Source organism: Burkholderia sp. HI2761 (assembly GCF_002223355.1).
Lineage (GTDB): Bacteria > Pseudomonadota > Gammaproteobacteria > Burkholderiales > Burkholderiaceae > Burkholderia.
The window spans coordinates 573,341-631,011 of record NZ_NKFN01000007.1; the positions used below are offsets into that span (position 1 = coordinate 573,341).

Here is a 57,671-nt window from a genome sequence, read left to right on the forward strand (position 1 = left end):
CGCGGAACCTGGGTTTGGGTGGAATGGCGATCCTGACCGGCGCGATGCCGATGGGCGCCCATGCGGCATGCTCGGCCACCGCGCCGGGCAGCGGCACGACGGTCACGTGTTCCGGCGCCAGTGCGCCGTCGGTCGTGGCCGCGGCCGGCAGCACCAACGTGACGATCAACCTCGATTCGACCGCGACCGGCAGCTATGTGCTGACGTCCACACCCACGCCGTTCTCCGTCGACACGTCGAGCGCGATCACCAACAACGGCAACCTGTCGATGTCCGGCAACGGCACGGGCGTCGCGAACCGCGGCGCGGTGCTGCTCGGCGTGAACAACGGCAATACGCTCACCAATACCGCCACCGGCGTGATTTCGACGACCGGCACCTACAACGACGGGATGGCCGCGAACGGCAACAACAACACGCTCGTCAACAACGGCACGATCACGACCACCGGCAACAATTCATACGGGATGACGGCCGCGTGGGGGCAGAGCAATCCCGGTGCGTCTGGCAACCGGATCGTCAACACCGGCACCGTGACGACGTCCGGCAACAACGCGCGCGCGGCGTCGTTGCTCGGCGGCAACGGCACGATCACCAACAGCGGCACGCTGACGTCGAACGGCCGCGATGCGCCGGCCGTGTACATGCAGGGCAACAACGACACGCTGGTCAACAGCGGCACGATCCAGACGACCGGCACGGCGACGAGCGGTGGCAGCGTCGATGCGGTCGTGTCGAACACGCTCGGCAGCTCGTTTACCGCGACGATCACGAACCAGGCCGGCGGCAGGATCATCAGCAACAACGGGATCGGCGTGCGCTCGACCAACGGCGCGACGACGATCACCAACGCGGGGCTGATCCAGGGCGGCGGCGGCACCGCGATCCAGGGCGGCAGCGGCAACGTGACGCTGATCCTGCAGACTGGCTCGCAGATCGTCGGCACCGCGAACGGCGGCGGCGGCACCAACACCGTGACGCTGCAGGGCACGGGCACCGCGTCGAATGCGTTCACGAACTTCCAGAGCCTGACGATGGCCGGCACCGACTGGACCTGGGCCGGCACCGGCGCGTTCTCGACCGCGCTGGTGCAGAGCGGCACGCTGAACCTCACGGGCACGCTCGGCACGACGACGGCTTCGGTCGTCGCGACCGTGAACGCGGGCGCGACGCTGCAGGCGAATGCGTCGAACCTGCCGCTTTCCGTGACCGACAACGGGCTCGTGCGCTTCCAGCAGGACAGCGCCGGCACGTACACGGGCACGATCGGCGGCTCGGGCGCGGTGGAGAAAACCGGCGCGGGCATGCTGACGGTCGCGCCAACGGCGGCCGGCGGCAATACGTATTCGGGCGGCACGATGATCACGCAGGGCACGCTGTCGATCGCGGCCGATAATGCGCTCGGTGCTTCGGCAGGAAGCCTGACGTTCAACGGCGGCACGCTGCAGCTCGGCAGCGCATTCAACGTCGCAGCGGGCCGCGCGGCGTCGATCACGTCGAACAACGGCACGATCGATACGCAGGGTTTCAACTCGACGTTGACGCAAGGGATCACGGGTGCGGGTTCGCTGACGAAGCTCGGCAGCGGCACATTGACGCTGAATGGCGCGAACAGCTACGCGGGCGGCACGAACGTGAACGCGGGCACCGTGATCGTCGGCGACGGCACGAGCGCGTCGGCCGCGTTGAGTGGCGGCGGCCCCGTTTCAGTTGCATCGGGCGCGACGCTCGGCGGCTACGGCAGCGTGACGGGCAACGTGACGAACAACGGCACGATCTCGGTCGCGAATGCGCTCGCGAGCCTCGCCGGTGGCGCTACCGGCAACTTCCAGATCAGCGGCAACCTGACGAACGCGGGGCTCGTGCAGCTCGGCGGCAGCGGCGTGGGCAACACGCTGACAGTGGTCGGCAACTACGTCGGCCAGAACGCGACGATCGCATTGAACACGACGCTCGCCGGCGACGGCGCACCTTCCGACAAGCTGATCGTCAGCGGCGGCGCGGCGAGCGGTGCGAGCACGCTGAAGGTGACGAACGTCGGCGGCGCCGGCGCGCAAACGGTGGCCGATGGCATCCAGGTCGTGCAGGCGACCAACGGTGGGACGACCAGTGCCGGTGCGTTCTCGCTGTCGGGCGGCACGGTGAGCGCCGGCGCGTATTCGTACTTTCTCGCGAAGGGCGGCGCGGCGAACGGCACCGGCGAAAGCTGGTATCTGCGCAACACGGTGCCGCCGAAGCCGGTGCCGCCGGTCGTCCAGCCGGGACAACCGACGCCGCCGCCCCAGTCGCCGATCACGCCGGCCGAAGGCACGCCGGAGTCGATCGTCGAAGCCGTCGACAATGCCGGGACGGGCGGCGCGTCCGAACCCGTCTACCGCCCCGAAGTGCCGCTGTATGCGGAAGCGCCGGCCGTCGCGCGCCAGCTCGGCCTGCTGCAGATCGACACGTTCCATGACCGTCAGGGCGAACAGGGCCTGTTGAGCGAGAACGGCCCGATGCCCGCGTCGTGGGCGCGCGTGTGGGGCGGCAACAGCAATATCAAGCAGAAGGGCGACGTGACGCCGTCGTTCGACGGCACGGTGTGGGGGATGCAGGTCGGCCAGGATCTGTATGCGGACACCAGCCCGAGCGGACACCGCAATCACTACGGTTTCTTCCTCGGATTCGCGCGCGCGGTGGGCGACGTGAACGGTTTCGCACTCGCGCAGCAGGACCTGGGCGTCGGCACGCTGCAGGTCAATGCGTACAACCTCGGCGGCTACTGGACGCATATCGGCCCGGGCGGCTGGTACACGGATGCGGTGCTGATGGGCAGCGCGCTGACCGTTCGCACGCATTCGAACGACAACGTGAACGGCTCGACGAACGGCAACGCGTTCACGGGTTCGGTCGAGGCGGGCTTCCCGGTCGCGCTGGGCAACGGTCTGACGCTCGAGCCGCAGGCGCAGCTCGTGTGGCAATGGCTGTCGCTCGATCACCTCAACGATGGCGTGTCGAGCGTGATGTGGAACAACGGCAACACGTTCCTCGGCCGGCTCGGCGCGCGGCTGCAATGGGCGTTCGATGCGAACGGCGTGAGCTGGAAGCCGTACTTGCGCGTGAACGTGTTGCGCTCGTTCGGCGCCGACGACAAGACGACGTTCGGCGGCACGACGACGATCGGCACGCAGGTTGGGCAGACGGCCGGGCAGATCGGCGCGGGGCTGGTGGCGCAACTGACGAAGCGCGGCAGCGTGTATGCGACGCTCAGCTACCTGACGAATCTCGGCGGCGAGCATCAACGCACGATTACCGGGAATGCAGGCGTGCGGTGGGCGTGGTGATTTCGATCGGGTGGTGATGGGTCGATCGATCGGCCGTCGCGCGCGTCGTCGCGGCCGATCGGCGCAGACCACTCACGCGGATTTTTCTACGGGCAACCAGATTTCAAGCACGCCTGTACCCGCGACCGGATCGTAGTCCTCGCTATAGCGTTCGAACTCGGGCGCTTCCGCCGCCTTGAATCCCGACGTCGGCAGCCATCCGTTCCAGATGCTGTAGACGGTCTGGTGAATCGTCGAGACGTGCCCGCTGTGTTCGAAGACCGCATACCGCTGCGGTTCAAGCTCGATGCAGCGGAACGGGGCAGGCAACCGGTCGCGACGCTTCACCTCCACGCCTGCGATGTATTCGAAGCTGCCGTCCGCACCCGGGTTGCAGCACACGCCGTAAGTCACGCCGCCGACCTGGCCGGGTATGTTGCCGATGTACGGGATAAAGGTTTGCCAAAGCGCCGGAATCCCGTCATTGGTTTCGAAGGTATACCGGTCGCTCATGCCCGCGATCAACCGCCTTTCGCCGTCTTCGAAACGTGGCGAGGCAAGGTCGATGATTTTCAGTTCTTTCATGCGTAGCGGCTCCACAAGAGATAGCCCGTCGAGCGCGCGACGTGCCCGCACTTCTTCGGGTGTCACGCCGAATAGATCGCGGAAGGCGCGCGTAAATGCCTCATGGGAGCCATATCCGGCTTCGAGTGCCACGTGAAGGATATCCGGGGCGCCTTGCGCCAACGCCTGCGCTGCACGCGTCAGCCGACTCGACCGGACGTAGCGCATCACCGGCCAGCCGGTATTCATCGAGAAGAGGCGCGAAAAACCGAAGCGCGCCATGCCGCAATCCGCGGAAATCCTGTCGAGCGTCAATTCCCTGTCCAGCTCGGTTTCGATGAACCAGAGCGCTTTTCCAACCGGATTCATGGTGTGCCAATGAGGGTGTCGGGCAGACTATATGTTATCGGCGGGGGGCGATTTGATCGTTCTTGCGAGGTGGTGCCAGGCGTGGAGGATGCATTGAAGCACATCGCCACGCCGGGCGGCGTGGCGATGGTCGGCAGGATTCCGTGACTTAACCCAGCGGCCAGTTCAGGATCGCGATGCCGTCGTTGTAGTCGCCGTCGCCGCCATCCTGCGATCCGACCAGCCCGAAGTAAGTCTTCTTGAAGATGTCGACCTGACGCGAGCCGATCTTCGACGGCTTGCCGTTCGCCGTCACGACTACGCGCACCTTCCCCTTGCCCGAATTCAGCACTTGCGTGTTCAGGTTCGCGTCCTGCGTGCCGGCGCCCTGGAACGTCGCGGCCGGTTTCGGGTTGTCGTCGACGAACACCTCGATCGTCTGCTGCGCCGACGAGTTGACGAGCGCCGTCACGCCGAACGCGATGTTCGGCGGCAGGTTGAAGATGCCGTCGCGTTCGCCGCCGGCGTTCGTCACCGGGTCCGGCTGCGCGGGTTGCGGTTGCGCCGTCGCTTTCGCGAAGTACGTGACCACCGCACCGATGCCGAACTTCGCGGCAGCACCCGGCAGTACGCCGGGCGCACCGGCCCACGTCACCGTGCAGGCGTCGATCTTCCCGGTCGTGTCGGTCTTGACCTTGTTCATCCAGCTGGAGATGTCGAAGCTGTACGGCACGGTCGAGAGGTGGACGAACACATCGAATTGCGGCAGCTTCTCGGTGAGCTGCGTGGTCATGAACTGACGCATCCGGTCGAGCACCGCCTGATCGCCGCCGGATTGCGCGGCAGTCGCGTCGTTGCCGGCGAGTTGCAGCAGCGCGTACAGATCGTCATGGGTAAAGGGTTGTTGCATGTCATCCTCGTCTTGATGGAATGTCTGCCGTCGTGCGGCCGGCGAATGGATTTCACCGTGCAGCGCGCGGCGCAGAGTGCGGGGCAGCACAGCGCTGCCCCGACTCATTCGCAATGTGTGGTTGGCCCCGTCGCCATTGCGATCCCGACAGCGGCGCGCAATCCGTGCCGCGCCGCGCATCTCGGTTATCGACGCCTGTCGATCAGCCCAGCGGCCAGTTCAGGAACACGATGCCGTCGTTGTAGTCGTCGTCCGCACCGTCCTCCGACCCGACGATCCCGAAGAACGACTTCTTGAAGATGTCGACCTGCCGCGAGCCGAGCCGCGACGGCTTGCCGTTCACCGTCACGATCACGCGCACGCGGCCCTTGCCGGAGTCGAGCACCTTCGTGCCGAGGTTCTGGTCCTGCACGCCCGCGCCCTTGAACGTGGCGACCGGTTTCGGGTTGTCGTCGACGTAGATGTCGATCGTCTGGTCGTTCGACGCGTTGGTGAGCGCGGTGACGCCGAACTTGATGTTCGCCGGAAGATTGAACAGGCCGTCGCGTTCGCCGCCGCCGCCGATGGTGCCGGTGCCACTACCGGTGCCACTACCGGTGCCGGTTCCAGTGCCGCTGCCGGTTTCGGCGCCTTGATTCCCGCCGCCCTGCGACGACGACTGTGCGGCCGGTTCACCGATCGCGGAAATGCTCGCGTACGAATCGATGTGCATCGCGCTGCCGCGCACGCTTTTCCACTGGCCTTTCACGAACGTGACGCCGCTGCCGACGTCGATCGTCGCGACGAGCGTAAATGGCATGCGCCCGGTGCTTTCGGGCACCTTCGACGAGTAAGTGAAGCAGCCGTCCGCGACGACACCCTTGTCGGTCGCGATCGCGAAATAGATGCCGGGGAAGTTGTTGCCGGTGGCGTATGGCGTCGGCACGTTGAGCGTGACCAGCAGCTTGCCGTCGCGAATGTTTGCTTTCGCGACGTCGATATGCAGGCCCGGAATGTCGACGTAAGTCTCGGAGGTGACGACGGGAGCGCTATTGATTGAAGCCGAAAGAATGGGCATGGCGGTCTCCTGAAGGCGAAACAGGTTTCGATTGGGTCGCTTCGCGTTTTCGATGCGGAACCGCCGGGCCGCCTTGCAGTCGGCAGCCCGGCGGTCGTCGGTCAATCGGCATTCGGCCGATCAGCCAATCGGCCACTGCAGCACGACGATGCCGTCGTTGTAGTCGCTGTCGTGGCCGTCTTCCGACACGACGATCCCGAAATTGACCGTGAACGGCGAGCCGTCCGACTTCTTGCCGTTGATCGGCGCGAGGCGCGCGTCGGTGGCCGACGTCTTGCCGTTCACCGTCACTTCGAAGCGGAGCTTGCCGTTGCCGGAATTCAGCGTGGCTTCACGCGGGCCGTCGCGCGTCGTCAGCTTGTAATAGGCGGCAGGTTCCTTGCTGTCGCCGATAAACAATTTGATGTGCTGTTGCTCGGCGGCATTCGCGAAGAAAATCGCGCGGAAATCCGTATTCGGCGGAATCGAAAACTCGCCGGCGCGATTGGATGACGTTTGATTGTCGGCCATGCTTTCCTCCTGAGGAGTGTTGGGTAATGCTTCAAACCGTGTCGCGCAAACGTTTGCTGTTTGAAACACGGCTTAGCGAGCATGCCGAAAAATAAATGAAAAAATATTCGATTGAGAATGATTATTGTTCAGTAAATCGAAAATGAAGGCGCGCTGATTTAATGAGATGATTTTAATGGGAGGTATTTCGATATATTCGAGAAATTATATCGATGCACGTATCGTTTTTATGAATGATGCGCGGCCGTGCAGGCCGTGCAGGCCGTGCAGGCCGTGCGGGAGGTAGGGCAATCAGGCTTCGGCGCAGACGCTCGGCGTTCGCATATGGCAGCGTTTCGTTTCAACATCAACATCTCTGTCGTGGCCGCGCCCACCGGCCACCACCGAACGCCCACGCCGAAGCCTGGTCGCGCAGGAAAGGGGTGCGGCAACCGGCGAAGATTGTTGACCGACTCACTCCGAACATGAATAGGGCTTCACCGGCGCCGCACCCGTGAAGCATAGCGACGAGGCCCGTCGTCGCCTATCGGACTGGACTGATTTTGGCGGCCGTGCCGCCGAGCGATTCGTGTCCGTCCGGCGTGCGGCCTGTTGACAGCTTCCCGCGCCTGTGATTTGATGCCACTCATGCACGCCGCCCAAATCGTCTTCTCGCTACGACTACTAGCCCGCTTCTCCGGGCTGGGTCTGCGGCTGCGCGCTTTCCATCTGCTTCTTTCCTGAAGCGCCAGATTTTCCCCGCATCACCGACCTGGCCCCGGTTGTCGACCGGCGCCTGAGTTCGTCTTTCTTCCGTCATTACTCTGCTCCGTCCCGGTCGCTCAACCGCCAAGCCGTCGTTTGCCGTACCGCTTTGCCGCTTCGCCGTTGTGCCGCTTTCTTGCCGTTTTCACCGCTGCGCGCGTAGCCGGCCCCTGATGCCGATGGCCGCCGCGCTGCGCTTCATCGACAAACAGACCGAGGACCGAACATCATGATGCTGAAGAACCCCGCGACGAAATACCGACCGTTCACGCCCGTCAACCTGCCTGACCGCACATGGCCGTCGCGCACGATTACGCAGGCGCCGATCTGGATGAGCACCGACTTGCGCGACGGCAACCAGGCGCTGTTCGAACCGATGGACGCCGCGCGCAAGATGCGGATGTTCAAGACGCTGGTCGCGATCGGCTTCAAGGAGATCGAGGTCGCGTTCCCGTCGGCGTCCGAAACCGATTTCAACTTCGTGCGCGAACTGATCGAAGGCGGCCACATTCCCGCCGACGTGACGATCGAGGTGCTGACGCAGGCGCGCGATGACCTCATCGAGCGCACCTTCGCATCGCTGCGCGGCGCGAAGCGCGCGATCGTGCACCTGTACAACGCGACCGCACCGGAATTCCGCAAGATCGTGTTCGGCCTCGATCGCGACGGCGTGAAGCAACTCGCGGTGAACGCGGCGCGCACGATCAAGCGCTGCGCCGATGCAGCGACTGACACGCAGTTCACGCTTCAGTACAGCCCGGAAACGTTTACGGCGACCGAGCTCGATTTCGCGAAGGAAGTTTGCGACGCGGTGTTCGACGTGTGGCAGCCGACGCCCGAGCGCAAATCGATCGTGAACCTGCCGGCCACAGTGGAAATCGGCACGCCGAATTACTATGCGGACCAGATCGAATGGATGCACCGGAATCTCGCGCGCCGCGATTCGCTGATTCTGTCCGTGCATCCGCACAATGACCGCGGCACCGCGGTCGCGGCGGCCGAACTCGCGGTGATGGCCGGCGCCGACCGGATCGAGGGCTGCCTGTTCGGCAACGGTGAACGCACCGGTAACGTCGATCTCGTGACGCTCGCGCTGAACCTGTATACGCAGGGCGTCGATCCGGGCCTCGATTTCTCGCAGATCAACGAAGTCGCGCGCACGGCCGAGGAATGCACGCAGTTGCCGGTCCACCCGCGCCATCCGTATGTCGGTGACCTCGTGTTCACCGCATTTTCCGGCTCGCACCAGGACGCGATCAAGAAGGGCTTTGCCGTGCAGCGCGCCGACGCCATGTGGGAAGTCCCGTACCTGCCGATCGACCCGAACGATCTCGGCCGTACGTACGATTCGATCATTCGCGTGAACAGTCAGTCGGGCAAGGGCGGTATCGCGTATCTGCTCGAACAGGGCTACGGCGTCGCGCTGCCGCGCCGCATGCAGGTTGATTTCAGCGCGGCAGTGCAGCGCCTGACCGACGAGAGCGGACACGAGGTGACGAGCGCGCAGATCTGGGCGCTGTTCCAGCAGGAGTACGTCGAAAGCGACACGCCGCTGCGTTATGTCAGCCATGAACTGACCGAACGCGACGGCCGCGAAACGATCGTGCTGACCGTCGACGTGCACGGTGAGCGCCGCGTGCTGCATGGCGAAGGCAACGGGCCGCTCGATGCGCTGATGCATGCGCTGCGCACGCCGCTGCGGATTCAGCATTACGAGGAGCGCGCACTGTCGCAGGGCGCCGATGCGAAGGCGATTGCAATCGCCGAGCTGGCCGGCACGGGCGTGCGCGGCAGCGCGTTCGGCGTCGGCGTCGATGCGAACCTGACGACTGCGTCGCTTCGTGCGGTGATCAGCGGCGTGAATCGCGCGTATGCCCGTTCGGATGAGGTTGTGCAAGCAACCTTCTTTGCCGAACAGCCGGCGGTGCAGGCCGTCGCATAACCGGGTCGAAACCCGGGCGGCATGGCCCGCCCGGGTTTCTTTTTCGGATCACGGCGTGCGCGTTCGCGCCGTCACGGCAGCAGCCCGAGCATCGCGGCCTTGGTGGCCGCATGCGTCTTGTTCATCGCGTCGAGCTTCACGACGGCGTTCTGCAGGTGGAACTTCACCGTCCGCTCCGCGATCCCGAAGATCATCCCGATCTCGTAGGCCGTCTTGCCGTCGGCCGTCCACGCCAGCACTTCACGCTCGCGCAGCGTCAGTCCGCTACCTGCCGGCGCAATCGGATCAGCAAGGCGCGGCATCAGGTACGCGTGCGCCGCATGCGCGAGGCTCGCGCAGGGTGCACGCAGCAGCGAAACTTCGTCCGCGTCGAGCGGCGTCGTGTCGCGCACGAGCGTTAGCACGCCGAGGTTGCCGGCCCGGTCGTAGCCGCCGTGCGACCAGCCGTAACGCATCCCGAAGCACGCCGCGTCGTGCCAGAACGCGGTGTCGCCCGGTTCGTCGAACGCATTCCAGACGACCGGCCGCGGCTGGCTCGCCACCCGCTTGATGATCGGATCGATGGTGACGTAGCCGAATTTCACATAACGGTGTTCCCATTCGCGTGGATGATTGCCGACGATCTGCATGTCGGGCCGGGCGAGCGGCAGCGTGCGGCGCAAACCGTACACGCAATACTGAAACCCGAGCGCGGCCGCGGCGGCGGCAATCGGTAGGAGCGCGGCTTCCGCCGTGGGTGCGCGCTGTAGTGCGTCGAAACAGTCGTGCAGTATTGTCAGGTCCATCGGTGTTCCTCGTCGGTGTGGGCGGGCCGTGCATTGCGGCCCGCGCGTATCCTGTTCAAAAGGACAGTTTTGAGGCGAAGCCGACGCCGGTTTAATGGCGGCTGTTCGCACGACGGCCCCGCTTGTGCGGGCACCTGTCCCCCCGTCGTTTCACGTGTTGCGGTACCCCTCCGGTTTCGTATCAGGACGATCGACCATGACCAGCGTTCAAGACGTGCCTCTCCTCGCGCGCGCCGGCGCGCGCGCGTTCGCCTTCGGCGGAATCCGCGCGATCGAACCGCCCTGCGCGTCGGCCCCCGCCCGCGCGCTTGCTCACGAGTATGCGCCGCACGCGCATCAGGCCGGGCAACTATTATTTACGACACGCGGCGTATTAGTGCTCGACGTTGAAGACCAGCGCTGGATTACCCCGCCGCTGCGCGCGATCTGGATTCCGGCGCGCACCGTCCATGCGATGCGCGTGGCCGCCGACGTGCAGCTCTGCTCGCTCTATCTCGGCGACGCGCTCAGCGCGCGGCTACCGGCCAGGTTGTGCGCGATGACGGTATCGCCGCTGCTGCGCGAACTCGCCACGCGCGTTTCGCATCCGTTCGATTGCGGCGTTGACCGCGATCCGCTCGCGCGCCTGTTCGCCGACGAACTGAGCGAACTCGCGCAGACGCCGCTCACGCTACCGCTGCCGCGCGACCGGCGCCTGCTGAAACTGTGCGAGCGGCTGCAGCGCGAGCCGCACTGCGAATTGCCGCTCGAAACACTCGCGCGCGACGCCGCGCTGAGCGCGCGCCACCTGGCGCGCCTTTTTCGCAGCGAGACCGGCATGAGCGTGGCCGCGTGGCGCCAGCAACTGCGGCTGTCGATGTCGCTCGCGCTGCTCGCGAGCGGCATGCCCGTCACGCAGGCCGCGCATCAGGTCGGCTATCGCAGCCCGACCACCTATGCGGCCACCTTCAAGCGCGCGTTCGGCGTCACGCCGAGCCAGTACCTCGCGGCGGCGGAAGCGGCAGCGCGCTGACCGCCACCGCTGTCGCTGTCGCGCTCAGCGTGCGGTCCAGCGCGGCACCACTTCGAACGCATGCACGAGCGCGTCCACGATCCGGTCGACGTCCTCACGGCCGATCACGAGAGGCGGCGCGATCGCGAGCCGGTTACCGAGCGAGCGGATCAGCACGCCCGCATCGCGCGCCGCGTCGGCGAGCGCGGCCGCATAGCCATCCGACGGATCGATCGATTCGCGCGTCGCCTTGTCCTTCACGAGGTCGATGCCGACTAGCAGCCCCTTGCCGCGCACGTCGCCGACAACCGGATAGCGGTCGACGAGTGGCTGCAGCCGCTCCAGCAGGTACGCGCCTTCGCGCGCCGCGTTGCCAGCGAGATCCTCGTCGACGATAATCTGCAGATTCGCGAGTGCGGCCGCGCAGACGATCGGGTGGCCGGAGTAGGTGTAGCCGTGCATCAGCGTGCCGATGCCGCCCGGATTGGACGCGAACGCGTTCTCGATACGGCGATTGACGACGGTCGCGCCGAGCGGCAGATAGCCCGACGACACGCCTTTTGCCAGACACATGATGTCCGGCGCGACGCCCCAGCCGCGGCTGCCGAATGCCGCGCCGGTTCGGCCGAAGCCCGTCACGACCTCGTCGGCGATCAGCAGCACGCCGTGGCGGTCGCATACTTCGCGCACCAGCGGCCAGTAGTTCGCGGGCGGCACGATGATGCCGCCCGTCGCCTGTACCGGTTCGGCGATGAAGGCGGCCACGGTATCGGGCCCCTGGAACAGGATCTCACGCTCGACGAGCGACGCGCATAGCCGGCCGAGCTCCTCAGGGTCATGCGTGAACGGGTTGCGATAGATCCACGGCGTTTCGACGTGGAAGCAGCCGGCGAGCGTCGGCTCGTAGTTGCGCCGGTAGACGGTGTTGCCGGTGACGGAGCTGCCGCCGAAGTGTGAGCCGTGATAGGCCTGACGCAACGCGATGAACTTGGTGCGCTCGGGCTGCCCGGACACCTTCCAGTACTGTCGCGCGATCATCAGCGCGGCCTCGACGGCGTCCGAGCCGCCGGAGCCGAAGATCACGCGGCTCATGTCTTCGGGCTGCAGCATGCCGACCAGTCGCGCCGACAGCTCCTCCGCGCGGGGATGGCTGAACCCGGCGAATACCGGGTGATATTCGAGCTCGTCGAGCTGGCGGACGATCGCCTCCTTGATCTCCCGTCGGCCGTGACCGACGTACACGTTGAACAGCGACGCAACCGCGTCGAGATACGGGCGGCTGGTATCGTCGTACAGGTAGCAGCCTTCGCCGCGCGTGATGCGGATCGGCGGGCGCGACGCAGCGAGCGGATGTTGCCGGGGATGCCAGAAGCGTGATTCAGAATAGGACATGACAGGACTCCGTAGTGAATCGGTTGGACGGGGCAACAGGGTGAAGCAGATGACGCTCAGCCGGCGAGCGCCGCTGATTGAGCGTCGAGCCGGCTTTCGAGTGCGCCGAGCGTTGCGAACGGTTCGTCGAGCGCCACGCGCATGAAACTCAGGAACTGTCCGACGTGGGCGTTCAGCGCGTCGCGGCTGTAGTACTGTGGGCTCGCGTCGAAGTCAAAGCGCAGCGGCTCGCCGTTGCGGCGATCGGTCAGGTTCACCATCAGGTCGTCGGTCGTGCCGACGGACAGGTTGTGCGACGTCGTCACGCAGTTGCCGAACCGCAGGTCGTAGTCGAACGCCATGATGTTGATCTCGGGGCCGAACACGCCCTGGCCGTTGTCGAGCGACGTCAGCTCACGGTGCAGGTCGCCCATCCGGTAGCGCTGGTGCTGGCGCAGCGCGGTCATCTCGCGATTTGCCTGGCGGCACAGGTCATCGAGCGTGTGGCCCGGCTCGACGTGCAGGCGCAGCGGCAGCATGTTCGCGCACTGCGTCGGCGTGCGGCGCTCGCGCGCCGACGTGCGGGCCATCGCGGCGACCGACAGCACGATGTCGTGCGCGCCGGTGTTCAGGTACAGGTACGCGGCGGTCAGCGCGGTGACGAGCCGCGGTACTGTCGACGTGAACAGCTGCTTGGCGACCGCCTCGATGCGCGCGCTCTCGTTCGCGCTCGCGATGCGCGTCTCGCGCAGGTTGGGTCCGTCGTCGCGCTCGGGAAAGCGTGCGGGGCCGGCGAGCGTGACGGTGCGCGGCTGGTCCGCGAAGCGTTCGAGCCAGTAGCGGCGGTCGTGCGCGAACTGCTCGGAGGAGCGGTACGCGTCTTCGTCGAGTTGCAGCTCGGCGAGCGACGCGAAGCGGGCGGGCGGTGCCTTGGCGCCCGCCGCGAATGCGCTGTACAGCTCGGCGGCGCGCGTGGCGATCAGGCTGCCCGAATAGCCGTCGACCAGGATGTGCGCGTAGCCGTGATACCAGTAGTAGTGATCCGGCGCGATGCGGTACAGCGTGTGGCGGAAGAACGGCCCGCGCGCCAGCTCGATCGCGCCCGTGCAATGCGCGCGCATGCCGGCGAGCGCGATGGCGTGCGCGTCTTTGGTGCCGGCGAGATCGACGCGTTCGAGCCTCCAGTCGTCGGCGAGCGCGGCATCGAGCACGCGCACGGGCGTGTCCCCATCCAGCACGATCCGCGTCGTGTGCAGCGTCTGCGCCTCGCGAATCACCTGCCGCAGCGCGCGTTCGAATGCATCGGTGTCGAGGGCGCCGCGAATCTCGAAATACTCGGCCGCGTAGATATGCGTCGACGGGACGCGATACGCGAGCGCTGCCTCCCAGAAATCGCGCTGCGGCGCGGACAGCGGCAATTGAAGCGTCGAATTGGTCACGTCGTTTCTCCTGGAAAGCTTATTCCGGTGGATGAATTAAATGCGTGCATTTGTTTAATAAAAAATACATATTCGCATCATGCATTTCATTTCTGATGCATCGCAATTGTTATCCTAGACAGTCCGATTTGTGGCTGTCAATTCCGTGAGTTTTTGTTGTCAATTCGTCAAAGCCTTGTCGGTAAAGGATTCGATGGGGTTGTGAGTGGTCTGGTCCGGAAAGAATATGAGAATGTCCGTTTTGAATAGGCGGCAAATTGTCAGCTTATTTAGCATCGACGCCTGAAATTGCTCCGCAAGCCGAAAACGGCATGCAGGCAATTCGCCGGAAACGGTTTCCGGCGCCGGAAGCCGGCGCAGTGGGCTGGCGCGAGCGGACATTACTAGGAGAGTGCCGTGAATCAACTGGAAGGGCTGGAGCGAAAAATCGGCGAGCAGCACGAGCGGCTCGCGCATCATCCGGTGTTCGGATCGATCCGTACCATCGACGAGCTGCGCGTGTTCATGGAATGGCACGTGTTCGCCGTGTGGGATTTCATGTCGCTCGTGAAGCGGCTGCAGCAGGATCTGACGACCGTCGCGGTGCCGTGGGTCGCGCCGCGCAACGCGAACGCGTCGCGCCTCATCAACGAGATCGTGCTCGGAGAGGAATCGGACGAAACGCCGAACGGCCACATGAGCCACTACGACCTGTACCTGCATGCGATGCGCGATGTCGGCGCCTCGACGTCGCGCATCGAGGAAATGGTGTCACTGGTGCGCTCGGGCTTCTCCGTGTCGGCCGCGCTGAAGGCCGTCGATGCGCCGGAGCCGGTGATCCGTTTCGTCGAGGCGACGATGGCCGCGTGCACGTCGGGCGCGACACACCAGGTGCTGGGCAACTTCTTCTACGGCCGCGAGAACGTGATTCCCGACATGTTCCGCACGCTGCTCGACGAATGGAAAATCGAGCGCTCGTCGATTCCGCTGCTTGTGTACTACCTCGACCGCCATATCGAAGTGGATTCGGGCGAACACGGGCCGGCGGCGCGCGCGATGATCCGGGAAGCGGCCGACGGCGACGCGGCGAAGCTCGAGGAAGCGCTGCAGGCCGGGCTCGACGCGATCGACGAGCGAATGCGCCTGTGGGACGGGCTGCTCGCGCATCTCGGCCAGACCCGCAACGTGGTGCCGGCATGAACGCGCGCGGTCTGTCGGAGCGCATCGTCGATTTCGCGGCGCTCGACTGGGAGCACCCGGCGGCGTTCGACGACGGCATCGACCAGGTCGTGCTCGTCGATACGCTGGACGAGCATGCGAAGCGCGGCATCCGGACACGGATCGTGCGGTTCGATCCCGGTGCGGGCACGCGCGTGCCGTTCCTGCACGACTACCACGAGGAGGTGCACCTGATTGACGGCGACCAGAGTCTGGTCGACGTCACGACGCGCGAGTATCGCGCGACGTATCGGGAAGGCAGCTACTTCGTGCGTCCGGCTGGCACGCCGCATGGCCCGTTTCGCAGCGACGCGGGCTGCCTGCTGCTTGAAATCCATTACTACGGTTTCCCGGAGGACACGCGATGACGACCGCCGTCACATACGTGAGCCACGTCGACCGCTGGGAGGCGCGCGCGACCGTGCGATCGCGCCCACGGCGGATCGTCGAGGACGACGAACTGCGCTACTACCCGCTCGAACGCCAGCCGTTGTGCGCGCACCCGGCGATCGTCGACGCGGGCGACGCGGTGCGCGACTTCGTCCTGCTGCAGAGCTTCTACAAGTACATCCAGGACGTGATCATCTTCGAGACGGAGATCGTCAACGCCACCGCGTTGCGCATTGCGCGCGGCCGGTTCGCGCACCCGTTTCCGTTCGCGTGCCGGCAGGACGCGATGACTGTGGTGATCGATGAGGATTATCACGCGTACGTCGCGATGGACTACCTACGGCAGGTTGAGGAGGCCACCGGCATCGCGCCGCTGCCGCCGAACAGCGAGATCGAGCTGTCGCGTGCGATTCCGCGCGCGGTCGAGCGGGTCGGCGCGCAGTATCGCGACGGCATGGAGCTGCTGTGCGTCGCGATCTCGGAGAACACGGTCACGGCGGAAGTCGCGGCGTTCTCGCGCGACGCGACGCTCAAGCGCTCGGTGAAGGGCGTGATGGCCGATCACCTCGCGGACGAAGGCCGTCACTCGGCGTTCTGGATCAATCTCGTGAAGCTGTACTGGTCGCAGATCGACGGACCCGCGCGGCTCGCGCTCGGCGAAGGGCTGCCGTGCTTCCTGCGCGAATACCTGAGCGCCGATCTGCAACTGCAGTTCGATCGCCGCCTGATCGACGCACTCGATCTGCCGGCCGCCGAGCGTACGCGCATCGCGGACGACATGGTCGGTGCGTATCCGATCACGAGCCAGCATCCGATGATCGTCAACATCCGGCAGTTCTTCCGGATGAGCGGCCTGCTCGATCACGCGCCGACCCGCGCGGCCTTGTCCGACTACCTGTGAGTCACGTCGATGAAAGCGATCATCATTGCGATCGGCGGCCAGACCCGTCTTGCTGCACGGCTGGCGGCTGAACTCGAGGCGACCGGCCATACCGTGTGCATCGCCGACGGACGCGACGGCCCGTTACGTGACGCGGCCGACGCGCTGCTGTTGCCGGCGCCGGCACCCGACACGTTGCGCAACGCGGCCGAGTGGTCGATCGTCTGCGGCGCGCCGGACCCGGCCGTACACTGCGCGCACGCTCGGCCGCTGCGGTGCGAGATCGTCGCCGATGCTTTTCCGCCGCGCGAGGTACGCGTCGCGTGGCTCACGGACGTGGCGCCGGGCGACACGCGCGAGCTGGCCGACGCGACGCTCGCGTTCGGCGCGGCGCTCAACGGCGCCGATCTCGCGAACGAGATTGCCGCGTGCGCGGTCGATCTGATGCACGAAGTCGCGAGCGCAATCGCACGCGAGCTAAGCGACCCGCACGACGCGCCGCGCGCGACACCGCCCGGGCCGGACGACATTCTGATCGATCTCGAACGGCTGGCCGGCTGGCACGCATCGAACGACACGGCCGCTGCGTGGCCGTGCGAGCTGTCGTTGCCGGAACTCGTCTCGCGTGCGGCGGCCGCAGCGCCGGACGCCTGCGCGCTCGTCGCGGCCGACGGTCGGTTGACCTATCGTGAGCTGCTCGCGCGTGCCCGCCGTGTCGCCGCGCGTATCGCCGCTTGGCGTGCCGCGCCACGCGTGGTCGCCGTGCGACTCGACAAGGGCGTCGCGCTGTATCCGGCGATCGTCGGCGTGCTGGGCGCCGGCGCGACTTGCGTGCCGCTCGATCCGGCGTTTCCGCCCGAGCGCGCTCGCACGATCCTGCGCGAATCGGGCGCGCAGGCGCTCGTCGTCGGTGGTGCGGTCGAGCCGGTGCTGCTCGACGGGCTCGATCTCGACGTAATCGACTGCGGCACCCACGCGGAAGCGGACGCTGCGCCCGACGCGCTGGCCGGCCAGTGGCCGCTCGAGCGGGATGCCGATCGCGATGCGCGCTGCGCGGTCGCGATCTACACGTCGGGTTCGACCGGCGTGCCGAAGGGTGTGATGCTGTCGCACCGGAACATCGTGCAGTTCTGCCACTGGTATCGCGCGCACGTGTCGCTTAATGCGTCCTCGCGCGTGCTGCAGTTCTCGACGATCGCTTTCGATGCGTCGCTGCTCGACATGTTTCCGACCTGGCTCGCCGGTGCGACGCTGGTCGCGCCGAGCGAAGCGCAGCGCCGCGAACTCGACGCGCTCGCGGCGCTCGTCGCCGACGCGGGTATCACACACGCGTTCCTGCCGCCCGCGCTGCTCGCGGCGCTGCCGGATTGCGACTGGCCCGCACTCGCGCATCTCGTCACGGGCGGCGACGTGTGCGATCCCGATACGATCGCGCGCTGGAGCGCGAACCGGCGACTGCACAACATCTACGGGCCGACCGAATGCACCGTGCTCGCGACGACGGGCGAACTGCGCGCCGGCGACAGCAACCGGCGCATCGGCCGGCCGATCGCGAACACGCGCTGCCATGTGCTCGCGGTCGACGGCCGTCCGGCGCTCACCGGCGAGGAAGGCGAGCTGTGCATCGCCGGCGCGGGCGTCGGGCTCGGCTATCTCGGCCGGCCCGACCTGAGCGCCGAGCGCTTTGTCGCCGATCCGTACGGCACGCCGGGCGAGACGATGTACCGGACCGGTGACATCGCGAGCTGGGAGCCGGACGGCACGCTGCGCTACGTTGGCCGCCGCGACGCGCAACTGAAGATTCGCGGCTTTCGTGTCGAGCCGGGCGAGATCGAGACGGCCGCACTGGCGGCGGGGCTGTACCACCAGTGCGCGGTGGTACCTGACGAGCGCAAGCGCATCCGGCTGTTCGCCGCGAAGCCGGTCGACGCGGCAGCGACGCCCGACGCGCTGCGCGCCGTGCTGGCCGGCACGCTGCCCGACTACATGGTGCCGTACGACATCACGGCGCTCGACGTATTGCCCGCGACGCCGAACGGCAAGATTGACCGTGCCGCGCTGGCGCGCCTGCCGGTCTCGCGTGCGGCGAGCCACACGCGCGATGTACCGCGCGGCGCGTTGGAGACGCGTCTTGCCGCGTTGTGGGCGACGCTGCTCGAACTCGCACCGGAAGAGATCGGCCGCGACGCGTCGTTCTTCGAACTGGGCGGCCATTCGCTGCTGGTGTCGCGGCTGATGCTGGCCGTCAAGCGCGAGCTGGGCGGCAACGCGGCGCTCGCGCGTTTCATGGAACGGCCGACGGTGGCCGCGCTCGCGGCACTACTGAGCGATGAGTCGGTCGAGCGCGGCGCGAACGTGCCGGCTCGCGTGCACGACGACCGCCGCTTGCCCGACGACGTGCGACTGCCGGCCAGCCAGCCGGCGGGCGACGGGCCCGGCGCGGTGCTGTTGACCGGCGCGAACGGCTTTCTGGGCAGCTTCATCCTCAGCGAGCTGATCAGCCGCACGAACCAGACCGTCTACTGCGTCGTGCGCGGCGACGACGATGCGAGCGCGCGCCGGCGGCTCGACGAAGCGGCGTTCGTCAACGGGCTCGGCCATCTGTGCGGGCACCCGCGCGTGCGGGTGCTGCGCGGCGATCTCGGCGCGCCGCACCTCGGGCTGTCGAACGCGCAGTGGCAGACGCTCGCGGCCGAGGTCGGCGTGATTCATCACAACGGCGCGCACGTGAACCACGTGTACGACTACCCGTACCTGCACGCGGAGAACGTCGGCTCGACGCTCGAACTGCTCCGCCTGTGCTGCAGCGGCCGCCGCAAGGCGCTGCATTTCGTATCGACGCTATCCGCGGCGAGCGCGACGGGCCCGACGGGCCGCCTGATCGAGGCGGCCCCGTCGGAGGCCGGCCCTGCCTTCGTCAACAACGGCTACAACCTGACGAAGTGGGTGTCCGAGCATCTCGTTGCCGAAGCGGCCGCGCGCGGGATCGACACGACGATCCTGCGGCCCGGCAACATCACGGGCCATTCGCGCACGGGGCTGTGCCAGCCGGGACGCAACCGGATCCTGCTGCTGCTCAAGGGAGCGGTGCAGCTCGGCTGCGCACCGCTCGCGAGCGAGGGCGGGCTGTTCGACCTGAGCCCGGTCGACTACCTGGCGCGGGCGATTGTCGCGTGCACGCTCGACGGTGCGCGCACCGAGCGCGTGTTTCATCTGCACAACCCGCGCCCGCTCGATTGGGCCGGGTACCTGCGCGCACTCGCTCGGCGCGGCTACCCGCTGCGCTTCGAGGCGCCCGAGGTCTGGCGCGAGCGACTGTTGTCGATCGACGAATCGAATGCGCTGTTCGACGTCGTCGCGTTCTATCTGGACGACCGGCAGGACGATATCGGCGACATGGCCGTGATCGACCACGCGCGCACCGAGGCGACGCTGCGCCGGCTCGGCGTCACGTATCCGGACAAGGACGATGCGTTGCTCGATGCGCATTTCGGCTATCTCGCCGAATGCGGCTTCATGCCGCCGCCGGCCGAGCCGGCTGCGCGCGCGAACGACGCCCGCCGCGACGCCGAGCCCGAACCCGCGTGGTGAAGACGTATCCGTTTGATTAATCGCTGTCATCGCATCATTCATCAAGGAGGCATCATGCTGCAACGTACTGCAACGCAACCCCGTCCGTCCACGCTCGTCTACGCGCCGCAAACGCCGATCCTGTCCGGCTCGGCCGATCTCGACGTGCCGGCGCGCGACGCGTGGCGCGTGGTCGGTGATTTCGCCGGCTTCTCGCGCTTCATCACGGGGCTCGACCATACCGACATGATCGGCGACGGCGTGCGCTCGCTGCGCATCAAGCATTTCGCGGACGGCAACGTCGTCGTCGAACAGCTCAACAGCCACGATGACGAAGCGATGGTGATGACGTGGAGCCTGATCCATACGTCGTTCGACATCGGCAATCTGTGGGCGCTCATGCGCGTCGAGCCGCGCGGTGAGCGGGCCTGCACGGTGACGTGGGACATCGCTGGTGAACCGTCGCACGGGGGTGCCGCGCGCCAGCCGGAATTCGACGCGTTCGTCACCGGTTTTCTCGACATGGCGATGACGAACCTGCGCGCGCTGTTCAAGCCGCAGTAACCGTGCATTGCGCCGCCGGCGCCGTGCCGCTACGCGGCGGCGCCGGCCCACGCGCCGGTCTTGCCCGGCGCGTGGCTTTTTTCCCGACCGGTTGTGCGCATACGTCGTCGAGCATCTGCGCGAATGCGTCGCGCAGCGCGGCTTTCATGAAGTCGACCCACGCGCGCGTTTTTGCATCGAGATGCTGGCGCGACGCGTACACCAGGAACACGCCGATTTCTTCCGCCTGGTAGTCGGGCAGCACACGCACGAGCGCGCCGGAGCGCAGGTCCGCCGCGGCGACGAAGTCCGGCAGCAACCCGATTCCCGCGCCCTCGCGCACCGCGATCGCGAGCGACGCGGCGACGTCGGCCGTCATCGACGGATCGACGTCGACCGTCTGCGCTTGCGCGCCGCTCCACAGCGTCCAGATGCGCTCGTGATACGCGGGCGCGACCAGTTGTACGCAGCGATGGTGGACGAGCGCGCCGGGCGAATCGGGCATGCCATGCGCCTCGAGATACGCGGGCGATGCGCACAGCACGCTGCGGATCCGGCCAACATCGATCGCGACCTCTTCGGAACTCGGCAGGCTTGGCATCGCGATCACCGCGACGTCGTAGCTGTCGCGCACTAGTTTCGGCAGGTGCGGCGCGAGCGTCAGGTCGACGCTGACGTCCGGGTAACGCGCCTGGAATTGCCCGATCAACGGAATGATGAAATGGTTCGCGATGCTGGCACTGCAATGCGCGCGCAGCCGGCCGTGCGGATGCACGCGCGCGTCGCGCGCCTCGCGCTCGCTCGCGTCGACGGCGAGCGTGATGTCGCGCGCGCGTGCGAGATAGCGCTCACCCGCTTCGGTCAGGCACATCGAACGCGTCGTGCGGTTCAGCAACCGGATGCCGAGACGATGCTCGAGCGACGCGACGAGCCGACTGACGTGCGCGGTCGTGATGCCGAGCCGTTTGCCGGTCTCGGTGAAGGTGCCCGCCTCCGCGAGCGTGACGAACGCCTGCATGCTTTGAATCAGATCCATCGGGGTAGCGGAGTCTCCGGCCGGCCAGGCGGCAATGCCGCTACTGTAGCGACGGCAGCGGCACGCCGCGCGCGCGCATTAGCGATCGATCGTCGCAAAACGGACAATTCGGACAATCGACGCGCGGCTTAGCGCCGCCGGAAGTATTCGCTCGGCGCGACGCCGAGCGCCTTGCGGAACATCGCCGCGAACGCGCTGGGGCTGTCGTAGCCGTGTTCGAGTGCGAGCTCGAGGATCGGCGTGCCGGCGGCGAGGCGCGGCAGGCTCAGCAGCAATCGCGCGTGACGGCACCATGCGCCGTGCGTCATGCCCGTCTCGCGCTTGAACGCGCGCGCGAGCGTGCGCTCGTTCATGTGCGCGTCGCGCGCCCATGCCTGCAGCGTGACGGCCGACGACGGGTCGTTGATGAGCCGCGTGCACAGCGCGGCGAGCGCGGGGTGGCGCGGCATCGGCACGTGTAGCGACAGTGGTGGCGCGATCTCGATCTCGTCGAGGATCAGCGCGAGCACGCGGCCCGCGCGGTGCGACAGGTCGTAGTCGGCGGGCAGGTCGCAAGCCGTCACGATCAGTTCGCGCAACAGCGTGCCGACTTCGATCACCCGGCATTCGGTCGGCAGGCTCGGCCGCACTTCCGGGCCGACGAACACGGTGCGCATCTGCACGTCGCCGGCCGAGCGGATCTCGTGCTGCGTACCGCCCGGCACCCATACCGCGCGGCCCGTCGGCACGACCCAGCTGCCCGCGTCCGCGTGCACGATCATCACGCCGGAAATCGCGTGGATCAGCTGGCCCTGCCGGTGCGAATGCGGCGGGTACGCCGTGCCCGCCGGCGAGTCGGATGCGACGACCGCGATCTGCTTGTCGCGCGCCTGACGCTCGAGTGCGACGAAGAAGTTTTCCAATTGATCTATGTGTCCTTTTCTCGACGACGAATGCGCTTTACGCGTGAGATCGACCACTTAGGTCGAAATTACCATAAACCCATCGTTTGTTCGACCTACTTGCCACCCGATGCGCGTTCCAACCATTTCGTCCGCTTCGCCTGTTTCTCCCGCCGTCGATGCACGCTTGCCGCGCGTGCGGCGCGCCACCTGTGCGGCCGTGCTGCTGGCATCGGCCGCGCTGGCCGCGTGTTCGGTGGGCGAGCCGTACCGGCCGCCTGTGTCCGATACGGCGCACACCGGGCCGTTCGACGCGGTGGCCGACGTGCCGGTCGCCGCCGCCGGCGAGCCGCCGCAACGCTGGTGGCGCCTCTACGACGACCCCGTGCTCGACGGCCTCGTGCGCGATGCGCTCGCGCAGAACCGCGATCTCGCGGCGGCCGTGGCGCGGGTTGAGCGCGCGCGCGCCGTGTTCGACGAGGCCGGCGCCGCGCGGCTGCCCGACACGACGGCCGGGTTCGGCGTCGACTACGGTAAGCACGCGCCCGACCAGATCGTCGCGGCGGCCAAGGGTACCGATGCGCATACGCGCTGGGGTTTCGCGCCGTCGTTCTCGCTGTCGTGGGAAGTCGATCTGTGGGGGCGCGTGCGCCATCTGGTCGACGCCGCCCGGGCGGACGCGGAGGCGGTGCAGGCTGCGTCGGACGCGATGCGCGTCGTGGTGGCCGCCGAGACGACGGCCGCCTATGCGCAGGTGTGCGCGTACGGCGAGCGGATCGACGTGGCCGAGCAGTCGGTCGGGATCGCGGACCGGCTGGCCGCGCTGACGGCGAAGCAGCGCGCGCACGGGCTCGTGTCCGACCTCGAGGTGGCGCGTTCGCGCGCGTTCGCCGACGACACGCGTGCCGATCTGCCAGCGCTTGTTGGCTCGCGGCGCGCAGCGCTGTACGAACTCGCGGTGCTGACCGGGCGCGCGCCCGGCGCGCTGCCTGACGCGGCCGCGCATTGCCGCACCGCGCCGGTGCTTGCGCGGCCGTTCCCGGTTGGCGACGGCGCGTCGCTGCTGCGCCGCCGCCCCGACCTGCGCGAGAGCGAGCGCCAACTGGCCGCCGCGAATGCACGCATCGGCGTGGCGACGGCTGAGCTGTATCCGTCGATATCGCTCGGCGGCTCGGTGAACTGGCTGTCGACCGGCGGCGATCCGTCAACGCTCGGTGACAAGTACGCGATCGCCTGGGGCGTCGGCCCGCTGATCACGTGGCGCTTTCCGAACATGGCGGCAAGCCGCGCGCGACTCGCGCAGGCCCGCGCCGACGACACGCTTGCTCGCGCGCAATTCGATGCGCAGGTGCTGCGTGCGCTGAAGGAAACCGAGCAGGCGCTGGCCCGGTACGGTGCGGCGTGGCGCCGCCGCGCCGCGCTCGAAACCGCACGCGCTGAGCATGCACGCGCCTATCACCTCGCCGAGCTGAACTACAAAGCCGGCGCACTCGATTTCCTCGGCGTGCTTGATGCGCAGCGCAGCCTCGTTGCGGTCGATTCGGCGCTGGCCGAGTCGACGCAGCAGGTCTCGCTCGACCAGGTCGCCGTGTTCAAGGCGCTCGGAGGCGGCTGGCAACCGTAGCCGGCCGCGTTCGCAGCGTCCTTGCCCGTTCTCTTGCACGCCAACTCATCTTTCCGATCATGAGCACGACTGCCGTACCCGAAAAAGCCAAAACCGCCCGGTTCTCCCGGCGCCAACTGATCGCCGCGGGCACCGTGCTCGCCGTCATCGCGCTTGCTGTGTTCGGCTGGCACTGGTGGACCGTCGGCCGTTTCATCGAAGGAACCGACGACGCGTACGTTCGCGCCGACGTCGTGACCGTCAGCTCGCGCGTGTCGGGTTACGTCGCGCAAGTCGCCGTCGACGACAACCAGCCGGTGAAGCGCGGTGACGTGCTCGTGCGGCTCGACGATCGTGACTATCGCGCGAAAGTCGACGATGCTAAGGCCGCGGTGGCAGCGGCCGAGGCGACGCTGCAAGCCGAGCAGGCCGCGGCCGCGACGCTCGACGCGCAGGTTGGCCAGCAGCGCAGCCAGATCGCGCAGGCCGATGCTGACGCGGCCGCCGCGCGCGCTGAAGCCGCACGGCGCGACGCCGATGCGACGCGCTACAAGCAACTGTTGGCAGAATCCGCCGCGAGCGGACAGCGCTGGGAGCAGGCCCACGCGGATGCGCTGAAGGCGCGTGCCGAACTGGCCCGCGCCGGCGCGGCCGTGCGCGTGCAGACCGACCAGCAGACCGTGCTGCAGCGCCGCCGCGAACAGAGCACGGCTGCGATCGCGCAGGCGCGCGCCCGGCTTGCGGCCGCCCAGGCGAAGCTCGCGCTCGCGCAGCTCGATCTCGACCACACGGAGATCCGTGCGACGCGTGACGGCAGCGTCGGCCAGCGCGCGGTGCGGGCCGGCCAGTACGTCGAGGTCGGGATGCCGTTGCTTGCGGTGGTGCCGCTGAGCGACGTGTATGTGGTCGCGAACTTCAAGGAAACGCAGTTGGGCGCGATGCACGACGGCCAGCCCGTTGAGATCGACGTCGACACCTATTCGGGCCGCACGCTGCATGGCCACGTGATTGGCCTCGCGCCGGGCTCCGGCGCGCAGTTCGCGCTGCTGCCGCCCGACAACGCGACGGGCAACTTCACGAAGATCGTGCAGCGCATCCCGGTGAAAATCCGTGTCGATGCGCCGCCGGCTGGCGTCGTGTTGCGGCCCGGCATGTCGGTGATCGCGCGCGTCGACACGCGCGGCACGCAGGGGGCCGGCTCGTGAGCGCGACGACCGTGCAGGCCGCGCACGAAGACACTGTTTCGCTGCGCGCGTGGGTCGCGGTGCTCGGCGGCGTGTTCGGCTGCTTCATGGCTGGCATGAACGTGCACGTGACCAATGCTTCGCTGCCCGACATTCGCGGCTCGCTCGGCGCGAGCTTCGAGGAAGGCTCGTGGATTACCACTGCATACCTGGTCGCCGAGATCGTCGTGATTCCGCTCACTGGCTGGCTCGTGCAGGTGTTTTCCGCGCGACGCGTGCTGTTGGTTGGTGCCACCGGCTTTCTCGCGTTTTCGCTCGCGTGCTCGGTCGCGCCGAGCATCTCGACGATGATTGTCGCGCGCGCACTGCAGGGCGCGTTCGGCGGCGTGCTGATCCCGCTGTCGTTCCAGCTGATAGTCACCGAGTTGCCGCCGTCGAAACATCCGCTCGGGATGGCGCTGTTCGCGATCGCTAACAACGTCGCGCAGGCAGCGGGCCCGTCGGTGGGCGGCTGGCTGACCGACATGTATTCGTGGCGCTGGATCTTCTATCTGCAGATTCCGCCGGCGATCGCGCTGGTTGCGGCGATCGGTTGGGCGATCCGGCCTGTGCCCGTGCAGCTCGGGATGCTCAGGCGGGCCGACTGGTTCGGGATCGCGACGATGGCGGTGGGCTTGAGCGCGCTGCAGATCGTGCTGGAGGAGGGCGGTCGCAAGGACTGGTTCGCCTCGGACATGATCGTCGAGCTGTCGATCGTCGCGGCGCTCGGGCTGGCGGCGTTCGTCGCGATCGAACTGCGACGCAAGGAGCCGTTCATCAACCTGCGCCTGCTCGGCCAGTACAACTTCGGGATCGCGAGCCTGATGCAGTTCCTGTTCGGCGCGGTGGTGTTCGGCGTGGTGTTTCTTGTGCCGAACTACTTTGCCGAGCTGCACGGCTACAGCGCGCGCGACATTGGCCTTGCGATGATTCCGTACGGGCTGGTGCAGTTCGCGATGTCGTTCCTGACGCCGCCGCTGATGCGCCGCACGAGCCCGCGCACGACGATCGTGCTCGGCTTCGTGCTGGTCGCGGCCGGGTGCCTGATGAACATCCACCTCGACGCCGATGCGGCGTCGAATGTGATCGTCCCGTCGCTGATCGTGCGCGGGATCGGACAGTCGTTCGTCGTGATCGCGCTGGCCGTGATGGCCGTCGACGGGATCGAGAAGGCGCAGCTTGGCTCCGCGTCGGGCGTATTCAACATGGTCCGTAACGTCGGCGGCGCGATCGGCATCGCGGTGATGAGCCAGATCGTCGTCGAGCGGCAGAAGCTGCACGCGATGCGCATCGGCGAGGCCGTCACGCCGTTTTCGGAAGCGTTCCAGGAGCGCATGGCGATGCTTGCACGGCTGCTCGAGCGCGTGCATGCGCCGCGCGCGGACGTGCTGCCCGGCGGGTCGATCTCCGGTGTGCAGGAACTGGCGCTCGGGCTCGTGAACCAGCGCGTGCTGCGCGAGGCGCTGCTCATGGCATACAGCGATACGTTCCTGATCGCAGGAATCGCGATGATCGGGTGTACGGTAGCTGCGTTCATACTCAAGGGCAAGAAGCCGGCATGACGCGGCGGATGGGACATTTCGAAGATGGCCGTTCGCGCCTCCACGGGGTCGGCCCGTACGGTCAGCTCCGCGTAGCTCGCTCCGCTTTCAACTTGCGACACACGGCGTCTGAGAAGCGATGCGGGTCCGACATGTCAACGTGGCGCTACACATTGTCGCGTGGCGATGTCGATCTCGTTGCGTGCCCTCGACGGTTGTTCTCGGCTGGCATCGTGCGGGTATCGCGTGTTTTCCGCGCGCTAAATCAACGAGCGTTGTGCGGGCCGCATAGCTGCGCGGCCCGCACGCCGAGGGCACGTGAGGCATCGCGATAAGACGACGACATCGCGCATTGCATGTAACGAACGCGTCTGATACGGCCCGCGAGCAGTGTATTTTGCGCCACGGGCCACCTGGCGTGTGCTTACTCCTGCTCGATCAGGAACCGCTCACGCCTTTTACCCTTAATCCAGCCCGGTTCGCGTCCGCGACCGCTCCACGTTGCGCCTGTCTTTGGATCACGATATTTGGGTGACACGCTGCTTTGAGCTGCACGTGTGCCAGATGCCGCCCGGCGACGCCCAAAGACTTGCTCAGGCGTTATTCCATATTCGGCCACGCGGGCGCGCACTTCCTGAAGAACGGTTTCAAGCTCCGCTTGCCGCGCTTCCTCCGCTTGCAGCATCAGTCGTTCCGCTTGGGCTTTCAGCTCGAGATACGTTGCCATCGAAGTTCCTCCTGTCGGATGTACTGCGACTATAGACGGTAATGTCACACTCAAACACGTGAAGCGAGAGCAATACGATGTGGCTACATAAGTTTAAATTTCAATCACCGACATGAATTAGCCGGTATCGGCCGGTGTTGCATGGAAAATTTGCAACGTCATCGTAAAATATCTACAAACTATTTCAATTTCAGAAATATCAAGCGAAATTTTGGTAATGCGTTTTCAAGAACGATGTGTGATACGTGCGAATGACATTTTGTCACGAAGACCGAACGCCTCTAACCTCCCGAGTTTGGTAGTTGACGATCCGCGATACACGAATCAACAATGCCGTGGCAAGCACCCGGCGTTCGATGGTGACTGCGATATGGACGGGCGGTAGTACAGCCAAATGGGCGTGTGGCGCAAGCGGGCCGTCTCGAGCGAAATGGTTTGCGGTGAGCGAATGCCGGTCCGACTCGAGAATGTTCGCACTCAGGTTGAGGTAAATCCATGGAGCAACGTGAGAATACGTGTCAATCCGATGAGAAGGTGGCGTGCACGCTGCCGACAGACGAATGTGCGGTGTTGCGCGAGCGACTGCGGCTTGCGGAACTGGAAATCGGCCGGTTGCAAAACTGCCTGGGGCTCAAGACCCAGGAGCTTGACAGGTTGACTCGGGTCATCGTCAATTTCTCGATTGTTCATTGTGATGTTGAGACAAGATTGCAACGCGAGCTCGACGCGGCGCGCACCGGCGTGTGCGGCAACGCAATATCGAATTCCAATGCCTTCGTCAATGTTGATTCGTCGGATAGTCTCACCACGGTAAAGCTGCCTTATATAACGAGCATTCTGTCCGTGTTGTTCGATAGCATGTTCGAATTCTGGGCTGACTGCGATCCTCAGCGCTTACCCAAATCCTCTGCTGTCGCGCATGCGATCGACGCGCGTCTGGGGCTGGCCGCTCAAACTAACGGCGAAGCTTCTCGCAGCGGTCAGGCATACGCGTCGGCAATTCGCCCCGATTGGGTCAAAGACGCGGATCGCCGACATCATCGCCACGGGCAGCGACACTGATCCGGCCACGGACTCGCGTTCCAGATGCAAATTGCCGCACGATTTAAGGCCGGCACCGAGCACCCCGCTCAACGGGTTTGGTCACTTTGCGAACGGTTGTATGCTCAATGATCATGGAATGGGGTATGACCGGCCGAGCTCGCAAACACGGCGGCAGAGCACGGGCTGAGCCAGGTCACATTGCGTAGCAACGCGCTGGCATCGCAGCCCAAACGCTCGAACGTCGAAGCGCTGAGATTGATGGCGCAGACGAGATAGTTCGCCGCATTCGCACGTTCGGCGATTGGCAGGGTTTCGAGTTCAAGCCCGGCGCGGCGGTAAAGGCGCGCTATCGCGTGAGAGAGCGCACCGATAATGCGCGTTGCACCTAATGAAGCTGCGATCGCGAGGACCGGTGGGAAGAACTGCATCCCGTTCGAGGGACCCATTGATCGAACGTGCCGTGCGCTGGCGGCAAACCGAGATAGCTCCCATACGGTGGGGGCGATGGGTAATGTGCAATTCGGTGAATGTGCGTGCAGCGTCTGGAGCAAATACGGTCTGGTCGTCTGCATCAGCCTCGCACAGCCGCAGACTTGTTCCATCGGATCCAGTAACACGACGTGGATCGTATCGCCTCGGTCGAAGTGGTCCCACTCGGTGGCGCTGACGGCGTCGGCATTGGGCAACTGCCAACCGAGGCGCTTAACGAAGATTTCATATCGGAATTCGCCAAGGCGGCGACGTAACGGGTGGGGTATATCGACAAGTCTGCCTGCAAAAATCGATTGCACGGTTTTTCCTCGTACTCAAGAGATCGTGTCACGTTAGCAAGCAGGCAGTTTGAACGGAACTAGTGATATAGGGAGGGTGTAGGTCGCAAAAGGCGCGTGCGGACGCGCACACGAGAGTGCGAGTGTTAGGCGTCGCTGCGATGTGTGCGCGCGAGACATCGAGCATTCCGACAGCGTAGGGCATGCGCGAAATGGCGCGTGAGATGATACGGCCGCCGGGCCGATGAACTGCCGATCAGGCCAGAATCAATCCGCGGGTGACCGCATAGACGGCCGCGGCGGTTCGGCTATTGATGCGCAGGCTCCTCTTTGCCTCGTCGATGTGGTAGTCAACCGTATGGGGCGATATACCGAGAATGCCTGCGATCTCCCATGAGGATTTGCCGCGCGCGACCCACGCAAGACATTCCTTTTGGCGCGGGGATAGTTTGGGCAAGGGGCCGACGCAGCGCGGGCGGGTTAAGCGATTCAGCTCTTGATGAAACAACGCGCTAATGAGGCTTGCGAGCCGCAAATTGACTTCGGTCTTGATCTCCGGTGAGGGGCTTGCGAGATTGACGAGCAAGATGTTGCCATCGGGCTCGTGAATCGGGATGCTTACCCCATTAGCCAATCCGGCCTCGCGCGCTTCGTCGAGCACGCGCTGCTCGATGTGATTTAACCCCACTATATCGGTCCAGCGATAGGGCGTGGCGTGCACGAGTGCCATGCGATGAACGGGATCGACCGGACCATAGTCGTGCTTCGCATAATGAAAAACCCAATTATCGGGATAGCGCGCGTAAAGCGTGTCGACGGCCATCGCTACGCGCGAGCGAGCACGTGCGCGTGAGAGCCGGCTGACGGCAAAACGAGGAAACCCTAACGAAGCGGCCACATCACCGAAGAGCTTCACGAGTGACGAGAGATCCACGGTGTCGAGAAAGGATGTGGCCAGCGGCGCCCATCGCGCAATCGCGTGTGAAGGTTGCAGCGCCGCGACGGGCGTGTTGCCCACGCTGCAGGGAAATATCTGATCCACCGAGGTCCCTCACAGAAAATCGTCGCGCATCGGACCCGCGTGATGACCATGCGCGCAAAATTCAGGCTCAAACAACACAATGCTTGACAATGGCGCTTGTTTTACTCGTGACGGATATATGCGCGTTGTCCATCATTATTTTAGACGCTTGCGGGCCAATTATGGGTATCAATATTTAATGTCGTGATACATCCACGAGCAACCAACCAGTACACGCAGTAGGGGTATTCGGTATATCCGAGCCTCAGGTTGCGCGCTTGCCCATGGCCGCGTTCGAACGGCGCGTCTAATGAATGAGTAGCGTTGCTGCGGAAAAGCCGCCTACACCCTGCGCGTAGAGCACGAGCGGGGTGCCTGGCGCGAGCGCATGGCAGTCGGCAAGGTTGATAAAGGGATCGCTCACGGTCACATGTGCGATGCGCGAGAAGTTGCGAATAAAAAGACGCTCAGGCGGCAGATCCAGCGACTGGACAAGCCGCTGCCACGCCGGTAGATCGAGATGCGGTGGCAAGATGTAACACACATCGGCTAGCGCGATCGGAGCCTTGCTCGCGAGATGCGTGATGAGCTTTCTAGCGGCAAGCTGGTATTGGGCGACGGAATTCGGATCGGCTTGGCCGAGCATGCCGCGCCAACCTTGCCCGGTGGCATGCGTGGCTATCGCAACAAGGCGGTTGATACGGGCGTGGCGCTCGATCGTTGCGGAAAACGCCCCGTCGCCCAGAAGCGCGGAGGTACCCATGCGACGCTCTGCCTCAATGGGCATCGTGTCTGCTCCGACGAGCAGCACGCGATTGAGCGAGGGGTGTGCGGCGAATAGCGCGCGCACAATGCGCAGCGCGCCGAGCGAGGACGCGCAGTGCTGTTGGGCAAACGAAAACGACTGCGCGCGGGTGAACCCAAATCGCTCGCATAGCGCGCGTGGCAGTGACTGCGGCGGCGGCGCGATGCTGCCTTGCAGCGTATGGGTGTACAGGAGATAGTCGATCGAGTCTGGCGCGATCGGCGCGGTGCGCAACAACGACTCGACGGCTTTGACCGCGAGGCTTAGCGCACTTTGCTCATATGCCACGTGAAAATTGCATACGCCTGATCGTTCGAGCTTTGCGATAATCGTGTCGGGCTGGCGCGTACGGCGGCCCCATGCCCGGACCGTGTCGACACGCTCGGGCAGATAGTATGCGACATACGGAATACCGATCGACACGTCCGTCATCGATTGCTCCGACCGGGCTCACGCGAGATGGCGGGCGCATCGCACGCGTCGAGCAGTGCGCAGCCCACGTAGCCGCACACGCTCGTCCCCCATATCAGGACAGGACCGCGTGTAGGTAGTGTGTTGGCCTCCAGCCTCTCGGTCAGTTGGATGATTGGTTCTGCTGCACCGAGGTGCGCATCATGAAGGCGCGCATGGGTGTGCGCCTTCATGTTCAGACGATGCGATACGCGCTTGGTCCGTGTCGGATCGAGGTCCTGTCCGATGCCAGTGACATTGCACGCCGCGAGCGCGTGTTGCGCGAGCATCGCGTCAATGAGTTGCAGCAGAATCCGCTCCGAGGCGGAATCGGAATATGAGCGTTGATTCGACGGGCAGTCGGGCCGCACAGGGCATTGACGCGTTTGCGCGTCCATCACGCGAAAGCCGCGGGTTGTTGCCGTGGCTCGCTCAAGCAAAGCGGCGGCTGCGGCATCACCTTGCGCTGACCCCTGCGCGGTCCAGCGTGAAAACGGCGGTGTCCATTTTTCTGCCGCGACAATCAGCGCACACTGCACATCGGACTCAGCGACCATCAGGTCACGGACGAGCTGCAATGCGGAAAATAGCGAGACGCCATGCTGCTGGGAGATGGAAAACGCAAAGCATGGCGGGCCCACCACGCTTGCCAGACGCCCCGCCGTTGTAGTCGATACGTGCTCGTCGACGCTGCTGTGGCAAAACACAATGATATCGATGGGGACAGCAGCCGGATGCCGGATGGCGAGTATCTCATTGGCGACGCGCACGGCGAGCCCCGATAGTTGCTCTTCGCGTTCGACGGGAATATGAAGCGGCCGAGTGTGGTGATCGACACTATCGTCGGCACCGGCTGTCAGTGTATGGGCTGCGCCGAAGTCAGCGCGGCAGGACGCGATCCAGGCCTCCCAGCCAGTGTGTGGCGCGGTCAACTCGGCCTCTGTCGATCGCGGCGCACGCGTGAGCGCCATGGTGGGCGGCACATAGGTACTCAGTGCGGTAATGATTGGCGACATCATGGCGCGCGTCAGACGAGATTGTCCGGGAGCAGATCGTAGAGTAGACGCCCCACGCGCTGGCCGGCGATGATGTGGCAGTTGCGCTGCAGGCCGATCAGGCGAAAACCCAAGCGTGTGAGTAGGCGTTGTGATCGCACATTCGTCTGAACGGCCCAGGCGCTGATGCAGTGCAGCCGATCCAGTTCGAAGCCGTCGCGCAGCACGCGTCGGGAAGCGTCGAACGTCATGTTCGCGCAAGTGGGGCGCAAAGGATCACGCAGCACCCAGAACGAGCCCAAACCGAAGCGATGCGTGATATCGCTAATTGCTACCAGACCGCTCGGTTCGGCCGTTCCGAGCGAGCCAAATACGCGTATGCGGTGCCGCTCGCTTTGCACCATCGCCTGAACGGCGAGTGCGTTCAATTCTTGCCGACCCTGTCCAAAATCGAACCACTGCGCGATCTGGGGGCGAGCAAGCCAGCGCGTGATATCGCGAGCGTCTTCTGAATTTGCTTCGCGCAGCCAGCAACCAATCGACGATCTCGCGGCAACCCTGGAGGGTGAGTCGCAGTGCCGCCGCGGGCGTTTCACCTCGTTCATGCCTGCGCTCCCGTTGCAGGCGAGCTGAGGCCTTCGAGCTGGCCGAGCGCTACATCGACTTGCCTGAGCAACATGGCAAACCAGTGACATGTTGCCAGGCGCGCAGCAGGCGCCAGCCCCTCGACATAGCCATGAGCGCCGCAGAACTGAACGAGCTCGTGCGTGAATTCAACAGATTCGGCTGCGACATGTCGGGCTAGTTGGCGCACCAGTGCGAGTGATGTGCCGGGCTGCGCAAGCGCGAGCATGCGCACAAAAAGTTGCGTGCCTTGCACTGCAATAAGCATATCGGCCAGGCGCGTAGCAACACGTTGATGCATCACCAACGGTTTGCGAAAAGCCTGCCGCTCTGCTCCGTAGCTCAGCGCAAACGTCACGCCGTGCTGCATGGTGCCACTGAGCAGGGCCGACAAATAGAGCGCGGTGTTGGTGAGCCACGTCTGGGTCGGCGAGACGCCGTGTGCGTCAAGCCGCTCGAGCGTGACCAGCGCAGCGGCGTACAAAGCGTCGTCGCAGCGCAACTGCTCAAGCGTGAGTGCGCCAAGGCAGGTGACGTGTTGCCGGGCGAGCCTGGACGGGGCACACGTCGATTCGACGAGGGTAACGCCATGTGCCGCCGGCGCGGGAATCAATGTCAGCGCTGACGGGGTGGTGTGGTCACACAGGCGCCAAAGCGTGGCGGTACGAAAATCGGGCACGGTAAGCGCAATCGGGCGTGTGCCATCGAAGTATTCGCCGATTCGAGCGAAACCGAGCGACTGAAGCGCAGCGTGTGCGCGCAGCGTCATGAGTGCAGGAATGCTCTGCGTCAATTGCACGGCGCGCTCGATAGGCCCGCAGGCCAGCGCGCCGAGAATGCAGGACAGATCGTGGTGGTTGATGGCCATGCCACCAAGCTCCAGCGGCAAAATCATGGTACCCAAATCGAGTGCACCCGCTTGCTCGACGATTTCGTGCCAGGCCTTTTCTGAGGGAGGTTGTGAGAGCAGCGGCTCAAGTTTTTCGCGAGCAAAACGTTGGCTTGCCGCGACGAGCGCGCGCTGGTCCTCGGACAGGTGCCAGGAGTATGGCGCTAGGTCGGATAATGAAAAGTCGAGGTGGTGCATCGCAGTTCTCCGTGTACGGAATTCAGACGAGCATCTCGATTGCCTCGGGGTGGCCGAGGAAGTCCCGGGGACTTGCCGAGCGGGCGTAGGCACCTGATTGCAGAACCACCACGAAGTCGCCAATTTGCGCGCGCGGAAGCAGCACATCGTCGGCGATGCGATCGAGCGGCGTGCACGAGCACCCAACGATGTGACACCGCTCGACCGGTAGATCATTGAGCCGATTGCCGAGCAGCACTGGGAAATTGCGGCGCAACACTTGTCCAAAATTGCCCGAGGCCGCGAGATGGTGATGCAGACCGCCATCGGTGACGAGGAAGGTGGTGTTGCGCGAGACTTTACGGTCAATAATGCGACATACGTAGATACCCGCTTCTCCAACCAAGTAGCGCCCGAGCTCAAGGACGGGCACCGCCCCGGGCAACGCCCGGTGGAGCTGCGCGAGCCACGTGTGCATGGGCTGAGTGACCGCATCCAGATCAAGCGGCTTGTCCCCGTCGAAATAGGGAATGCCGAACCCCCCGCCAAGATTCACATATCGGGGCGGTGTCGGTAAATCGCGGCCAAGCCTGATAACAAGCTCCGCGCTGTGTCGCTGCGCTTCGACGATAGTCGGTGCATGCAGGCACTGCGATCCCCAAAAGATGTGAAAACCGGCCAATGTCACCTCGCGCGCGGCAAGTTCCTGCAGCAATGCCGGCACTTGTTCGACGTCGACGCCGAACTGGGCGGCACCCCCGCCCATGCGCATGCCGCTGTGGCCGACGTGAAAATCCGGATTCACGCGAACGGTGACGTTCGGCTGCACGCCCAATTCCCAACCAATCGCGGTGACCAGATTCAGCTGAGTGGCGGACTCGATATGAACGTTTACACCGTAGGCCACCGCGCGTCGCAGCTCGTCGCGCGCTTTGCCGGGCCCTGCAAAGCCGATTTGATCGGGCGACGTGCCTGCGTTAAGCGCCAGCGCCATCTCCGCGGCGGATGCGACATCAAACCCATCGACGCGGGTTGCCAGATGATGCACAAGCGCTGGCATCGGGTTGGCCTTGACGGAATAATGTAAGTGGACAGAAGCCGGCAGCTTTGCGCGCAACAGGCGCACACGGGCGTCGATTGCCGCGCGCCCGTAAGCAAAAAAGGGCGTTGATCCGGCACAGTGAGCCAAGCGGGCGACGTCGATGCCGTCGGCTGTCAAGACGCTGCTACGGTTGATCAACGACGCGTTCATACGGACCTCGCTTGGTCTTGAGCTATGGGTTGGGCGAGCGCATTTCGCAGTGCTGTGCGATCAAACTTGCCGTTTGCGTTGCGCGGCACGTCGGTTTGCACGACGATGCGCTTCGGCACCATGTAGCCCGGCAAATGTTGCGTGCACCATGCCATGAGTGTTTGCGGGACAAAGGGTTCGACCGCCGGCACGACAACCAGCGCTATGGCCTCGCCCAGCGCATCATCGGGCACGCCCACGGCGACCGCTTCGGCCACGAGTTCGCTGCGGTGCACAGTCTCTTCGATTTCTTCTGGACTGATCCGGTAGCCGGAACTCTTGATTTGCGCGTCGTTGCGCGCAATGAAGTAGAGAAAGCCCTTTTCGTCGCGTCGTACGAGGTCACCCGACCACACGGCAATGTCCGGTATGGCTCCACCCGCCTTGGGTTCGGGCGAGGGCCGATAGCGCTCGGCCGTTCGAGCCGGGTCGTTCCAGTAGCCCATCGTCACGCACGCGCCCACATGGACGAGCTCGCCCGTCTCGCCGGAGGCGCAGGGTGTGCCGTCCGGATGCACGACCAGGATTCGGGCGTTGGGCACGGCCTTGCCGATCGAGTCAGGGCGACGGTCGACCTCGGACGGATCGAGGTACGTCGAGCGGAATGCCTCGGTCAACCCATACATCAAGTAAGGTTTTGCTTGGGGAAAGAGCGTGCGTAGGCGGTGCAATGTCGGAACGGGTAGCCGGCCGCCGGTGTTGGCGAAATAACGCAGCGTGGTGCATGCCGCGTGCGGCCAGCTCGCGCGCGTCAATTGCATCCACAGCGGCGGCACGCCCGTGAGGGCCGTAATACGCTCGTGCATGCAGGCGTCGATAACGTCTTGCGGGCTGAGATAATTGATGAGAACAACGGTTGCGCCGGCTGCCCACGCAGATGTGAGCTGGCTCAGACCCGCGTCGAAGCTGAGCGGCAGCGCCGCGAGAATCCGGTCAGAGCGCGTATGCTGCAGATAATGGGCGACGCTCCACGCACCCTCGAGCAGATTGCGATGGCTGAGCATCACGCCTTTGGGCAAGCCGGTAGAGCCCGACGTGTACAGAATAGCTGCCAGGTCCGTGTCGATTGCCGTTTCTGCTATGGGGCCGGTGTCGCTCAGCGGGTCGAAAGCGTGCGCACTGACACACGCACTCCAGCTATGAACGCAGTCATTCCCGCGCGACGCATGCTCGGTCACATCAATTGAGTCGGTCACGATCGTATGCGGCACGCCGGACAGCCCGTTTTCGGCGAGCAGGCGCGCGCGCAATGCGCTCGTAATCAGGCAGCTCGCACCGCAGTCACGCAGAATATGGGCGACCTGCTGGGGCTTCAGAAGCGGATTGATGGGAACGAACACACATTGGGCAGCGGCCGCACCAAGCAGCGAGACGACCGTTTCGATGCGCTTGTCCAGGAAGATGCCGACTCGTGAGCCCGGCACGATTCCTATCGAGACGAGGCCACGGCCGAGCATGCTGGCGCGCGTTGCCAGGTCCTGGTAGCTCAAACTGGTGTTCGCGAAAACGATTGCTGACGATTCGGGCGTATGCCGCGCAGCAGTGAGCACGAGATCGAGTATGTTTCGCATGGTAAGGTCAACGGTGAATGGTTGAGGAGTAGGCCCGTGTCAGTGATGAATCACCATGGCGCCGAAGCAACCGGCAAGGCCGCTGGAAAAAAGCAAGGACCACTCGCCGGCTTGCGCGCGACAAGTCTGAAAATTGATGAATGGATCCGCACCGAATACGTGGCCGAGCGCGGCGAAGTTCGGCACGAATAGTCGCGTTCGCGGAATGGAGAGCATCGTCATCAACCGCGTCCATCCTGGTAGATTCACGTGGTGCGGCAACACGTGGGCGATATCGCCCGTCGTGATGCCGGCTTGGCGGATCGCTGCGCGCATGGTCGTGAATGCGGACCAGTAATACCGATCGTCAGCGATCGGCTGCAAGGTCTCATCAGTGCCGCGAGAAAAGCGCGCGTCGGTATACAAGTGCAAACAACTGATGATGTTGCGTTGCGCGCTGCGCTCGAGCAGCAAGGCGCACGCTCCGTCACTATGCAATGCGAGGTCATGGATTGCGCGCAGTTGATCGCAACCGGAGCCGATGACGTCGGCGCATACGACGATCGCACGTTCGATTGAGGGTTCTCGTGCGGCAAGCGTGAGCAGCACGCGAATAGCTGCCATCGGTGACACGCACTGCTGCTGCGTGATGGAGAACGTCAACGCGCGAGTGATCCCAGTGCGGCGCTGAATGTAATGAGCGCTACCGGCGGGCGGTGCGAGTACGCTCGTCTGGATCGTATGTGTATAGACGAGTGCATCAATGGCCGACCCCGGGGTTGAGGTGTCGCGTAATAGCGTTGTGACAGCACGTGCGGCAAGGCTGACGGGCGACTCGCCCGCGGCATCATAAAATTGCGCGGCGCCATGAGCGCGCAAAGCGATAACGCGCGAAGCCGGTAGACCACAGCGTGACGCCCACTGCTGAACGTTGACGATGCGTTCCGGAAGACAGTGAGCGACGCCTGAAATCGAAAAAGGCTGCGTTGTCATGAGCGCACACCCCGGAATTCGAGGATCGCACAGGCACTTTGGCCTTGAAATCCCGTGGACCACACAAGCACACGCTGACCGTCACGTGGCGAAATCACCCCGAGCAGGTCATCAAGTCGTGCCGGTGTCTGTGCCGCACATAGATGGCTTTGGCGGCCGTCGCCCATGCCCATGACACGCTCTGGCGCCAGTTGGCATCGGGCACAGACGGTGCGAATGACCGCACTGTCGACCGTAGACGGGAGAATCCAATCGATTTGCGCGGCACGGAGTGCGGCGCGTGACAACGACTTGTTGATCGCCCCGACGAGCATGGGCGAATCGAGGCTTGTATTTACGGTATCCTCGCAACTCAGTTGCGTACCAGGCGTGCAGATTGAAAGACCGCGGACACGCCATCCTGGCATCGAGCTGCGAGCGATCAGCACGGCAGCAGCGCCGTCGGCAAGCGAGATCCGCGCGCCGACCTGCTGGGACAACGCACGGTACCAGCACTCGGCCGCGACAATCAGCACGGTGTTCAGTGTGGTATCCGTGTTCATCATCGCAAGCGCCACGTCCACCGCTGTCAGAAACGACACATCCTGGAGTTGCCCGATCGCGAAGGGCGCGCGGCTGGAGCCGAGTTCGCAGTGCAAGCGTCCTGCGCAGGACAGGGCCAAATCATGTTCGAAGCTTGTCGTGCAAACGATGATCTGGTCAGGGGCAGGCCGCGCCGGTGCAGTGGGGCAGATCATGCGCGCCACGCGTAGCGCCATGTCCGACAGCGACAAATTCGTTTCGGTTGCGATGCGGTTGTCTGGCCGAAAAGTGGCTTCGGTCATCGAGCCGTTGTCGCCGCATGGTGCGCATTGAGCGCGCCAACGCAGCGTATCGGCGTAGAGCACATGCATGACGGTGTCGAGCGCGCTCGGTTGTGCGGACGAGATCGTCTCGGCCACCGCACGATCAACGTGGCGCCGAAGCGGCACGTATTGCGCGGTGGCAACGATTCGAGGCTCGGCGCTCGTGGAGTCAGTTCGATGAAACATGGGAAGTGACGAACCCGACGAGATTGTCGAACCGTACAAAGAGGTCGCTGGACAGATCTTCCGGGTCCAGAACAAATCCGAAGCGTTGCTCGAGCTGGAGCAGAAGATCGGTCATGTTCATGGAATCCACACCAAGATCGAACAGATTCGTATCGTTGTTGATGAGCTCGGCGCTCAGATGAGTGCCCAGTACTGAGAGCAGGCAATCTTTGACCGAAGCGGGGATATCGCCGTGACGACTTGATTCGAGATGAGAGCTCATGAAAGTCTCCAGTAACGGTTCTTAGACGAAATCATGCTCACATGCATGCGGGGCGATGCACGGACGCACTTGGTTGGATCGTCTCCCACGGCGGGCGTGACGCACGCTGGGCGGCTCGAGCAATCATTAGGCGTTGCATGTCTCCGGTGCCTTCCATAATGTCGAACGCTTTGGCATCTCGGCAGCTTTGCTCCAGCGACGGGAAACGGGCGATGCCGTCCAGACCGACTAGCGTGAGGGCCGTGCGAGTGACGTGCGCGGCCATGCGTGCGGCGTACGCCTTTGCGATCGAAGCATGCATGGCGCTTGTGCTGCCTTGGTCTGCGTACCATGCAGCGTGATGGCAGAGCAGATAGGCTGTCGTGATATGCCGGTCGAGCTCTAAAAGACTCGCTTGTACGTTGCTCGCGCCGCAGTGCAGATTGACGGGGCGTGCGCCTGCTTCAAGATAGGTGGCGAGTTCGTCGCGTATGCGTCGACAGGCGCCGATCATCACCGCGGACAGAAGCGGCCGAAAATAGTCCCACGACTGTTGCGCGCCTGAGAACGCATCGCTAAGCGGCGTCTCATGGTCGCGCGTGAGCCGAGCGTCGTCTGGCACCTCGCAGTCGGTAAAGGACAGCACAGCCAGTTGGGTCACGCGCAAGCCGACCATGCGTTCGATGCGCGTCACCGCGAAACCCGGGGTGTCTTGTGCAACGCGAAACGCCCTGATGCCAAAGCGGCCCGCGTTTCGATTGATCGTCGCAAACGTGATAACGGTGTCAGCGCGCGCACCATTCGTGATGAAGCACTTGGTTCCGTTAAGGACCCAGCCATGGGCCGTCTTGCGTGCCGACGTGCGCATGGCTGTTGCGTCGGATCCGCAGTCGGGCTCGGTGATCGCAAATGCGCCCCAGCGTGGCGTATCGCTTTGAAAGCGCGCGAAGAACGCTGCCTGCTGCTCACGATTGGCGAGCGCGAGAACAGGCGGCATCGCCAGTCCGGGGCCGGGAAGAGCGAGTGCAAGCGCCGCATCCGCGTAGCCGAGATGCTCCATTAGCATGACGCGCGAGACGAGCGATTGGGCCTGCGGGCACCCGCCGTACTCCTGCGGAACGAGGTTCAGATTCAGCGCCCGTACCGCATCGGATTGCCAGAACGCATCAGGGATTTGCCCGGTTCGGTCGGCTTCGTCGCGATGCAAGCGCATCTGCGAAGTAAGGCGGTCGAGGTCCAGGCCAAACGCCGCGAGGCTCGCCTTGAGCACCGCTACGGTGGGAGATTGTTGGGATCCTTGCGATGAGTTGGGCATATGCGATCTTCCCGGATGGCGCACCGGCGCCGAGCAGTTGAGCTGTATGGAGACCACGCTCACGCCATATCCATACTGCTCGATCTGCAGCGTAGGCATTCTCGGCGATGCCGGCTACCTCCCAAGGTTGGGAGGGTATGGACGGCTGGCAGCGACGCCTGATTCTCGCCAGGCGATTTACGGATGTCCGATAATGGCGCCGATAGGAAATGACGAAGGCTAACCACGGACTTGAGGGACATGGCAGGACGACAACGGACAGCGCGCAAGACACAGTTGGTGCAGCCGGACAAGCGCGGCCCGCGCACGACCAAGCGTGGCGATCAGGTAGCCGATTCGATCAAAGGGTGGATCAACGACGGTCGGGCCCGGCCCGGCAAACGCCTGAGTAAGGAAGCCGAGCTGCAGCAAATGTTCAACGTCAGTCGTGGCTCGATGCGCGATGCGCTCAAGGCGCTGGAGGTGCAGGGGCTTGTTAGCCTGAGCACTGGGCCCGAAGGTGGAGCGACAATTACTCGTGTGCCGCTCGCGCGGGCGTTCCAGTCGCTGCAGAACTATCTGTTTTTTGAACAGATCACGCTGGAGGACATTTACGCCGTGCGGCGCACGCTTGAGCCCATGGTGGCCGCGGGCGCAGTGGCGTATTTGACGGATGCGGATTTCGAAGCACTCGAGCGCAGCATTTCAGTGTGTGAACTATTCGTGGCCAGTCACGAGCAAGCGCTTGATCAACGCTGTGAGGACATTCACTTTCACGACGTGCTTGCTGCCGCGCATCCCAACGCGTTTTTGCGTTGCCTTTGCCAGATCATCAACCAGATGCTGCACTCACTGGTGATCGTGGCAGGGAACGTCACGCAGCGGGACTATCAGGCGTTTGGGCGGACGACTGTCGCCGCACATCGCGCGATCTTGGATGCCGCAAGGCGGCGTGATGCGCAGGCCGTCGAGCGATTGATGGTCGAACATATGGACGAGGCCGAGGCGCAGTTGCGCAAGGTACATGCGGCACTGAGGCAAAAGCTCGTGCTGGACTCCGAGCTTGATTTGCATGTGGATCGCGACACGTGCTGACCTGGTTTGGCGCCGTGGTCAGGGAATGGAGGCTTGGATCGCTGACGCTCGATTGCGCTTGCGCCAAGTTACAAGGCGCTACGGCGAAGAGCGATATATTTATTATAATAAATACCCGAAAGGGTAGGTATGGCGCGAAGCATGCTGCCTGCGCGCGGGTCTGTTTTCTACGTATTCTTCGGGTAAACACCAGCGTCGCGCTGATTGACAGTGTTGTATCTGCCTCGTAGATTCCCTGACAATAAATTGGCTGGCTGAGCGCACACTGCACGCGAAGGGCTATCGTTCCGCTCGTCAATACACGCCACGGGCCTCCCTGAATCTCGTCATCAAATGGCTTAGGATGTGCGTGGCGCGGAGGATAAATGGGAAGATGTGGTTGCGGGCTGCGTCGGTAGCGGCTCGTGGTGTTTTCACGAGCTCTGAGCGGCAGCAGCTTGGTGAATTCAGCGAAGGTTCATGCGATCTTCCGCGCCCTTGAGCAACTGCGAGAGAGGGGTATCGAGCGCAGCAGAGAGAACTAGCAACGCGTCGATTTTCGCGACTATTTGAGCACGCTCAATTAACGAGACGGTGTTCGGATGGACGTTGGCGCGCAGCGCGAGACCGACCTGGGTAAGTTTCTTCATCTTGCGGCGCGCGCGGATCTCATTTCCGAGGGCCTCGATAAATTTTTCTGTGGTCATGCGGACTCGATGGGACAGGGCACATCGAGTATCCCGGAAGGTGCGCCCAGAAATTCACAACAGATTGTGAATTTTGCTTGCCTGTTTTTGGATTCACAATGTATTGTGATATTTGAGTTGTGCGCCATCAGGGTGCGCCGCTGAACAGAATGGCCTGCCTTGTGGGTTAGACGCTTTGGCATACCGATGCACGGTTGCAAGCGTCGGAGGACCCCGGGCTTCAGAATTTCGCTTTTGGAGACGATATGTTAGGACTATTGAATATTTTGAATTATGTATCTTTGTTAATTTTGGTCGCCCTTGGCCTCGCGATCGTGTTTGGCATGATGGACATCGTGAATCTTGCACACGCAGAGTGGGTCACGATGGGGGCATACACGCTTGCTGTGGCGCAATCACTCGGCGGTCAACACGCGTTTTGGGTTGCGCTGATCGTGGCACCGATCGTTGGCGCGGCGCTGGGTTGGTGTCTCGAACGCTTTGTTATCCGGCTACTTTATGACCGACCACTGGACACGCTTCTGGCGACTTACGCGGTCAGTCTGATCGTTCAGAAGGTGCTGGAGCTCGTTTTCGGTACACAACCGATGCTCGTCTATGCGCCATTCAACGGAACCATCGACGTGCCGGGTGGCGGCTATCCCGCATATCGGATGTTCGTGATCGGTGTGGCATTGGCCGTCACCGTGGGGTGCTGGCTACTTTTTGCTCGAACGCGCTTTGGGACGAAGTTGCGTGCGGTCATTCAACATCCTGCGATGGCAGAGGCCGCCGGCATCAATACCACGCGACTCAATCGAGCAGCATTTTGTGGCGGTGCGGCGCTCGCGTCGCTTGCCGGTGTGCTTGTCGCGCCGATGGTGTCCGTGGAGTCCCATCTCGGGGTGTCCTATCTGGCCAAGGCATTTTTCGTGATTGTACTCGGTGGTATCGGCTCGGTCGCCGGCAGTGTGCTCGGTAGTGCCTTCGTTGGCACGATCGAAACCTTGCTCAGCTATCGCGTCGATCCTTCGCTTGCCTCAGCGATCGTCCTGATCGTCTCCATTGTCCTGATCCGCTTCCGCCCACAAGGCTTGCTTCCGGGTTTCAGTGCTGCTCACCAGCTTCTCGGAAAGGGGTAAGGCGATGTTCGACCGTCATCTTTCGCGTGCCCGTACCTGGTTGTCGCAGCCAGCACTGAGCCACACGGATCTCTCTCCTGTCGCGATAGGGTTTGCGTTGGCAGTTGCCGGCGTGATTCTTCCTGTTGTCGTGGGCGTCTATCAACTCACCGTGATACGAGACGCGCTGGTGTTGGCGATATTGGCGCTCAGTTACGACCTTCTTTGGGGCAAGGCGGGCGTCCTGACGCTTGGGCATACGACCTTCTTTGGGCTTGGCGCATATGGGTTTGCCGTGGCCACCGTCCAGTTTGGCCAGGCGCCGCTTGTTGGGATCCTCGCGGGCCTCGCATGTGCGGCCATCGTGGCGATCGTTCTCGGCTACTTCCTGCTGTATGCGGGTGTCAGATTGCATTTCTTTGCCATTCTCAGCATGGCCGTTTTGATCATCGTGCAGCAGTTGGCCACGAGTTGGCAGTCCATCACGGGGGGCGATACCGGCTTGCTCGGCATTCCTGGGTTGTCCCTCCAGTTCGGGAGATTTGTAGTGGATCTCAGTAGCCCGGTGGCGTCCTGGTATGTCGTCACGGCTGTACTCGTTCTGATCCTAAGTGCGATGTGGCTGCTCTGTCGAAGTCGCTACGGGAAGGTGCTCACAGCGATTTCGACCAACGAGTGGCGTGCACAAGCGTGCGGGTACCACACATCGTGGCATTTGCTGTTGGCGTTCGTTGCCTCAGGGGTGATAGCTGCGGCTGCCGGCTGCCTGATGGCAGCATGCGCTGGCGTCGTGGCCCCGGACGTATTTTCTCCGGTACTGGCCACTGAAGTCATCCTTTGGGTTGCCGTGGGCGGCCGCGGCACACTCGGTGGGCCGGTGATGGCAGCCGTTGCATTGACGCTTCTTAAGCACTCCGCGTCCAGTCTTAGCACGCAATGGTGGCCGTTGGTACTCGGCGCGATCTTCTTGGTGTGTGTGCTCTGCTTGCCGAACGGCATTCGGATCGGTCGTTTAGTCGCGCGGTTGCATCACGTCGCACGATTTCGGATCGGACGTGTGCCCCAGCATTGCGCCAAGCGAGCCGAAGGAGGGCAGTGATGGAAACGCCGCTTATGAAGGGCATCGGGCTACGTCGCGCGTTCGGTGGCATCAATGCAATCGCAGGCGTTGACGTCGAAATCGGCCCACGCGACCTGATCTGCGTCATTGGCCCGAATGGGGCTGGAAAGAGCACGCTAGTGGGACTGTTATCCGGCGCGGTTATCCCAGGGGCGGGAGAGCTGTATCTGTCTGGAGAGCGGATGACTGGCCGGCCTATGTATCAGTATTGCCGGCGTGGCGTTGTTCGGAAATTCCAGGGGACCAACGTTTTTCTCACGATGAGCGTTCGGGAGAACCTGGAAGTCGCCGCGCTCGGCGTTGCGGCTCGCAGGCCATCTGTGATGCGAGAGATCGATTCCGTTCTGGACGAGATCGGACTCACGTCGCAGGCAGACGTGCTCGCCATGCATCTCCCGCACGGAGAGCGCCAGTGGCTGGAGATCGGTATGGCCATGATGTGTCGGCCGGCGCTGTTGTTGCTCGACGAGCCTGCTGCGGGATTGTCCGCCAATGAGGTTCAGCGGCTCGTGCGTCTTCTTCACCGTTTGCGCGAACAATGTGCGGTGCTTGCCATCGAGCATGATCTGAGTTTCGTTCAGTCGCTTAAGTGCGACACGTGGGTTATGCATCGCGGCGAAATTGTTCGGCAGGGCAGCTATGGCGATATCGCCAGGGACGAAGAAATCCGACGCATTTATCTTGGGCAAGGAGCGGGCCATGCTGCACATTGAAAGTCTGTCGGCCGGATACGGCGAAATCTCGATTTTGAGTCAGATTGACCTTACCGTTCAGCCTAATGAAGTTGTCGGTGTGCTCGGGTGCAATGGCGCGGGTAAGTCAACGCTTGTCAAGGCCATCATGGGGCTGTTGCCGCGCATGAGTGGTGATATTCGCTTCGGCGGACGGGCCATTCAGGGTTTGCGCACGCATGAAATCGCACGACTGGGCATCGGCCTGGTGCCACAGGGACGGTGGATTTTTCCCAAGCTCACAGTGCGGGAGAACTTGGCAATGGGTACCGCGGCCGCTGGTGACGGCGAGATTCTGGACGAGGTGTTCGAGTATTTCCCAGTATTGAAATCAAGACTTGCTCAGCATGGAGGGACATTGTCAGGAGGCGAACAGCAGGTCCTGGCCATCGCGCGAGCGTTGTGCGGCCGACCGAAGTTGTTGCTGTTGGACGAACCCTCGGATGGAGTGCAACCAAATCTTGTTGAGCTGATCGGTGACGTGATTCCGACACTTTGTCATCGATCGAAGCTCGCCGTGCTTCTGGTCGAGCAGAACCTCAATCTGGTATTGCGCTGCGCGCAACGATGCATCGTTCTGAAAAACGGTCGACTCGTGCATGCAGGTGCAGTCGAACCCCGACACGGTACTAGCGGCGCCCACCCTCTGGCTCACTTCCTTTCACCTGCTGCGGAACAAACCATGGGTTCGTCGGCAGCGTCTATTGAATGAAATGATCATGAATCGACGCGATTTTTCACGTATGACGATGCTCGGTGCGGTCGGCGCATTGGCTACCACTGCATATCCGACGCGCGCGCGTGCGGTGGCACCCATCAAGATCGGATTACTCGCGCCATTGAGCGGGCCGCTCACCCGCGTGGGTGAAACAAATCGACATTGTGCCGCGCTTGCCATCGAAGAAATCAATGCAGCGGGCGGACTGCTGGGGCGTCCGTTGCAACTGGCTGTCGAGGACACGCAGATGTCGACGACCGTGACGCTCGAGAAAGCGCGGCAGCTCCTTATGCGCGATGAAGTGGCAATGATTACGGGCATGGTGTTGCCCGCCGAACGCGAAGCAGCGTTGCAGGCGGCCCGGGGCGCGGCTCGCCTTGTTGTCTACCCGAACTTCGACGAGGGGCGCTGTGATCCGCAGTTGTTGAGCACGGGGCTCAGTGTCGCGCAGCGGGTCGAGCCGCTCATTGGATGGTTAATGCGTGCCGGCGGCAAGAGCGTGAGCGCGGTGGTCTCGGATGTCGGCAGCAACCGTAAGGTACTGATTCCTTCGCTGGAGGCGGCCGTTACGCGCCACGGCGGTTGGTTTCTCAATGTGTACTGGCTGCCGTTCGGCACGCGTGACTATGGGGCGGTGCTTCAGCGGATTGCTGGGGAGCAGCCGCAGCTTGTTTGGCACAGCGTCGGCGACGATCCGGTGACGTTCGTCAAACAATATCGGTCATTTGCGATGAAGCCGCAGTTGGTGACGGATATTGCGCACGAGTCGCTGTCGATTGCTACTGCTGGTGCATCGACGGGCATCATTGGTGTGTCGTCCTACTTTATGAGTCTCGATAGTTCCGAAAACCGAACCTTCCTTGCACGTTATACCGCGCGCGTGGCCGACACTCATGTTCCCCGATTGGACTCTTATGCGGTGATGCTTCCGCACGGTGAATGCACGTACGCAGGCGTCCGGCTCTTCGCGCAAGCCGTGCGTGCAGCCGGCAGTCTCGATGTGGCGCGCATCAAGTCCGTTTTGCCGGGCATTTCACTGGATTTGCCGCGAGGCAAGGCGGGTGTGAGCCAAGGCGGCGACCACGTTACTTGTGAGGCGCGTATTGCTCAGGCGCGCGCCGACAACGGCTTTGCGGTTTTGGACTCGATCGGGCCGATCCAAGCAGTGTGTCAGAGGTAGAGCAGTCTCGAGACGCTTCTATCAATTTGATTTGATCAATTAGGAATACATATGAATGACATTGCATCGATGAGCGCGGAAGAGTTGATTATTGAGTATCGACGTCATGCGCTTTCTCCGCTTGAGAGTATGAAAGCGGTCCTGGGCCGCGTTGAGCGTTTCAATCCCCTTGTGAACTGTATGTGCGCCCTTGACACGGAGGCGGCGCTGGAGGCGGCGCGCGAATCGGAGCGGCGCTGGATGCGGCGTGAGCCGTGCGGCCTGCTGGATGGTGTGCCTGTATCGGTCAAGGATCTGATCGATGTAGCCGGATTTCCGACGCGATACGGATCGTTGACGACGCCGGACACACCCCAGCGCGAGGACGGGCCCGCCGTGGCGCGTCTGCGGCGTGCCGGTGCGCTGCTCTTTGGCAAGACGACCACTTCGGAATATGGCAACAAGATCGTGACTGATTGTCCGCTGACCGGCATTACGCGCAATCCCTGGGACCGGCGTCTGACGCCAGGTGGCAGCAGCGGTGGTTCATCAGTGGCAATCGCGCTCGGTATGGGGCCGCTCGCGCTTGCGACTGATGGTGGTGGGTCGATTCGTGTGCCCGCCTGCTGGACTGGGGTGGTGGGGTTTAAACCAACGTTCGACCGCGTTCCGACAGGCGTGGCCGGTTCGTGGACGCGCCTGTCTACGTTCGGGCCGATGGCGCGCAATGTGCGCGACGCAGCGTTGATGCTTAGCGTGGTAGCCGGTCAACGTGGATCTGGACCATCAGGCTATGTTGCCCCGCAGGATTATCGAGTCGGTCTGGAAGAGGGCGTCGCGGGGCTGCGTATTGCATATTGCCCGTCCATCCCGGGCGTCACCGTGGACCCCGTGATTGCCGCGAGTGTGTCGCACGCCGCAGAGGTGATCGAAACATTGGGCGCACACGTCGAGCAAGTCGACGTAAAGCCGCTCGGCGACTATCTGGGTAGTCGCATGCACGCGATCCAATGGTCGGTGTTTTTTGCGCAGCGCGCCTGTGGATTGACGGAGCCGCAACGCATGCAGCTCGATGCGGACGTGCAAGCGCTTGTGCGGGCCGGTTTGCGCGTCACCGCGCTCGAGCTTGCCGACGCATTGCGTGCGCGCCACGCGCTCGGCGTCGAGATGGCGGCGTTCTTTGAGCGCTATGACTTGCTTGTGACGCCAGTGTTCCACTGTGGGCCACTGCCCGTTCCAGGTCTGCCTGAGACGCTGCTCACGGCACCTCAGCAGACGTCGTGGTGCAACCAAACTGGGCTGCCCGCCATCAGCATTCCTTGTGGATTGCCCGCAGGGCTGCCGACCGGCGTTCAGATTGTTGGCCCCTTACACGGAGATGCCCTTGTGCTGCGCGCGGCACGGGCTTATGAGTCTGCACGCGGGACGTTCCCCATACCGGCCGCAGCACCGGCCGAGAATGCGATGGTCGCTGAGGTATGACCGTGAACACACAGATTGAGAAGATTGTTGTTCACGTGATCGAACGGCGCGCGGAGCTTGGCATCGCGGTCCATCCGGCGCATCGCCAAGCGATTGCAGCCGCGGTTCTGACGTCGAAGAACTGGTGTACCGATACTTCGCTCGAACCTCTGTACGAAGTTGGTGCGGAGCTCGGGACGTTATTGAGCGAGCGCGCGAGAGACGCCCTTGACACACCGCGCGCGCAGATTCAGGCGTATGGCAAGGCCGCGCTCGTGGGCACTGCCGTGCCGCTTGAGTGTGCGGCGGCGATCCTGCATCCGCGTATGGGCAAGGCAATCCGTGCGTGTCTGCCCGGCACCATATCGCTTATCCCGTCTGTTACCAAGCGCGGTGCGGCCGGCGCATGCATGGATATTCCTGTGCATGGTGCTCTTGATATGTGGAGCTTTGATCACTTTGACACGGCGTCGCTCGTTGTGCCGGATTCACCTGCACCGCATGAGATCGTGGTGGCCGTCGCGCTGTCCGAGCGAGGGCGGCCGCTTGCGCGCATCACACCGGCGTAGCGCATACACGTGTTTCGGCAAAAGAAAATAAATGACAGCGAGGAGAACCAATGCAGAAAGCGTTTCGTGGTTTAGGCCGGGTATGTGCGATGGCGATGGGGATATGGGGTTTCGCGACGATCGCACACGCTCAATCTTCAGTGTCGCTTTACGGGTTGGTCGATGCTTTTGTTGGCGACACGCACATGCCGGGCAGCGCCGGAAGTGCCTGGCAGGTCAGTTCAGGCGGGATGACGACTTCATATTGGGGCCTGTCCGGGTCCGAGGATTTTGGACGTGGGATGAAGGCGGTATTCTCGTTGGAGAGCTTTTTTAGGGTCAACAGCGGTCAGATCGGATCGTTCAATGGCCAGTCATTCTTTGGCCGCAACGCTTTTGTCGGATTGAGCGGGCGTTTCGGTGAGGTGACGATAGGCCGCAATACGGCGCCGTTGTTCGTATCGACGCTGCTGTTCAATCCGTTTGGCAACTCGTTCGCGTTCTCGCCGATAGTGGCGCACAGCTATCTGGGTTCGGCCATGGGCGCGGCATCGGTACAAAGCGATACCGCGATCGACAATTCCATGCTGTATCAAACACCGGAGGCGGGCGGATTGTCGGGGAGTTTTCTGTACAGCAATGCAGGCGTGGTGGGGCACGCGGGACAGGCGAACTACAGCGTGAATATGCTCTACTTCGCGGGCCCGTTTTCGGCAACCGCTGCAGTACAAAGTCTGCATACCGCCTCACTTTTTCTCAACGGAGCGACAGCACAAACTGCTTGGCTCGTCGGGGGTGCCTATCGACTCCACGCGATGAAGCTCATGTTTTTGTACGAACACGTCGACAACAACAGCGAAGTAAAGGACGACACAGTGCAGATGGGGGCGAGCGCTCGAATCGGCACGGGCAGTGTGTTGATTTCGTGGGCGGGCACGCGTCGACGCCCCGCTGTTGGTTCCGCGCTCCGTTGGTCGACGCTCGCCTTGGGCTACGACTATCCGCTATCAAAACGCACGGATATCTATGCGGCTTGGCGATACGACTGCATCACGGGCGTATCGTCGGGTAATAGCTTGGGGGCTGGAATGCGGATGCGATTTTGATTCACCTACGATGCTACGGGGCGAGAGCGGGATCATTCATCAATCGTTCGCGAAGACCCGCGACCGGCGGTTCCAGGCGGCGTCACTACGTAGTTGCGTTTCAGTGCAACGTGCGCGCTCGTATGAGGTATGAACTGGCCGTCGGCGGCGCGCATAGGCCCATTCTTCGGTTGTTAAATGCAATCGTGATAAAACATACGACTTATCACGGTTAAAACGCCGCGGAAGGTCGGGAAATTCCTGCTTCTGTTGGCAAAAATCTAGTGCAAACGCGCGCACTAGATTTAATTCGACCCTTATTTAATTGTGCAAGCACTGTCTGCACAATCCACGACGAACTCGAAGCATTCCGACAGTTTCTATGTGGAAACTGTAGAAAGCGAGTCGGGATATGGCTAGCGCAACGAATGGATGTCGTGAACCACTGTGCAGAAGGGGGCGCCTTCGAGGCGAGGCCTGTGGAACGAAGGGGAACATATTAAATGATATGAACGCCTCCCACCCGTGATCGGTGGGAGCCGGCATGAAGGCGGAGCCTCACGGGCCGACGGCATCAGAGCGCCCAGATGGAAGACCATAGAGGTTTTCCTGGCAAACCGGAGGCTCCGACATGAAGCATATGGCAGTGGGTGCGGACATTGCAAAGAACGTGATGCAACTCCATTACATCGACGCAGAGACGGGCGAGATCGTGAACAAGCCGGTTAAGCGTGCTGTATTCCTCGAGCATTTCGCGAACCGGGCTCCCTGCCTGATCGGGATGGAAGCTTGTGGGGGCTCGCAGTATTGGGCCCGCAAGCTCACGGCGATGGGCCATGAGGTGAAGCTGATGCCGGGGAAATTCGTGAAGGCGTTCGTGATGGGCAACAAGAACGACGCGGTCGATGCGAAAGCGATCTGGCTTGCCGTGCAGCACGCAGAAAGGTCGGTCGCGGTGAAGACGGAAACGCAACAGGCGGTGCTGGGCCTGCACCGGATGCGCGAGCAACTGGTGAAGTTCCGTACGATGCAGATCAACGGCCTGCGCGGCCTGCTGACCGAGTACGGCGAAGTGATGGGCAAAGGCCGAGCCGCGTTGGACAAAGCTATACCGAGCGTACTGGAGCGACTGGTCGATCGTCTGCCGGCGATCTTGATAGACACGCTGCGCGAGCAGTGGAACGGGCTGGCGGAGCTGGATAAGCAGATTGCCGGCATCGAACGGCGCTTACAGATGTGGATGAAAGAGGACAAGGCATGCAAGGCGATCGCGGCGATACCGGGCGTCGGTCTCCTGACGGCGACGGCGGCCGTCGCGACGATGGGCGATGTGAAAACGTTTCGGTCCGGACGCGAATTCGCAGCCTGGATCGGACTGGTGCCCAAGCAAACGGGCTCGGGCGGCAAAGTCCAGTTGCTGGGAATCAGCAAGCGCGGCGACACGTATCTGCGCAAGCTGCTGATTCATGGTGCCCGGGCTGTGCTGTGCCTCACGAAGGAACCGGGGCCGTGGGCTGAAGGGATTAGGAAGCGGCGACCGCTGAATGTGGCGGTCGTGGCACAGGCCAACAGGACAGCCCGCACGATCTGGGCGATCCTGGCGCATGACAGGCCGTACGAAAAGGGCTACGTGAGCGTGAAACCGGTTTAACCGAACGGTGTGGCGTAGCAGGAAGGTCAACTTTTACAGGGTGATACGTCGAAAGGTTGCGCTGGCAATCGTAAGCAATGACAAGACAGGTCGGACCGGGACCCGCCAAACCTGAATAGCCCGTCGAGCTTCTAGCTCGCTAAGTAAATGAGGTGCGGGTCAGCGGATTTCATGGTGGGCCGCAGCGTATCAGGCTGCAACAAGCCCGGATATAAAGCTGCAACCCATCCTGTCGCAGTCAGAGCACACGAAAACCCTTCGCAAACGGGAGGCGTTCATATAAAGGGCTATGTTACCCTTCATTTCGAGACGTCGAGCGAGCGCCCCACGCTTGTGGGGCTCATACAACTGAAGTTGACTCCAGGCCCGGCTGCCGGTGGCGGGCAGAGGGCAGGCAGGAGACGCGGCACGATGCCGTAGTCCGCGCAGGTCGGCCGGACAGATTCGGCTGGAGGAACAGTCAGGTTGTTTGAGACCGGAAGCCGGACCACATAGTCAGCGCGAGTGATGACACGCGCACCGGCGCGCTGGTCGTGTGAGCGCTGGCCGGGTGGAAAACGTTCGCGATCGCTCTTGGCGAGCGTGGCTGCGACAGGTGGAAGCCGGAGTTCATTGGTGGGCTGCCCGCCGCAGGCAGTGGTGGGGCGGAAGCCACCGATTTGCGTGTGTGTAGCGGGATGAGGTAGGGTGCAGCTTTGACTTTGTTGCCGAGGCTGTTCATGAACAAGCAGGAACTCATTGACGCGGTCGCAGCAGGCGCGGGCGTCAGCAAAACCGACGCGAGCAAAACCGTCCAGGCGGTCCTGGACGCGATCACGGACGCGGTGAGTCGCGGCGAATCGGTACAGCTCATCGGTTTCGGCGCGTTTGCGCAGGGGCAGCGCGCTGCCCGCACGGGACGTAATCCGACGACGGGCGCGGAGATTGCCATCCCGGCCGCGAATACTGTGAAGTTCACGGCCGGCAAGGCGTTCAAGGACGTGGTGAACGCACTGTGACGCAGCGTGATGTCGGGCAGGCCGCTTATGCGGGACTGCACCGTGAAATTGCTGATGTAGTCGCGTCGGCGCGTGAAGCGACGGCTCGCACGGTGAACGCCCTGATGACGGCGACATATTGGGAGATCGGGCGACGAATCGTTGAGTTCGAGCAGGGCGGAGAGGGACGGGCCGCTTATGGCGAGGCGGTGATCCGCCGTTTGGGCGCCGATCTGTCAGAGCGATTCGGTCGCGGCTTCGGATGGCGCAATCTCGCGCAGATGCGCGCCTTTTACTTGACGTGGTCTGCGGATCGGATTGTGCAGACGCTGTCTGCACAATCCACGCCCGCCCGGATTGTCCCGACAGCGTCTGCACAATCAACCCAGGCGGCGGTGAAGGCGCCGCCGGGCGTGGCGTTTGAGCTAAATTCTATCGCTCAGGCTTTTCCGTTGCCCTGGTCGGCCTACGTTCGTCTCCTCGCAGTGAAAGAGCAAGCTGCTCGCGATTTTTACGAGGCTGAAGCGCTGCGCGAGGGCTGGTCTGTGCGGCAGCTTGACCGCCAGATCAGCAGTCAGCTCTATGAGCGGCTGGTGCTGTCACGCAACAAGGCGTCCTTGCTCGGAAAGGCGGCTGTAGCGCAACCCGGCGATCTCCTATCGCCTGAGGAAGCGATCCGGGATCCGTTTGTCCTCGAATTCCTTGACATGAAGGACGAATATTCGGAGTCGGATCTCGAAGCGGCCTTGATCCATCACTTGGCGGATTTCCTCCTCGAGCTCGGCGATGACTTTGCGTTCATAGGTCGGCAGCGGCGTCTACGGATCGATGACACCTGGTTTCGAGTCGATCTCGTGTTTTTTCACCGGCGCTTGCGATGCCTGCTCATTATCGATTTGAAGGTCGGGCGCTTCAGCTATGCGGACGCGGGGCAGATGCATCTCTATCTCAACTACGCGCGTGAACATTGGATGAAGCCCGGCGAAAACCCCCCGGTTGGCTTGATTCTGTGTGCTGAAAAAGGCGCGGCCGAGGCGCATTATGCACTCGACAACTTGCCGAACAAGATACTCGCGGCGGAGTATCAGACGGTCCTCCCGGATGAGGCCACGTTCGCGCGAGAATTAGAACGTACTAGGATCGAACTGGAGCGCCGGGGCCGCAAGGCGTGACTTCCCGTCCGAGGTTCCGAGGTGCTTAAACATGCGCGGATGGGCGAATACGATGATGAAGCGGTCGCCCGGGGAGGTATCCGGAATTCTGTGTGTGAGGCGGGCTGAGATTCAGACTCCAATGTTGAATCGTTCCGGGTAAAGCAGTGCGAACTGCGTCATCGCGCTCTTCCAATCGTGCCGGGAGCCGGTCCACTTGGCAACGACGTTGCGCAGCGCCAGCCAGATCAGTTTGAGCGCGGCCTCGTCCGACGGGAAGTGGCCGCGCGCCTTGATGATCTTCCGAAGCTGCATGTGCAGCGACTCGATCGCGTTGGTCGTATATACAATTTTCCGGATGTCAGGCGCGAAGGCGTAGAACGGAATCACCTGATCCCAGGCTCGGCGCCAGAGCGCGGCAATCGGAGGGTATTTCGTACCCCACGGGCTCGTATCGAACGCGTCCAGCGCCACGGCGGCCGCTTCGGCCGACGGTGCCCGATAGATCTCCTTGAGCGCCGCTGCGACCGATTTCCTGTCTTTCCAGCTGGCGAAGTCCAGCGAGTTCCGGATCAGGTGCACGATGCAGGTCTGAACCGTCGTTTCCGGGAACACGGTATTGATCGCTTCCGGGAAGCCCTTCAGGCCGTCGACCACGGCGATCAGAATGTCCTGCACGCCGCGCAGCTTCAGGTCATTCACCACCCGCAGCCAGAACTTGGCGCCCTCGGTCTGTTCGATCCAAAGGCCCAACACGTCGCGTGTGCCGTCGCGCCGCACGCCCAGCGCCAGGTAGATCGCCTTGTTGCGCACGACGCCTTCGTCGCGGATCTTGACTCGCAAGGCGTCGAAGAACACGACCGGGTACATCGGCTCGAGCGGCCGCTGCTGCCATTCGCGCACTTCGTCGATCACGGCATCGGTCACCGTACTGATGAAGTCCGGCGACACCTCGATGCCGTACATCTCCAGCAGGAAACCCTGAATCTCCCGCACGCTCATGCCGCGTGCGTACATCGCGATGATCTTGTCGTCGAAGCCGGTGAAGCGTCGCTCGCCCTTGGCGATCAGCACTGGATCGAAGGTACCTTCTCGGTCGCGCGGAATCTCGACGTCGAGCAGGTCGTCGTCGGTCGCGATGCGCTTGCGGCTGGCGCCGTTGCGATGGTTCGTGCGGCCTGCCGGCTTGGCATCGCCCTTCTCGTAGCCGAGGTGGTGGGTCAGTTCACCGCCCAGCGCGCGTTCGAAGATTGCCTTCTTGAGCGCCGCGAGCTGCTCGTTGATCGTTGCCCGATCCAGCGTTCCGGGTACCAGTTGCTTGATCAGTTCCGGGTCCAGGTTCAAGCCCTTGCCCGGTTCAATCGTCACTTCTTCCTTGCGTTTGCGTGGCATAAAGTGGCTATATGAACGCGTCCCGTTTGCAACAGATTCGCGTGTTTGACAGACAGGATGGGCTGCGGCTCTATATCCGGCCTTAGTGCAGACGGTACAGCTACTGCGGGCCCCTATGAAATTCGCTGACTCGCACCTCATTCTCCTAGCGAGCTCTGACGCTCTTCACTTTATTCAGGTTTGGCGAGTCCCGGTCCTACCTGGCTTGTCATCACACTCGATTACTGCGCAACCTTACGACATTCACTCTGTGCCAAACATTAGCGTTCCACGCAGGCGGTTTCCGCTCAGATGGGTTTTACATTCATGTAGCCTTTTTGATACTGCCGGTCATGGGCCAGTACGGCCCAAATTGTTCTTGCTATCTTGTTGGCCAATGCCACGACCACCACATTCAGCGGCCGACGCTTTTTCATCTGCTCGACCCAGGGGCTGGAATCTTTCGCGTGCGACAGAACGCTGCGTGCCCCATGAATCAGCAGCGTGCGCAGGTATGTATCGCCGCGTTTACTGATCCCGTGCAAGTTCACTTTGCCGCCTGATCCAGTTTGCTTGGGTACCAGTCCTGCCCATGCGGCAAACTCACGCCCCGACCGGAACGCTTTAGCATCGCCTATCATCGCGACTGCCGCAGTTGCTGTGAGCAGTCCAACTCCAGGAATCTCGCTGATAGCCTTTACTGCACGATCGTCCTTCTGCCACTCCCTCATGCGTCGTTCAATCTCGGTGACTTGTTCGTCGATTCTGACCAACCCGTTCGGGGGTGTCAGGATTTCCGTGTTCAAGGCGGGTGGAGTAATTACACGGAAGGCCGAACGAATCGATCTGCGTAAAGGATAGCGAATTGGTTCATAGCCGTCTTCCAGTCATGAGCAGCGCTTCCCCAATTCGCGGTGATGTTGCGCAAGGCCAGCCAGATGAGTTTGGTGGCGGCCTCGTCGGTCGGGAAGTGACCACGGGTCTTGATGATCTTGCGCAGTTGCGAGTTGATATTTTCAATCGCGTTTGTCGTGTAGATGATCTTGCGCACACCCGGCGGAAACGCAAAGAACGGGATCACGCGATCCCAGGCGTTGCGCCACGCGCTACTGACGGTCGGGAATTTCTGACCCCACGGACCATCCGCAAACGCATCGAGTTCGGCCTGAGCGGCTTCCGCGCTGGGAGCGGCGTAGATCGGTTTGATCGCGGCGGCCAATCCGCGGCGGTCTTTCCAACTGGCGTAATCGAGGCTGTTGCGGATTAGATGGACGATGCAGGTTTGCAGCGTCGTGGCCGGAAACACTACCGCCAGCGCTTCGGGCATGCCCTTAAGACCATCAGTGACCGCGATCAGGATGTCGTGAACGCCGCGCGTCTTCAGATCGTTGAACACCTTCATCCAGAATTTGGCACCCTCGGTATTCTCGATCCACAGGCCCAGGATCTCCCGGGTGCCGTCGGGCAGCACGCCCAGCGCCAGGTACACCGCCTTGTTGCGTACGACGGCGTCTTCACGAATCTTGACCCGCAGTGCGTCGAAAAACACGACCGGATACATCGGCTCGAGCGGTCGGGCCTGCCAGGCCGTCACTTCGGCCATGACCTCGTCGGTCACGGAGCTGATGAAGTCGGGCGAGACCTCGGTACCGTACTGTTCCAGCAGAAAGCCCTGGATCTCGCGTACGGTCATGCCTCGGGCATACATGGCGACGATCTTGTCGTCGAAGCCGGTGAAGCGCCGTTCGTGCTTGGGAATCAGGATGGGTTCGAAGCTGCCGTCGCGGTCACGCGGCACCTCGATGCGGATCGGCCCGTCTTCGGTCAGAACCGTCTTGGCCCCTTTGCCGTTGCGCTGATTCGTGACGTTGGCCGGCTTGGCAGCTCCGGCAGGGTAGCCGAGATGATGGTTCATCTCGCCGCCCAACGCACGCTCGATCAGCGCTTTCTTGAGCGCCAGCGTCGCGGCATTGATGGCTTCAGCCGTCATCGGACCGTTGCCGAACTGTTCAAGCAGCTCGGCCGGAATCGCCGGCAGAACTGCCGGCTGGGCTTTCGGTTTGCGAGGCATAGACTCTCCTTGGGAGCA

The 57,671-nt window shown here is 63.2% G+C and carries 49 protein-coding genes and 1 pseudogene; 24 read left to right on the plus strand and 26 right to left on the minus strand.

What is annotated here, in order from left to right:
• Positions 1 to 23: 23 nt before the first annotated feature.
• Positions 24 to 3,323: an autotransporter outer membrane beta-barrel domain-containing protein gene (locus CFB46_RS20165; protein ID WP_089501006.1), complete on the plus strand. Its 3,300-nt coding sequence runs from the start codon at positions 24 to 26 to the stop codon at positions 3,321 to 3,323.
• 72 nt (positions 3,324 to 3,395) lie between these two features.
• On the opposite strand, the gene CFB46_RS20170 is transcribed toward CFB46_RS20165, so the two are convergent.
• The 4 genes from CFB46_RS20170 to CFB46_RS20185 all read right to left on the minus strand — a co-directional run bounded on the left by CFB46_RS20170 (position 3,396) and on the right by CFB46_RS20185 (position 6,691).
• Positions 3,396 to 4,235: an AraC family transcriptional regulator gene (locus CFB46_RS20170; RefSeq protein WP_089501007.1), complete on the minus strand. Its 840-nt coding sequence runs from the start codon at positions 4,233 to 4,235 to the stop codon at positions 3,396 to 3,398.
• A gap of 148 nt (positions 4,236 to 4,383) precedes the next feature.
• Positions 4,384 to 5,124, minus strand: coding sequence for a fucose-binding lectin II (locus tag CFB46_RS20175; protein WP_089501008.1), 741 nt, complete (start codon positions 5,122 to 5,124; stop codon positions 4,384 to 4,386).
• A gap of 202 nt (positions 5,125 to 5,326) precedes the next feature.
• Positions 5,327 to 6,181 carry a fucose-binding lectin II gene (locus CFB46_RS20180; protein ID WP_089501009.1) on the minus strand — a complete coding sequence of 285 codons (855 nt, stop codon included), beginning with the start codon at positions 6,179 to 6,181 and terminating at the stop codon, positions 5,327 to 5,329.
• A 120-nt stretch (positions 6,182 to 6,301) separates the two neighbouring features.
• Positions 6,302 to 6,691, minus strand: coding sequence for a fucose-binding lectin II (locus CFB46_RS20185; protein ID WP_089501010.1), 390 nt, complete (start codon positions 6,689 to 6,691; stop codon positions 6,302 to 6,304).
• Between the two features lie 976 nt (positions 6,692 to 7,667).
• Between CFB46_RS20185 and leuA the strand changes: the two genes are divergently transcribed.
• Entirely contained in the window at positions 7,668 to 9,377 is a 1,710-nt protein-coding gene (gene leuA / locus CFB46_RS20190; protein ID WP_193727284.1) for a 2-isopropylmalate synthase, read from the plus strand.
• Positions 9,378 to 9,448: 71 nt separating this feature from the next.
• Here the strand turns inward: leuA and CFB46_RS20195 are convergent, their stop codons facing one another.
• Entirely contained in the window at positions 9,449 to 10,162 is a 714-nt protein-coding gene (locus tag CFB46_RS20195) for an autoinducer binding domain-containing protein (RefSeq protein ID WP_027781958.1), read from the minus strand.
• 196 nt (positions 10,163 to 10,358) lie between these two features.
• Between CFB46_RS20195 and CFB46_RS20200 the strand changes: the two genes are divergently transcribed.
• Positions 10,359 to 11,174 carry an AraC family transcriptional regulator gene (locus CFB46_RS20200; RefSeq protein ID WP_089501012.1) on the plus strand — a complete coding sequence of 272 codons (816 nt, stop codon included), beginning with the start codon at positions 10,359 to 10,361 and terminating at the stop codon, positions 11,172 to 11,174.
• Positions 11,175 to 11,198: 24 nt separating this feature from the next.
• Here the strand turns inward: CFB46_RS20200 and CFB46_RS20205 are convergent, their stop codons facing one another.
• Together CFB46_RS20205 and CFB46_RS20210 are read right to left on the minus strand one after the other, a co-directional pair.
• Complete coding sequence (locus CFB46_RS20205; protein ID WP_089501013.1) at positions 11,199 to 12,545, minus strand: aspartate aminotransferase family protein; 1,347 nt, start codon at positions 12,543 to 12,545, stop codon at positions 11,199 to 11,201.
• 56 nt (positions 12,546 to 12,601) lie between these two features.
• Entirely contained in the window at positions 12,602 to 13,963 is a 1,362-nt protein-coding gene (locus CFB46_RS20210; RefSeq protein WP_089501014.1) for a condensation domain-containing protein, read from the minus strand.
• 396 nt (positions 13,964 to 14,359) lie between these two features.
• Here CFB46_RS20210 and CFB46_RS20220 point away from each other — a divergent pair, with 396 nt between their 5' ends.
• From CFB46_RS20220 to CFB46_RS20240, 5 genes are read left to right on the plus strand one after another with little or no spacing between them, the layout of a single operon-like run.
• Complete coding sequence (locus CFB46_RS20220; RefSeq protein ID WP_006479991.1) at positions 14,360 to 15,142, plus strand: DUF3050 domain-containing protein; 783 nt, start codon at positions 14,360 to 14,362, stop codon at positions 15,140 to 15,142.
• Positions 15,139 to 15,528 carry a cupin gene (locus CFB46_RS20225; protein WP_027781963.1) on the plus strand — a complete coding sequence of 130 codons (390 nt, stop codon included), beginning with the start codon at positions 15,139 to 15,141 and terminating at the stop codon, positions 15,526 to 15,528. The genes CFB46_RS20220 and CFB46_RS20225 overlap by 4 nt, the downstream gene beginning before the upstream one ends.
• The gene (locus CFB46_RS20230) at positions 15,525 to 16,451 is read left to right on the plus strand and encodes a diiron oxygenase (protein ID WP_027781964.1); all 927 of its coding nucleotides are present in this window, start codon (positions 15,525 to 15,527) and stop codon (positions 16,449 to 16,451) included. Before CFB46_RS20225 ends, CFB46_RS20230 begins: the two co-directional genes overlap by 4 nt.
• Before the next feature lie 9 nt (positions 16,452 to 16,460).
• Positions 16,461 to 20,021, plus strand: coding sequence for an amino acid adenylation domain-containing protein (locus CFB46_RS20235; RefSeq protein ID WP_089501016.1), 3,561 nt, complete (start codon positions 16,461 to 16,463; stop codon positions 20,019 to 20,021).
• Between the two features lie 54 nt (positions 20,022 to 20,075).
• Positions 20,076 to 20,564 (plus strand): SRPBCC family protein, encoded by a 489-nt coding sequence (locus tag CFB46_RS20240; RefSeq protein WP_089501017.1) that lies wholly within the window; start codon positions 20,076 to 20,078, stop codon positions 20,562 to 20,564.
• Here the strand turns inward: CFB46_RS20240 and CFB46_RS20245 are convergent.
• The gene (locus tag CFB46_RS20245) at positions 20,551 to 21,579 is read right to left on the minus strand and encodes a LysR family transcriptional regulator (protein WP_227789580.1); all 1,029 of its coding nucleotides are present in this window, start codon (positions 21,577 to 21,579) and stop codon (positions 20,551 to 20,553) included. The two genes, CFB46_RS20240 and CFB46_RS20245, sit on opposite strands and share 14 nt — an antisense overlap.
• A 128-nt stretch (positions 21,580 to 21,707) precedes the next feature.
• A complete protein-coding gene (locus tag CFB46_RS20250; protein ID WP_027781968.1) occupies positions 21,708 to 22,481 on the minus strand; it encodes an AraC family transcriptional regulator in 774 nt (257 codons plus the stop codon).
• A 109-nt stretch (positions 22,482 to 22,590) separates the two neighbouring features.
• On the opposite strand from CFB46_RS20250, the gene CFB46_RS20255 reads away from it, so the two are divergent.
• Genes CFB46_RS20255 through CFB46_RS20265 form a run of 3 tightly spaced genes read left to right on the plus strand, consistent with a single transcriptional unit; the run spans position 22,591 to position 26,848 of the window.
• Positions 22,591 to 24,084 (plus strand): efflux transporter outer membrane subunit, encoded by a 1,494-nt coding sequence (locus tag CFB46_RS20255; protein WP_089501018.1) that lies wholly within the window; start codon positions 22,591 to 22,593, stop codon positions 24,082 to 24,084.
• Positions 24,085 to 24,143: 59 nt separating this feature from the next.
• The gene (locus CFB46_RS20260) at positions 24,144 to 25,268 is read left to right on the plus strand and encodes an HlyD family secretion protein (RefSeq protein WP_027781970.1); all 1,125 of its coding nucleotides are present in this window, start codon (positions 24,144 to 24,146) and stop codon (positions 25,266 to 25,268) included.
• Positions 25,265 to 26,848 (plus strand): DHA2 family efflux MFS transporter permease subunit, encoded by a 1,584-nt coding sequence (locus CFB46_RS20265; RefSeq protein WP_089501019.1) that lies wholly within the window; start codon positions 25,265 to 25,267, stop codon positions 26,846 to 26,848. The genes CFB46_RS20260 and CFB46_RS20265 overlap by 4 nt, the downstream gene beginning before the upstream one ends.
• A gap of 403 nt (positions 26,849 to 27,251) precedes the next feature.
• On the opposite strand, the gene CFB46_RS20270 is transcribed toward CFB46_RS20265, so the two are convergent.
• On the minus strand, positions 27,252 to 27,554 hold the full coding sequence (locus tag CFB46_RS20270; RefSeq protein ID WP_089501020.1) for an H-NS histone family protein: 303 nt from the start codon (positions 27,552 to 27,554) through the stop codon (positions 27,252 to 27,254).
• A gap of 495 nt (positions 27,555 to 28,049) precedes the next feature.
• Between CFB46_RS20270 and CFB46_RS20275 the strand changes: the two genes are divergently transcribed.
• On the plus strand, positions 28,050 to 28,616 hold the full coding sequence (locus CFB46_RS20275; RefSeq protein ID WP_089501021.1) for a hypothetical protein: 567 nt from the start codon (positions 28,050 to 28,052) through the stop codon (positions 28,614 to 28,616).
• A 104-nt stretch (positions 28,617 to 28,720) separates the two neighbouring features.
• Here CFB46_RS20275 and CFB46_RS20280 read toward each other — a convergent pair whose 3' ends face one another.
• The 12 genes from CFB46_RS20280 to CFB46_RS20335 form a co-directional block, all read right to left on the minus strand.
• The gene (locus tag CFB46_RS20280) at positions 28,721 to 29,389 is read right to left on the minus strand and encodes an acyl-homoserine-lactone synthase (RefSeq protein WP_089501022.1); all 669 of its coding nucleotides are present in this window, start codon (positions 29,387 to 29,389) and stop codon (positions 28,721 to 28,723) included.
• A 235-nt stretch (positions 29,390 to 29,624) separates the two neighbouring features.
• A complete protein-coding gene (locus CFB46_RS20285) occupies positions 29,625 to 30,410 on the minus strand; it encodes an autoinducer binding domain-containing protein (RefSeq protein WP_089501023.1) in 786 nt (261 codons plus the stop codon).
• A gap of 286 nt (positions 30,411 to 30,696) precedes the next feature.
• Positions 30,697 to 31,626 carry a 3-oxoacyl-ACP synthase gene (locus tag CFB46_RS20290; protein ID WP_089501024.1) on the minus strand — a complete coding sequence of 310 codons (930 nt, stop codon included), beginning with the start codon at positions 31,624 to 31,626 and terminating at the stop codon, positions 30,697 to 30,699.
• Positions 31,623 to 32,663 (minus strand): 3-oxoacyl-ACP synthase, encoded by a 1,041-nt coding sequence (locus tag CFB46_RS20295; protein WP_143751637.1) that lies wholly within the window; start codon positions 32,661 to 32,663, stop codon positions 31,623 to 31,625. The genes CFB46_RS20290 and CFB46_RS20295 overlap by 4 nt, the downstream gene beginning before the upstream one ends.
• A gap of 8 nt (positions 32,664 to 32,671) precedes the next feature.
• Entirely contained in the window at positions 32,672 to 33,244 is a 573-nt protein-coding gene (locus CFB46_RS20300) for a GNAT family N-acetyltransferase (protein WP_089501026.1), read from the minus strand.
• The gene (locus tag CFB46_RS20305) at positions 33,241 to 34,350 is read right to left on the minus strand and encodes an acyl-CoA dehydrogenase family protein (protein WP_089501027.1); all 1,110 of its coding nucleotides are present in this window, start codon (positions 34,348 to 34,350) and stop codon (positions 33,241 to 33,243) included. Before CFB46_RS20305 ends, CFB46_RS20300 begins: the two co-directional genes overlap by 4 nt.
• 22 nt (positions 34,351 to 34,372) lie before the next feature.
• A complete protein-coding gene (locus tag CFB46_RS20310) occupies positions 34,373 to 35,581 on the minus strand; it encodes a pyridoxal-dependent decarboxylase, exosortase A system-associated (protein WP_089501028.1) in 1,209 nt (402 codons plus the stop codon).
• Positions 35,578 to 37,191, minus strand: coding sequence for an acyl-CoA ligase (AMP-forming), exosortase A system-associated (locus CFB46_RS20315; protein WP_089501029.1), 1,614 nt, complete (start codon positions 37,189 to 37,191; stop codon positions 35,578 to 35,580). Before CFB46_RS20315 ends, CFB46_RS20310 begins: the two co-directional genes overlap by 4 nt.
• Before the next feature lie 39 nt (positions 37,192 to 37,230).
• On the minus strand, positions 37,231 to 38,163 hold the full coding sequence (locus tag CFB46_RS20320) for a 3-oxoacyl-[acyl-carrier-protein] synthase III C-terminal domain-containing protein (RefSeq protein ID WP_089501030.1): 933 nt from the start codon (positions 38,161 to 38,163) through the stop codon (positions 37,231 to 37,233).
• Positions 38,160 to 39,194 (minus strand): 3-oxoacyl-[acyl-carrier-protein] synthase III C-terminal domain-containing protein, encoded by a 1,035-nt coding sequence (locus CFB46_RS20325; protein WP_089501031.1) that lies wholly within the window; start codon positions 39,192 to 39,194, stop codon positions 38,160 to 38,162. The genes CFB46_RS20320 and CFB46_RS20325 overlap by 4 nt, the downstream gene beginning before the upstream one ends.
• Positions 39,178 to 39,456: an acyl carrier protein gene (locus CFB46_RS20330; RefSeq protein ID WP_089501032.1), complete on the minus strand. Its 279-nt coding sequence runs from the start codon at positions 39,454 to 39,456 to the stop codon at positions 39,178 to 39,180. The genes CFB46_RS20325 and CFB46_RS20330 overlap by 17 nt, the downstream gene beginning before the upstream one ends.
• 37 nt (positions 39,457 to 39,493) lie before the next feature.
• A complete protein-coding gene (locus CFB46_RS20335) occupies positions 39,494 to 40,750 on the minus strand; it encodes an acyl-CoA dehydrogenase family protein (RefSeq protein ID WP_089502274.1) in 1,257 nt (418 codons plus the stop codon).
• Between the two features lie 240 nt (positions 40,751 to 40,990).
• Between CFB46_RS20335 and CFB46_RS20340 the strand changes: the two genes are divergently transcribed.
• Positions 40,991 to 41,824 carry a FadR/GntR family transcriptional regulator gene (locus tag CFB46_RS20340; protein ID WP_089501033.1) on the plus strand — a complete coding sequence of 278 codons (834 nt, stop codon included), beginning with the start codon at positions 40,991 to 40,993 and terminating at the stop codon, positions 41,822 to 41,824.
• A 446-nt stretch (positions 41,825 to 42,270) separates the two neighbouring features.
• On the opposite strand, the gene CFB46_RS20345 is transcribed toward CFB46_RS20340, so the two are convergent.
• Positions 42,271 to 42,510 (minus strand): helix-turn-helix domain-containing protein, encoded by a 240-nt coding sequence (locus CFB46_RS20345; RefSeq protein WP_027781984.1) that lies wholly within the window; start codon positions 42,508 to 42,510, stop codon positions 42,271 to 42,273.
• 245 nt (positions 42,511 to 42,755) lie between these two features.
• On the opposite strand from CFB46_RS20345, the gene urtB reads away from it, so the two are divergent.
• The 11 genes from urtB to CFB46_RS20400 all read left to right on the plus strand — a co-directional run bounded on the left by urtB (position 42,756) and on the right by CFB46_RS20400 (position 54,232).
• The gene (gene urtB, locus CFB46_RS20350; RefSeq protein WP_089501034.1) at positions 42,756 to 43,631 is read left to right on the plus strand and encodes an urea ABC transporter permease subunit UrtB; all 876 of its coding nucleotides are present in this window, start codon (positions 42,756 to 42,758) and stop codon (positions 43,629 to 43,631) included.
• A 4-nt stretch (positions 43,632 to 43,635) separates the two neighbouring features.
• On the plus strand, positions 43,636 to 44,709 hold the full coding sequence (locus tag CFB46_RS20355; RefSeq protein ID WP_089501035.1) for a branched-chain amino acid ABC transporter permease: 1,074 nt from the start codon (positions 43,636 to 43,638) through the stop codon (positions 44,707 to 44,709).
• Positions 44,709 to 45,443 carry an ABC transporter ATP-binding protein gene (locus tag CFB46_RS20360; protein WP_089501036.1) on the plus strand — a complete coding sequence of 245 codons (735 nt, stop codon included), beginning with the start codon at positions 44,709 to 44,711 and terminating at the stop codon, positions 45,441 to 45,443. Before CFB46_RS20355 ends, CFB46_RS20360 begins: the two co-directional genes overlap by 1 nt.
• A complete protein-coding gene (locus tag CFB46_RS20365; protein WP_089502275.1) occupies positions 45,430 to 46,173 on the plus strand; it encodes an ABC transporter ATP-binding protein in 744 nt (247 codons plus the stop codon). Before CFB46_RS20360 ends, CFB46_RS20365 begins: the two co-directional genes overlap by 14 nt.
• 7 nt (positions 46,174 to 46,180) lie before the next feature.
• Positions 46,181 to 47,359 carry an ABC transporter substrate-binding protein gene (locus CFB46_RS20370; protein WP_089502276.1) on the plus strand — a complete coding sequence of 393 codons (1,179 nt, stop codon included), beginning with the start codon at positions 46,181 to 46,183 and terminating at the stop codon, positions 47,357 to 47,359.
• A 51-nt stretch (positions 47,360 to 47,410) separates the two neighbouring features.
• Entirely contained in the window at positions 47,411 to 48,820 is a 1,410-nt protein-coding gene (locus CFB46_RS20375) for an amidase family protein (RefSeq protein ID WP_089501037.1), read from the plus strand.
• 2 nt (positions 48,821 to 48,822) lie between these two features.
• A complete protein-coding gene (locus CFB46_RS20380; RefSeq protein WP_089502277.1) occupies positions 48,823 to 49,368 on the plus strand; it encodes an amino acid synthesis family protein in 546 nt (181 codons plus the stop codon).
• 50 nt (positions 49,369 to 49,418) lie between these two features.
• Positions 49,419 to 50,453, plus strand: a complete 1,035-nt coding sequence (locus CFB46_RS20385; protein WP_089501038.1) for a porin — start codon at positions 49,419 to 49,421, stop codon at positions 50,451 to 50,453.
• 610 nt (positions 50,454 to 51,063) lie between these two features.
• Positions 51,064 to 52,083 (plus strand): IS110 family transposase, encoded by a 1,020-nt coding sequence (locus CFB46_RS20390; protein ID WP_089501039.1) that lies wholly within the window; start codon positions 51,064 to 51,066, stop codon positions 52,081 to 52,083.
• 719 nt (positions 52,084 to 52,802) lie between these two features.
• Positions 52,803 to 53,081, plus strand: a complete 279-nt coding sequence (locus CFB46_RS20395; RefSeq protein ID WP_089501040.1) for an HU family DNA-binding protein — start codon at positions 52,803 to 52,805, stop codon at positions 53,079 to 53,081.
• Positions 53,078 to 54,232: a PDDEXK nuclease domain-containing protein gene (locus CFB46_RS20400; protein WP_089501041.1), complete on the plus strand. Its 1,155-nt coding sequence runs from the start codon at positions 53,078 to 53,080 to the stop codon at positions 54,230 to 54,232. Before CFB46_RS20395 ends, CFB46_RS20400 begins: the two co-directional genes overlap by 4 nt.
• A gap of 111 nt (positions 54,233 to 54,343) precedes the next feature.
• On the opposite strand, the gene CFB46_RS20405 is transcribed toward CFB46_RS20400, so the two are convergent.
• The 3 genes and pseudogenes from CFB46_RS20405 to CFB46_RS20415 form a co-directional block, all read right to left on the minus strand.
• A complete protein-coding gene (locus CFB46_RS20405) occupies positions 54,344 to 55,603 on the minus strand; it encodes an IS256 family transposase (protein ID WP_089501042.1) in 1,260 nt (419 codons plus the stop codon).
• A 287-nt stretch (positions 55,604 to 55,890) separates the two neighbouring features.
• Positions 55,891 to 56,361 (minus strand): annotated as a pseudogene (locus CFB46_RS20410) (IS110 family transposase); the annotation flags it as partial.
• A gap of 41 nt (positions 56,362 to 56,402) precedes the next feature.
• Positions 56,403 to 57,653, minus strand: coding sequence for an IS256 family transposase (locus CFB46_RS20415; RefSeq protein WP_089501043.1), 1,251 nt, complete (start codon positions 57,651 to 57,653; stop codon positions 56,403 to 56,405).
• Between the last annotated feature and the right edge of the window lie 18 nt (positions 57,654 to 57,671).

Bases quoted from the DNA above. Each gene is read 5' to 3' on its own strand.
- CFB46_RS20255 (WP_089501018.1), top strand. From the start codon at position 22,591: ATGCGCGTTCCAACCATTTCGTCCGCTTCGCCTGTTTCTCCCGCCGTC.
- CFB46_RS20370 (WP_089502276.1), top strand. From the start codon at position 46,181: ATGAATCGACGCGATTTTTCACGTATGACGATGCTCGGTGCGGTCGGC.
- CFB46_RS20335 (WP_089502274.1), bottom strand. From the start codon at position 40,750: ATGCCCAACTCATCGCAAGGATCCCAACAATCTCCCACCGTAGCGGTG.
- CFB46_RS20390 (WP_089501039.1), top strand. From the start codon at position 51,064: ATGAAGCATATGGCAGTGGGTGCGGACATTGCAAAGAACGTGATGCAA.
- CFB46_RS20165 (WP_089501006.1), top strand. From the start codon at position 24: ATGGCGATCCTGACCGGCGCGATGCCGATGGGCGCCCATGCGGCATGC.
- CFB46_RS20260 (WP_027781970.1), top strand. From the start codon at position 24,144: ATGAGCACGACTGCCGTACCCGAAAAAGCCAAAACCGCCCGGTTCTCC.
- CFB46_RS20355 (WP_089501035.1), top strand. From the start codon at position 43,636: ATGTTCGACCGTCATCTTTCGCGTGCCCGTACCTGGTTGTCGCAGCCA.
- CFB46_RS20270 (WP_089501020.1), bottom strand. From the start codon at position 27,554: ATGGCAACGTATCTCGAGCTGAAAGCCCAAGCGGAACGACTGATGCTG.
- CFB46_RS20230 (WP_027781964.1), top strand. From the start codon at position 15,525: ATGACGACCGCCGTCACATACGTGAGCCACGTCGACCGCTGGGAGGCG.
- CFB46_RS20240 (WP_089501017.1), top strand. From the start codon at position 20,076: ATGCTGCAACGTACTGCAACGCAACCCCGTCCGTCCACGCTCGTCTAC.
- CFB46_RS20310 (WP_089501028.1), bottom strand. From the start codon at position 35,581: ATGAACGCGTCGTTGATCAACCGTAGCAGCGTCTTGACAGCCGACGGC.
- CFB46_RS20305 (WP_089501027.1), bottom strand. From the start codon at position 34,350: ATGCACCACCTCGACTTTTCATTATCCGACCTAGCGCCATACTCCTGG.
- CFB46_RS20340 (WP_089501033.1), top strand. From the start codon at position 40,991: ATGGCAGGACGACAACGGACAGCGCGCAAGACACAGTTGGTGCAGCCG.
- CFB46_RS20205 (WP_089501013.1), bottom strand. From the start codon at position 12,545: ATGTCCTATTCTGAATCACGCTTCTGGCATCCCCGGCAACATCCGCTC.
- CFB46_RS20185 (WP_089501010.1), bottom strand. From the start codon at position 6,691: ATGGCCGACAATCAAACGTCATCCAATCGCGCCGGCGAGTTTTCGATT.
- CFB46_RS20295 (WP_143751637.1), bottom strand. From the start codon at position 32,663: ATGATGTCGCCAATCATTACCGCACTGAGTACCTATGTGCCGCCCACC.
- CFB46_RS20225 (WP_027781963.1), top strand. From the start codon at position 15,139: ATGAACGCGCGCGGTCTGTCGGAGCGCATCGTCGATTTCGCGGCGCTC.
- CFB46_RS20170 (WP_089501007.1), bottom strand. From the start codon at position 4,235: ATGAATCCGGTTGGAAAAGCGCTCTGGTTCATCGAAACCGAGCTGGAC.
- CFB46_RS20195 (WP_027781958.1), bottom strand. From the start codon at position 10,162: ATGGACCTGACAATACTGCACGACTGTTTCGACGCACTACAGCGCGCA.
- CFB46_RS20345 (WP_027781984.1), bottom strand. From the start codon at position 42,510: ATGACCACAGAAAAATTTATCGAGGCCCTCGGAAATGAGATCCGCGCG.
- CFB46_RS20175 (WP_089501008.1), bottom strand. From the start codon at position 5,124: ATGCAACAACCCTTTACCCATGACGATCTGTACGCGCTGCTGCAACTC.
- CFB46_RS20320 (WP_089501030.1), bottom strand. From the start codon at position 38,163: ATGACAACGCAGCCTTTTTCGATTTCAGGCGTCGCTCACTGTCTTCCG.
- CFB46_RS20360 (WP_089501036.1), top strand. From the start codon at position 44,709: ATGGAAACGCCGCTTATGAAGGGCATCGGGCTACGTCGCGCGTTCGGT.
- CFB46_RS20395 (WP_089501040.1), top strand. From the start codon at position 52,803: ATGAACAAGCAGGAACTCATTGACGCGGTCGCAGCAGGCGCGGGCGTC.
- CFB46_RS20245 (WP_227789580.1), bottom strand. From the start codon at position 21,579: ATGGATCTGATTCAAAGCATGCAGGCGTTCGTCACGCTCGCGGAGGCG.
- CFB46_RS20200 (WP_089501012.1), top strand. From the start codon at position 10,359: ATGACCAGCGTTCAAGACGTGCCTCTCCTCGCGCGCGCCGGCGCGCGC.
- urtB (WP_089501034.1), top strand. From the start codon at position 42,756: ATGTTAGGACTATTGAATATTTTGAATTATGTATCTTTGTTAATTTTG.
- CFB46_RS20325 (WP_089501031.1), bottom strand. From the start codon at position 39,194: ATGTTTCATCGAACTGACTCCACGAGCGCCGAGCCTCGAATCGTTGCC.
- CFB46_RS20385 (WP_089501038.1), top strand. From the start codon at position 49,419: ATGCAGAAAGCGTTTCGTGGTTTAGGCCGGGTATGTGCGATGGCGATG.
- CFB46_RS20375 (WP_089501037.1), top strand. From the start codon at position 47,411: ATGAATGACATTGCATCGATGAGCGCGGAAGAGTTGATTATTGAGTAT.
- CFB46_RS20330 (WP_089501032.1), bottom strand. From the start codon at position 39,456: ATGAGCTCTCATCTCGAATCAAGTCGTCACGGCGATATCCCCGCTTCG.
- CFB46_RS20365 (WP_089502275.1), top strand. From the start codon at position 45,430: ATGCTGCACATTGAAAGTCTGTCGGCCGGATACGGCGAAATCTCGATT.
- CFB46_RS20180 (WP_089501009.1), bottom strand. From the start codon at position 6,181: ATGCCCATTCTTTCGGCTTCAATCAATAGCGCTCCCGTCGTCACCTCC.
- CFB46_RS20290 (WP_089501024.1), bottom strand. From the start codon at position 31,626: ATGACGGACGTGTCGATCGGTATTCCGTATGTCGCATACTATCTGCCC.
- leuA (WP_193727284.1), top strand. From the start codon at position 7,668: ATGCTGAAGAACCCCGCGACGAAATACCGACCGTTCACGCCCGTCAAC.
- CFB46_RS20315 (WP_089501029.1), bottom strand. From the start codon at position 37,191: ATGCGAAACATACTCGATCTCGTGCTCACTGCTGCGCGGCATACGCCC.
- CFB46_RS20415 (WP_089501043.1), bottom strand. From the start codon at position 57,653: ATGCCTCGCAAACCGAAAGCCCAGCCGGCAGTTCTGCCGGCGATTCCG.
- CFB46_RS20405 (WP_089501042.1), bottom strand. From the start codon at position 55,603: ATGCCACGCAAACGCAAGGAAGAAGTGACGATTGAACCGGGCAAGGGC.
- CFB46_RS20275 (WP_089501021.1), top strand. From the start codon at position 28,050: ATGGAGCAACGTGAGAATACGTGTCAATCCGATGAGAAGGTGGCGTGC.
- CFB46_RS20235 (WP_089501016.1), top strand. From the start codon at position 16,461: ATGAAAGCGATCATCATTGCGATCGGCGGCCAGACCCGTCTTGCTGCA.
- CFB46_RS20300 (WP_089501026.1), bottom strand. From the start codon at position 33,244: ATGAACGAGGTGAAACGCCCGCGGCGGCACTGCGACTCACCCTCCAGG.